This is a genomic window from Streptosporangium sp. NPDC051023, assembly GCF_040689595.1.
In the GTDB taxonomy this organism is placed as follows: Bacteria; Actinomycetota; Actinomycetes; order Streptosporangiales; family Streptosporangiaceae; genus Streptosporangium.
In genome coordinates this window covers 1-57671 of the sequence record NZ_JBFBCE010000052.1, presented here as the reverse complement: position 1 = coordinate 57671, position 57671 = coordinate 1, and the positions used below count along the sequence as shown (strand labels likewise).

The following is a 57671-nucleotide window of genomic DNA, read 5'->3' as shown; positions in this document are numbered from 1 at the left end:
GCGCGGTCTGGCCGCGATCGAGCGGCACCTGGCCGAGCAGGACCCGCCCGCCCCGCCCGTGCCCGAGGGCGAGACCAAGCGTGTGCAGAAGTTGCGCGCCCAGGTCGCCGAAGCGCACCAGCTGGCCGCGCTGCAGGACGACGACGCACCGCTGTTGCTGGACACCGACAAGGTCCGCAAGCGGCGCCGCGCTGCTCACGAGGCGGCCCGGCTGTATGAACTGGCCCAAGCCCCCGCCATGCAGATCTACCAGGTCGTGCGGGTGCGGCGGCTTCTGGTCGTCGCCGCAATGGTCGCGCTGGCGCTGGCGCTGGCCTGGTCGACGGCCGGAGTCCAGAAGTTCGCCGCCGATGACGCAGCGGCCGGTTCGCCCGCCTGGATCTTCGCCTGGCTGGTCGAGCCGTTCATGTCGCTGGCCCTGCTGGTCGTGGTCGGCGCCCGCGCCTACCTGGGCACCCGCGGCAAGGTGCTGGACCATCCGACCGTCACCCGGATCGAGCGGCTGTTTCTGGGACTGACCGCGACCATGAACGCCTGGCCCTACCTGCCCGGTATCGCCGACGAGTTCAGCATGGCGGCCCTCGTCTTACATCTGCTCGGCCCCATCGTCGCCGTCGCCATCGTCACCGTTCTGCCGATCATCCTGGCCGCGTTCGCGGGCCTGGATCACCGACGGGCGACTGACACGTCTGCCCCGGCTGAGCAGCGATGGAGCACCCCGGGAGGAGGGGCGGAGGAGGCCTCCCCCGAGGCTTCCCGGGGCCGGACCGCCGAGGAACACCGGGCGGAGTTACGGCGGCTGATCGCCGCCGGGCACCTGCCCGCGGTCCCATCGGCTCGCGCAATCCAGAGCGCGCTGCGCTGCCGTGAAGAGCTCTCCCGCGTCCTGCGCGACGAACTACGGGGGAAGCGATGAGCAGCCCGGCGACCGCCATCCGGCACCGGCCGGACATCGTCCGCACCGCCAGCGAGTACGGCACGACCTACCGGATGCGCTGCCCGTGCGGCACCACCGGCCCGGAGCAGGCCGCGCGCCGGATGGCCCAGGTCGATCTCAACACCCACGTTCTCAGCCTGCCGCGCGTCCCGGCCGCGCAGCGCTGCCACGACCAGGCCCGCCACGACCGCCGCGACTGGGAGCCGTGCGCGGTGTGCGAGCACCAGATGCCCCTGTTCGACCTGACCATCCCAACCAGTGAGGAGCAGTCATGACCAACACCAAGCCCGACAAGCCCACGTGCGGCGCCGGGTTCGTCACCGACGACGGCACCCAGTCCTTCGCCTGCGGACGGGACGCCGGACGGCACATCGTCCACCAGGACGCCGACGGCACCAAGGCCGTACGGGTTCCCGGCGGCGCCATCGTCATCAAGCCCAGCAGCAAGTAGCTCGCCGGGGCGCGGCCCCAACTCCGCCAAGAACCACGGCCGCGCCCCGTCCACCCCGCCCGATCCAACACGCACGAGGTGACCTCATCATGACCGACATCCCGGCCGACACCAACGGCCGCCCGACCATCGGCCCGGCCTGCCTGCTGGGCGCCATGCCCGGCCGCGGCAAAAGCTCGGCCGCCCACTGGCGCCTGCTGGCCGCTGCCCTGCCCTCCGGCAACGCACTGACCGTCACGGACCTGAAGCAGCCTGCGGCCCGCGCCGGTGGCGAACTGAACGGGGGTGCGGCATGACCACGCTCACTGTCTGTCTGCTGCTGGTAGCCGGATCGAGGATCGAGCTGCGCCCGGCCGCGCGCACCCCCGCTCAGCTCGCCGCCCGGATCACCGCCGCCTCGGTGCGCTGCCGTCTCGGCTGGCTGGCCGCGGTGTTCGTCGCCGCGCCGCTGTATGCGCTGCTGGTCGCCTCCCGCGGCGCGCTCTGGCTCGCCCTGGCGGCCCTGGCGTGGACGGCGTGCGCGCTCACCACCGCCCTGGCCATGGACGGCCGCGCTGTGCGCATGGTCCGCACCACAGGAGGCCGAGCATGAGCATCCACCACAACCCCACCCCGCCCCTGCCCGGCGACGAGCCGATGGGCGAGCTGGTGACATTCCCCCGATCGATCCAGCGGGATGCGGCCGACGCCCCGCCGCTTCCCCTGCCGCCCGCTGCCGATGCCCCGCTGGAGGGCACGGTACTGCCCCGCCCGACCGGCCCGGACGCCTCAGACGTGGCGCCGTTGCGGGTCCGGCTCATGGGGCACGCCGTGCGGGTGCGCGACTCCGAGCACACCGCCACGATTACCCGGGGCGTGCTGGGCACGACCGTCACGATTGGCCAGGGCTGGCATTCCTGGCTGGTGCGGGCCTGGGACGCCCTCACTATGGGCGTGCACCGGCGTCAGATCCGCGCGGCCGAGGCCATCGGCGATCGGGTGCTGCTGGCCGAGTGGGTCGAGCGCAAACAGGCCGCGGCCGATCGGCGTCATGCCTGGCTGATGAACCTGCCCGGCATGGCGCTGGGGCTGGCCAAGCTCGGCGCCGGTGGCCTGGCCGGGAGCGGGCTGCTGCTGCTGGGCACCTCGACCCTGGTATGGGCCACCGGCGCGGGAGAGTTCCTTACCGTCCCCAAAGCCGTAGGGGCCGTGCTGCGCTGGGGGTTCGACGCCGTCGCGTTCGCCACCACCCCGGCCCTGGTCGCCGCCCCGGCAGTGCTGGCCTGGGCCGCCTGGCGAGAAGGACGCCGCCGCGGCACCGCCCCCGGCTGGCTGGCCACCGCCGCCGACGCCGACCTCGACATCACCATTGACGAGACCACGATCGCTCACGCGCTGGGGGCGTTGCGGATCCCGCAGATCACCGCCTACCTCAAGCAGGGCCTGCCGTTGCAGTACCTGACGACCGCCCGCAAGGACGGCCGCGGTACGCACGCCGTGCTGCGCCTGCCCGCCGGGGTCACCGCCGAGCAGATCGGCAAACGCCGCGCCGCCCTGGCCACCGGCCTGTACCGGGCTGCTAAGGAGGTGTGGCCGACCACCGGCGGCGAGGCGGGCATCCTCGATCTGTGGGTGGCCGACAAGGGCGCCCTGGCCGAGGGCGCCGGACCGTACCCGCTGCTCGTCGAAGGGGTCGTGGACGTCTTCAAGGGCGTCCCGCTGGGCAAGACCTTGCGCGGGGATGCGATCACGGCGCCGCTGATGGAGCGCAACACCCTCACCGGCGGCATGCCCGGTCAGGGCAAGTCCAGCTCGGCGCGGGTCATCCTGGCCGGGGCGAGCCTGGACCCCACCGCCGAGATCCGGATCGGTGTGCCGGACAGCAACTTCGACTTCGAGCTGTTCCGGCCCCGCTGCAGCCGGTATGTGATGGGCGCCGAAGACGAAAAGATCGCGGCGATCCTCGACGACCTGCGTGAGCTGTATACCGAAGTGCAAGAGCGCGGCGCGCTGCTCATCGAGCAGCAGGAACCCGCGGTCACGCGCAAACTGGCCGACGCCGGGATCGGCCTGCATCCGCTGTTCTACCTGCTGGAAGAGGCGCACATCGCCATCCAGCACAAGACCTACGGCAAGGAGATCTCCGAGCTGCTGATCGGCATCGTGAAGCTGGGCCGCAAGCGCGGCATTCACCTGATCGTCTCCACCCAGGCCCCCACCAAGGACAGCATGCCGCGCGACGTCACCCGCAACTGCAGCAACGGTGTGGCGTTCGCCGTCGGTGACCACGTGGCCAACGACGCGCTACTCGGCCAGGGCGCCTACTCCGCAGGGCACCGCGCCACCGAGCTGATCCCCGGCGTGGACAAGGGCACCGCGGTCTGCAAGGGCCTGACCGGAGAGCGCTCCGACATCGTGCAGGTGTATTTCATCTCCATCGCCAAAGGCAAGGATGAGCTGACGCCCATCATCGAACGCTCCATGGCCGCGATCGCCGCCCGCGGCACGCAGGTGCCCGGTAAGGGCCGCCCGGCCCCGCAGATCGAAGCGGCCCGGGATCTGCTCGCCGACCTGGACGCGGTGATGGGCGCCGACCCGGTCCCAGTGGCCGACCTGCCCGCGCTGCTGGCCCGTCACGCTCCCCGGTGGGCGCCGTACAAGACGCTGACGGGCAAGGCGTTGCGTGAGGAACTGGCCGGGTTGGGGGTTCGGGTGCCCTCGACCGGCAACCGGTGGCCGGTCTCTCCAGAGGCCATCCGCGAGGCCCTGGCCCGGCGTGCGGACGCCGAACACGACGCCGGTTAGTTACCCCTCCCCCCTCGGTGAACGAGCCTTCTTCAGGGCCTTCGGAGGGCTTCCCGGAAAGGGGGCAACTCGGTTAACTCCCTAACTTTCCGCAGGTCAGCACAGGTTAGGTAACCGGAAGAGGCCGAGTGAGCAACCTAACCCCGATCCGGCGACCTAACTCGGCCGCGACGCCTAATGCGTCGTCTCGGCCTAACCCGACGCATCGTCTCGACGTCGCACGCGACGTCTTCCGCAAACCTCCGCGAGGAGACCTACATGAGCACCATGATGCAGGCGGTCGAGGCCGTCCTCGACGCCCTCGACAACCGAGACTTACCCACCGCCCGCGAGCACTTCCACCGGATCGTCCACAGCAACCCATCGGCTGTGACCGACCTCGTCAAGCGGCTCGCCGCCACCGTCGTCATCCCGCCGGGGATGATCGTGGTCGGGTTCGGGATCGACATCTGGAACAACCCGCACCGTGACGACTACGCCTGGCGGTGCGGCGACTGCCCGTGGACCGCCAGCAACTACCGCAGCATGACCGCCGCCCGATCCGCGGCCGAGGAACACGCCAGAGATCATCGAACCACGGGAAAGCCCGTCCCGGTGGTCGTGGAGTACGGGAGCATCCTGCACACCGCAGGGGCGGCGTGGTGGTCGTCATGACCCTTCCCGCATTGGCCCGGCGGGTCCTGGCGACCGGTTCACGCACCTGGACCGACACCGCCACGATCCGCACCGCCCTCGCCGAGCAGTGGGGCGACGGCACCGCCGTACTGGTCACCGGCGCCTGCCCGCGTGGCGCCGATGCCATCGCCGAACGTCTCTGGTCCACCTGGGGCGGCGCCGTCGAGCGCCACCCGGCGGACTGGACCGGCCCTCGCGGCAAGGGCGCCGGATTCGCCCGCAACGCCGAACTGGTCGCCCTCGGCGCGACCGTCTGCCTGGCTTTCATCCGCGATGCCAGCCCCGGCGCCAGCCACACCGCCCGCCTGGCCGAAGCCGCCGGTATCCCGGTCCGCCGCTACCCACACACCGAAGGAGAGCGCGCCGTGCCGAAAACCAACCTGCTGCGCTACGCCCTGGCCGCCGCCGCCCGCGGCTGGCATGTCTTTCCCGTCGCCACCGGTGACAAGGTGCCATTGAGCGGCTTCCGGTGGAAGCAGCACGCCACCACCGACCCCGAGGTCATCGGCCGGATCTGGGCGCGCCAGCCGTTCAACATCGGCATCGCCTGCGGCCCCTCCGGACTGGTCGTGGTGGACCTCGACCTGCCCAAGCCCGGCGAGCAGGTCCCCGACCGGTGGAAGCAGTCCGGCGTGAGTGATGGCGCCGACGTGTTCGCCCTGATCTGCGAGCAGGCCGGACAGCCGGTGCCGTTCGAGACGTTCACCGTCCGCACCCGGCGCGGCGGAACCCACCTGTACTTCACCGCGCCGGACGGCATCACCCTGCACAACACCACCGGGGACGAGGGCAACGGGCTCGGCTGGCGGATCGACACCCGCGCCGACGGCGGCTACGTGGTCGGCCCCGGCAGCGTCGTGGACCTGCCCGACGGCGTCGGCGCCTATGAGCCGATCTACACTCCGCCCCTGGCGCCGCTGCCCGGCTGGCTGGCTGAGCGACTCACCCCGGCGCCGCTGCCGCCGCAACGGCCCGTCGTGGTCGCCCTCGCCCCTGGCCGCCGCGGCGCCTACCTGGACGCTGCGATCGGCGCCAGCCTGGACGCCATCGCCGCCGCCGACGGCAACCTCAACACCACCCTGTACGGCGCCTCCGTCGCGCTCGGCCAGCTCGTCGCCGGGGGCGCCCTGGACGCCAGCATCACCGAGGACCTGCTGACCCAGGCCGCCGTCCGCGCCGGACACCCCGAAACCCCGGCCCGCCGGACCATCCGCTCCGGGTTCCGCACCGGCGCCGGACGGCCCCGGAGCGTGCCCGCATGACCAGCACGCCGCGTGTACAGGTCGGCTCCGGCCCGGAAACCATCCGCGTCATCAAAGCCGCGCTGGTTAACGGGCTGCTGCCCGACACCTACGTCTCCGGCGGCGCCCTGGTGCACATGGAGACCATCTCCGGCAGCCAGGCCAGCCCCGCCACCGACGAGGACTCACCCCTGCCGGTCACCGCCAGCTCGATCACCCCGGCCACCCTGGCCGGGCTGCTGGCCGAGCACGCCTACGTCTACCGGATGCGCTCCCGCAAAGACAGCACCGGCGGCACCGAGCTGGTCGAGGAGGAGGTGACCCCGCCGCGGGAAATCCTCTCTTCGGTGCTGGCAGGGAAGACCTGGCCGCACCTGGCGCCCCTGCGCGGAGTGATCGGCGCGCCGGTGCTGCGCCGGGACGGCACCCTGCTGCAACGGCCCGGCTACGACCCGGCCACCGGCCTGTACCTGGCCAGCAAGGTCGCGCTACCACCGGTGCCGGACCGGCCCACCACCGAGCAGGTCCGTGCTGCCCGGGACTTCCTGCTCAACCGGTTCCTGCGCGACTTCCCTTGGGCCAGCCCGGCCGACAAAGCCAACTACCTGGCGTTGCTGGCCACGCCGATCCTGCGGCACTTCACCCGGTCCCTGACCCCGTTCGCGCTGATCGACGCGACCATGCCCGCCTCCGGAAAGTCCATCCTCACCGGCGGCCCCGGCATGCTGTACGGCCAGCGCATCATGCCCTGGGCCTACACCGAGGAAGAGCTCCGCAAGTCCATCACCGCCGTCCTGGCCGAGCAGGTCGGGGTGGTGGTGTGGGACAACCTCGCCGAAGGCACCGTCATCGACTCCGCCACCCTCGCCCTGCTGGTCACCGCCGGAGTATGGTCCGACCGCCAGCTCGGCGCGTCCCGCAACATCGCCACCGTCAACGACCGGCTGTGGATGGCCACCGGCAACAACCTCCAGGTCGGCGGAGACATGGCCTCCCGCACCGTGCGAGTCCACCTCGACCCGAACATGCCCCGGCCCGAACAACGCGACCAGTCCCGGTTCGGCATCCCGCACCTGGACCAGTGGATCACCGTCCCGGCCAACCAGCTCACCGTGCTGTGGCACCTGCTGATCCTGGTGCTGGACTGGACCGGCCAGGGCGCCCCCCGCGCCTCCGGGCTGGCGATGCGGCAGTTCACCCCGTGGGCTCAAGCCCTGGGCGGGTTCCTGGCCCACCACAACATCAGCGGGTTCCTGGCCAACGCCGCCGACGTCCACGCCATCGACGAAGACGAATCCCGCTGGCGCGCGTTCCTGTCGTGCTGGCACGGCCTGCACGGCGACCAGCCCATGACCGCCGCCGACCTGCGCCGCTCCGGCGAACCTGAGCGGATCGGGTTCGAGGAGAACGACCGTTGGGACGGCCAGTTCATCACCACCGCCACTGGCCGAGCCCCCAACGCCCTCGCGCTGGGCCGCCTGCTGACCGGGCAGATCGGCCGATGGCGCGGGAACTACGTGATCCGCTCGGCCAAGAACGACCGCGGCGACCGCAACGTCTTCTGGGTCGAGCACCACACCTGACACCGGCCTCACACCGTGTCGGACCGGAAAAGCGCTGAAACATCTCCGCATCTCCGCAACGCCGCACACAGCCCTACTGAGCTGCGGAAACGCTTGCGGAGATAACCCCGGTCAGCGGAGTTCCATCTCCGCATCTCCGCAAGATCTGCGGAGATGACCCCCTGTTTGCGGAGATGAACCCGACCCACCTCCTTACATCTCCGCAACTGTTTCCGCAGCTCACAGGCACTTTTGCGGAGATGCGGAGATGCGGAGATGTTTCAGCCCTCCCCACAAGAGCCGCACCCTTCAAGCCACGCCCATGCCCCTGACCGGATCACCACGGAAGGACACACGCCCATGCCCAAGGGCGAAAAGCTCACCGTCGCATACATCTGCGAAGACCTCGACATCTCCCGATCGACCTTCGACGACTGGCGCCAGAAGGGCCGCGCCCCCAAGTGCCTGCGTCTCCCCAACGGGAGCCTGCGCGTCCGTCGCGCCGAGTACGAACGTTGGCTGGCCAGCCTGGAGGACGCCACTCAATGAAGGACATCACCTATGACGTCCGCATCTACAAGACCGAGGTCTACAGGGGGACCAAAGTCACGACCTACACCGTCCGCTGGAAGACCGCTGACAAGCCCTGGAAGAGGCCGTTCCGGAGGGCTGCTCAGGCCGACACCTTCCGGGGTGAACTGCAGGCCGCCGCCCGTAAGGGGGAGGCGTTCAGTCTGGTCACCGGAGAGCCCGTCTCCTGGAATCGCGCCGAGCGTCCTGAGATGAGCTGGTACGACTTCACCACCACCTACGTGGACATGAAGTGGAAGCGTGCTTCCGGCGGATACCGGCGCGACATCGCGCGAGCGCTGACTGCTGCTACACCGACCATGCTCGCTTCCGGCCGCGGCAAGCCCTCCGACAAGGAGATCCGGAAGGCGCTCACCCGGTGGGCCTTCAACGCCAAGGACAGGGATTCCGCCGACGACCGCGCCCTCGACTGGCTGAAGCGCAACACCTGTGCGGTTTCGGTGCTGGAAGACGCCGCGACCATGCGCAAGGTGCTGGACGTCGCGACGTCCAAGCTCGATGGCAAGCCCGCCGCGGCGAGCACCGCCCGACGCAACCGAGCGATCCTGTTCAACGCCCTGGACTACGCCGTGGAACTGAAGCTGCTCGGCTCCAATCCGATCCGGGGGTTGAAGTGGAAGGCGCCGAAGAGCACTCACGAGGTCAACCGGGACTGCGTCGTCAATCCTGCCCAGGCCCGGCGGCTCCTGGCGGCGGTGGCCGAGCAGAGGCGGAGCGGCCCGAGGCTGGTGACCTTCTTCGCGGTCCTGTACTTCGCTGGCCTGCGCCCCGAGGAGGCGGTGGACCTTCGTGCAGCGAACGTGATCCTGCCTGCCCTGGTCTGGGACGAGGACGCCGAGCGATGGGAGGAACCCCCGAACGCCTGGGGAGAACTGCGGTTCCACACCGCGGCGCCCGACGTCGGCAAGGAATGGACCGACGAGAGCACCCAGCGAGAGGGACGCCAACTCAAGCACCGTGCCGAAGGGGAAAGCCGTTCCGTGCCCTGCGCGCCTGAACTGGTGCGCTTCCTCCGTGCTCACCTGACGGCCTACCCGCCGGGTAAAGACCGTCGGCTGTTCAGTGGCGTCAACGGGGGTGACCTGCCGACGATCACCTATCGGCGTGCCTGGGACAAGGCGCGAGCGGAGGTGCTGAGCGAGGCCGAATACACCTCCCCGCTCGGCAAGCGCGTCTATGACCTACGGCACGCCTGTCTGTCCACCTGGCTCAACGCCGGAGTCCCTCCTACCCAGGTCGCCGCGTGGGCAGGGCACAGCGTGGACGTGCTGTTGAAGATCTACGCCAAATGCATCGTTGGCCAGGACGAGACGGCCAAGCGCCGGATCTCCGAGGCTCTCGGCGAGGGCTGACGATCTCCTCCAAATTTCGGCACGTATTCGGCACAGCCATCCGCAGACAACCGACGACAGCCGTATGCAGCCGGGAACGAGGAGAAAGCCCCTGACCGTGAAAGGCCAGGTCAGGGGCGCTTTTCAGGAGGTCCCGAGAGGTAGGGCGGGCGGGACTCGAACCCGCGACCCAGGGATTATGAGTCCCCTGCTCTAACCAGCTGAGCTACCGCCCCTTGTGCACGCCGTACTGCCGCATTCAACCAAAGGTCGGCGCCGTTCGCACATCAGGCGAGCGGGACGGGGCCAAGATGTGACCTTGAACGACGGAGCCGGGGTTCGCGGGACTCGCTACCCTACGGGAGGACGTTGTTGAAGGGTGTTGGATCATGCGCGTTGTTGATGTTTTTCGTGGGACTTTCGGGGCGGAACCGGAGGGTGTGTGGCACGCTCCGGGGCGGGTGAACCTGATCGGGGAGCACACCGACTACAACGACGGCTTCGTGCTGCCGTTCGCGGTGCCGTGGGGGGTCACCGCGGCGGTGTCGCCGCGGCAGGACGGTGTCGTCAGGCTGCGGTCACTGCAGGCGGGCGAGCCGCTGACCTTCGAGAGCCTCGACGAGGCCGAGGGATGGGCGCGCTACGTCGTCGGTGTGTTCTGGGCGCTGCGCGAGGCCGGGCATCCGGTGCGGGGCGCGGATCTGGTGGTCGACGGGGACGTGCCGCAGGGGGCGGGCCTTTCGTCGAGTGCGGCACTCGAGGTGGTCACCGGTACGGCGCTCAACGACCTGTACGGCCTTGGCCTGAGCAAGATGGAGGTCGCCCTGGCCGCGCAGCGGGCCGAGAACGACTTCGTCGGCATGCCGTGCGGAATCATGGACCAGGCCGCCTCCGCGCTCGCCGAAGAGGGGAAGGCTCTGTTCATGGACTGCCGGAGCCTCGGCACCAGGAACATCCCGTTCGACCTGGCGCAGCACGGCCTCCAGTTGCTGATCATCAACACCGGGGTGCGTCACGAGCTCGCCGACGGGCAGTACGCCCGCCGCCGCCAGGACTGTGAGAACGCCGCCAAGCACCTGGGAGTGGCGTCGCTGCGTGACGTCACGGACCTGGCGGGCGCGCTCGGCAGGCTCAGCGGCGACGAGCGCAGGCGCGCCCAGCACGTCGTGACGGAGAACCATCGGGTCGAGGCGCTGATCGGGTTGCTGAGGGCCGGAGCCGTGCGGGAGATCGGCGCGCTGTTGAACGCCTCACACCTGTCGCTGCGGGACCAGTTCGAGGTGTCCTGTCCCGAGTTGGACGTGGCCGTCGAGGCATCGCTCAGGGGCAGGGCCAGGGGTGCCCGGATGACCGGGGGCGGCTTCGGCGGCTCCGCCATCGCGCTGGTCGCCGACGAGCACGTGCAGGCCGTACGGGATTCGGTGACCGGCGCCTACGCCGAGCGCGGCTGGGCCGCGCCCGGCATCTACCCTGCGACCCCCGCGGCCGGTGCCCGCCGTCTGGCCTGACCGAGGCGCGGGAAGAGCGGGCCCGGTGACGGCAGGTGCTCCCCCGCACACTGTACGGCGACGCGTGCCGAGGCGTCAGGGAGAAATGGTGCCAGCAGGTCTGCCACCTCCCGGCAGGTCGCCACGAGCGTGCCGAGGACCGGGTCGAGCGGCGGAGAGCCCTCCCTGGCAAGCTGCCAAGGTTTGACCTGGTTCAGATATCGGTTGGCCTCGCCGACGATCGCCTGGACGGCCCCGGTTGCGGCGCGGAAGTCGAAGTCGTGCAGGGTGTCCGCGACGGTGTCGCCGGCCCGCGCCCGCGCCCTGCCGAGAGCGGCGCCGGTCCCGGTCAGGGCTCGGCGGAAACCAGCTTGGGCACCGCGCCGAGCAGTTCCCTGGTGTAGTCGTGCTTGGGCAGGAAGAACACCTCGTCCACGTGCCCGTCCTCGACGACCTGCCCGTCACGCATGACGAGGACCCGGTCGCTGATGTGGTGGACCACCCCGAGGTCGTGGGAGATGAAGATCAGGGCGGTTCCGTCCGCCGCCTGAATCTCCCCGAGCAGGTCGAGCACCTGCGCCTGGACCGAGACGTCCAGCGCGGAGACCGGCTCGTCGCAGACGAGCACCTGCGGCCTGGGGGCCAGGGCCCTGGCGATGGCGACCCGCTGGCGTTGACCTCCGGAAAGCCGCCGTGGATGGCGTCCCGCGACGTCGGCGGGCAGCCCGACCCTGGCAAGCAGCTCAGCCACCCTGGCCGCACGCTCCCGCGACGGCCCGCCGAGTGGCTCGGCGACCAGGCGGCCGACGGTGTAGCGGGGGTCGAAGGAGTCGAGCGGGTTCTGCGAGATCACCTGGATGGTCGAGCGACGGGGGCGACGGGAGCGCTCGGGAAGCGCCGACCAGGGGGAACCATTCAGCCGCACCTCTCCCGAGGCGGGCGCCATCAGGCCGAGGACGAGCCGGGCGACGGTTGTCTTGCCCGAGCCCGACTCTCCCACGATGCCAACGGTCTCACCCGCATGGACCTCGAAGGAGACGTCGTCGACGACCCGGCGGGAGCCGTACGCGGCCGACAGGCGCCTGACCTCCACGACCGGTGAGCCGTGGTCGACCTTCCGCTCGGGCAGCGGGGTGCGCAGCGAGATGCCCCCGGTCGCGATCGCGGAAAGGCGGGTGCCGCGCGAGGCGGCGGAGGGGACCGCGGCCAGCAGCAGCTTGGTGTAGTCCTCGTCAGGGGCGGACAGCACGCGGGCGGTCGGACCCTCCTCGACGACCACGCCGTCCTTCATGACCAGTACCCGGTCGGCGATGGAGGAGACCACGGCCAGATCATGGCTGATCATCAGCAGCGCGGTGCCCTCGGCCTTGCGTGCGGCCAGCAGGCGCAGGATCTGGGCCTGCACGGTGACGTCGAGCGCGGTCGTCGGCTCGTCCGCGATGAGCAACGGCGGGTTCGCCGCGATGGCCGAGGCGATCAGTGCCCGCTGGCGGAGGCCTCCGGAAAGCTGGTGCGCGTACTGCCTGGCACGCAGCTCCGGCTCCGGCACACCGACCGCCTCGAGCAGTTCGAGCACCTTCCGGGCGCGGCCCGCACGCGGCACGACGTCGTGGGCGGCGAGCACCTCGGCGATCTCCCCGCCAACGGTGCGGAGCGGGTCGAGCGAGACAAGCGCGTCCTGCAGCACCAGCCCGGCGAACCGGCCGCGCAACCGGCGCCAGTCGCGCGGCCCGAACCGGAGCGCGTCCCTGCCCTTGACGCCGAACTTCCCCGCCGTCACCGTCGCGCCCTGGCCGGTCAGCCCCACCAGGGTCCTGGCGGTGACGCTCTTGCCCGAGCCGGACTCCCCGACGATCGCCACACACTCGCCCTCGGCGATCGACAGGCTGATCCCCCTGACGGCCTCGACCCCCGCCTTGGGGAAGGCCACGCGCAGATCCTCGACCTCGATGAGGCTCAAGAGAGTCTCCCCTCGAAACGGCGCTGGAGGTGTCGCCCGACCAGGGTCAGGCTGACGACGGCCAGCGTGACGGACAGCCCGGGGAAGAGCACGGTCCACCAGGCGATGCGCAGATAGTTACGGGCCTCCGACAGCATCGAGCCCCACTCGGGGCTGGGCGGCTGCGGACCCATGCCGAGGAAGCTGAGACCGGAGGTGGCGATGATGGCGGTACCCATGCCGATCGTGGCGAGCACCGGCAGCGGGCCCAGGATGTTGGGCAGCACGTGGCGCAGGACCAGGACCGGCCTGCGCAGGCCGAAGGTCACGGCCTGCTCCACGTAGCCGGAGCGGCGGACCACGAAGGTCTGGGCCCTGATCACGCGGGCGTAGTTGGGAAGCTGGACCAGCCCGATCGCGAGGATCACGTTGCCCGTTCCCGGCCCGGTGACGCTGATGACCAGCATGGCCAGCAGCAGCTCGGGAAAGCTGGCCAGCACGTCGAACAGGCGGCTGAGCGGCTCGTCGACGTAGCGGGGAGACAGTCCGGCCAACGCTCCGAGGAGGGTCCCGAGGACGGCGGCGAACAGGATCGACGCCGCCCCGATGCCCAGCGAGTGCCCGGCGCCGTGGACGACGCGGGCCAGCACGTCACGGCCGAGATGGTCGGTACCGAACCAGTGCTCCGCGCTCGGCGGGGCGAGCGCGTGCAGCGGGTCGGCGGCCAGCGGGTCCGTCCCGCTCAGCAGTCCGGGGAACAGGGCGGCGACCGCGGAGACGGCCAGGAGCAGCAGGGAGAGGACCAGTCCAAGGCTCGCGCCGTACCGGCGCGGGATTGAGGGCGCGGCCCGCCGCGGCCCCGCGCCCGTGACGGCCCCGCCCACATAGGCCTCATCGACCGCATCGGCGGCATCGGCGGCATCGGCGGCATCGGCGGGCGCTGACGCCCGATGCTCCGTACCCGGCTCGCCACCGGGGACGGTGCCAAGGGCTGCGCCGGAGGCGAGCCCGGGGAGGTCCGGGCTGTCGTCGGGTGCCTGCCTGGCGGGCGGCACCGTTCTCACCGGCTTCTGGCCGAGGGCCGGTTCCTTGTCGGAGATGGTCATCCGCTCTTCCTCAGCCGGGGGTCGATCACGAGGTAGGCGAGGTCGACGATGGTGCTGACCGTCACGTAGACCGCGGCCGCCAGCATGATGATCGCCATGACCACGGGCATGTCCTTGCCGGTCACCGCGGTGAGGGTGAGCTGGCCGAGGCCGGGGCGGCCGAAGACGGCCTCGACGACGATCGCGCCGCCGAACAGGACCCCGACGAACCAGCCGGTGAGGGTGACGGCGGGCAGCAGGGCGTGCCGCAGCGCGTGCCTGCTGACGAGCCGCCACTCGGTGATGCCGCGCGAGCGGGCGGTCACCGCGAACGGTTCCTCGAGTGCCCGCTCCAGGCCCTCGCGGAGCACCTGGCCGAGCACGCCGGCGATCTGCAGGCCCAGCGCCAGGGCGGGCAGCACGAGCGAGACGAACCCGCGGTCGCCGGAGACGGGGAACCAGCCGAGGGTGAAGGAGAAGACAGCCAGCAGCAGGAGCCCGATCAGAAACGGTGGTACCGAGACCGCGACCAGCTCGGACAGACCGGCCAGTCCCGCGCCCCAGGAGCGGCGGCCCGCGGTGGTCAGCGCGAGCACCAGGGCGATCACGACCCCGAAGACGGCGGCGGTGAGCGCGAGCCTGATGGTCGGCCCGATCTGCGAGGAAAGGATCTCGGCGACGTCGCGCTGCAGGACGTAGGAGCGGCCGAGGTCGCCGTGGAGCAGCCGCAGCAGGTAGTCGGTGTACTGGCTCAGCTCGGAGCGGTCCAGCCCCCACTCCGCGATGATCTGCGCCCGCCGCTCCGGGGTGTCGATGCCGTCGGCGATGAGGACGTCCACGGTGTCGCCGGGGACGAGCAGCAGGGCGAGGTAGGCCGCGGTGGCGGCGACCCAGAGCACGATGAGGCCTGCTCCGAGCCGCCTGGCCACCGGGCCGATCCACCCGGCGGCGGCCAGCCCCCGCCGCCGGGTGAGCATGAGGGTGCTCACGTTCCTATCCGGATGTCGTAAGCACTGTTGGGGGTGCCGGAGACCGGCTCGAAGGTGACACCGGTGACCGTCGCGCCGTAGGCGACCTGGTCGGCGGGGACGTAGACCGGCAGGAGCAGCGCCTCGTCGGCGACGACGATCCGCTGTACCTTGGCGTAGATCTCCTTGCGCTTGGCCAGGTCGGAGGTCGCCGCGGCGTCGGCGAGCAGTTTGTCCACCTTCGCGCTCTCGAAGTGGGTGCGGTTGATCGCGGCGCCCTTCGGCAGGATCAGGTTGAGCGCCGCTCCCGCGTCGGTGTCGCCGCGCGAGTTCTGGAACAGCTCGTACTGGTCCTGCTCGAGGGCCTTCTGCTGGGTGCCCTGGTCGACCACCTTGGGTTGGAAGTCGATGCCCGCGCTCTGTTTGACCGCTGCCTGGACGGCCTGGGCGAGGATGTCGCGGCGGTCCCTGACGAACGGCGCCGACTCGATCGAGCGGATGGTCAGCCGCTTGCCGTCCTTGACTCGGAAGCCCTCCGCGTCGCGCTTGTCCCAGCCCGCCTCGTCGAGCAGTTTGTTGGCTCGCTGCGCGTCGTTGCCGAAGGTGTTCTCCAGGGAGGGGTCGTAGAACTGCGGGCTGCCCTGGCCGACGATGCTCCAGGCCCGCTTCGCCGTACCCTGGTAGACCGAGTTGAGCACGATGTCGACGTCGACCGCGGCCCTGAACGCCTCGCGCACCCGTTTGTCGTCGAACGGCGGGTGGGAGACGTTGAAGTAGTAGGAGAACGCGCTGCCGGAGTTGAGGCTGGTCTCCACCTTCAGCTTGGGGTCGCTCTTGATCAGGCCGAGTTCGGTCGCGGGCACGCCCTCGATCACCTGGACCTGTCCCGAGGTGAGCGCGCCGACCCGGACCGCCGCCTCGGGCAGGAAGCGGTAGGTGATCTCCGCCAGGTGCGCGGGCCCCTGGTGCGCCGCGTTCGGGGGCGCCCAGTTGTACTTCGGGTTGCGCTTGTAGTGGACCTCCTGCCCCGGTGTGAAGCGGTCCAGGATGAACGGTCCCGTGCCGACGAGGTCGGGGCCGCCCGCCTTGAGGTCTTTGGCGTTCTTCAGCGACTTCGGGGAGACCTGGCCCGCGTACGGCGAGGACAGGAAGTCGAGGAACAGGCCGTCCGGCGCCTTCAGCGTGACCTTGAGCGTGTAGGGGCCGGTCACCTCCGCGGCGGAGAAGTTGCGCAGCTGGATCGCGGCGACCGCGACGTTGTAGCCGGGCGTGACGAGCTGGTCGAGGTTGGCCTTGACCGACGCGGCGTCGAACTTCTCCCCGTCGTGGAAGGTCACGTCCTGTCTGAGCTGGAAGGTGTAGGTGAGCCCGTCCTTGGACACCTCCCAGGATTTGGCGAGCCAGGGCAGGAACTCGCCGTCCCTGCCTCTGGCGATCAACGCGTCGAACTGGTTGTGCACCAGCAGGCGGGCCTTGTTCTGGCCCCACTGCTGGGGGTTGAACGTGATGGGCTGCGTCTCCACCGCCCACACCAGCGAACCGCCCTCGCCGCCACCGTTGCCGCTACTGTCGCCGCCACCGGCCGCCGCGCCCTTGGCCCCGGTCTCGGCCCCGCACGCGGCGAGCGTCAGCACCCCGGCGAGCGCCAGGGCACCCCATTGCACTTTCACTTACTTCTCCTCGGGAGATTCGTGCGTCGCCTCAGGCGACATGTCTGATCTGAGTGGTGACGGCCTCGGACAGCACGATCCGGGCCAGGGCGTCGGCGTGGCGGAAGAGTGGGGCGTTGAGTCCGGGCCTGGCGAATCCGCCGGTGGCCCGGCCGCCGACGACCCAGGGGCCGAAGGCGAACCTGTGAGGATGAGGGGTGTCGGATCTGTCGAGCAGGCGTCGGTCAGCGGGCCGTACCTTCAGCAGCCCGGAGGTCTCGTCGACCTCGCCCCGGTCACGGAGCGCGGTGATCAGCGGGTCGGTGGCCCGGCTCACGCTGGGCGCGGGCAGCCTGGCCTCGACGAGGGTCCTGGCCGTGACGGCGCCGGGCACGGTCGGGCTGCGCGCGACCCATCGGCCGCCACGGTGCTCGACCTTGAGGTCGGCCCCCAGGAAGGTGACGACGCCCGCCCTGGCCAGGGCCTTCAGCTCCTCGAGACGGGGGCCTGGCGGGCCGCTGGCGATGTAGCCGAAGAAGCCGTTGAACCACGGATCGGAGATCCCCAGCTCGGCGAGGACACCGTAGACGGACAGCAGCCCGAGGATCATGGCGTGGTCGGCGCTGTGCGCAGGGTCGGAACGCCGCTCCAGGTCGGCTCCCATGTATCCGTCCATCCACCTACGCAACCCTGCCGAATCGCCGAACCGTATCCGGTCGAGCGGCCGGTCGAGCCTGTCGAGGTCGAGACGGTCGGCGTGCCGGGGCACGGCCCTGCGGATCAGCGCCCGCATCCCGGCGCTGCGCCACTCCTCGGCCGCGAACCCCTCCTCGAACTCCTCCCAGCCCACTCTGGACCGTTTCGGATGGGCGGTGACCAGCTCGTGGTAGTAGGCGAAGGCCAGTTCCTTGGCGACCAGCGGCCACACGTCCCGCCGGAAGTTCCATGGCCCCTCCCCCAGCGCCTGCGCGGTCAGGAAGCGCGGCACCGGCGGGCGGACGCCCCTGAAGGGGTATCCGGTCTTCGCGTGGTACGGCACGCCGCGCCGCGAGCCCACGTGGAGCAGCGGTTCCCGCCCGCTGGGCAGGTAGACGAGCTCGCCGTCGTGCTCGCGGACGAACCGGCCGCCCCGCCCCGAGGTGAGCAGCACCATCAGGTCGACGAAGGCCAGTCCCATACCGCGCACGAGCACCGGCTCGCCCGCGGGCAGCCTGTCCTGGCCGAGGTCGAGGTCGGCGGTGTATCCGGTCGGCAGGTAGCGCAGCCCGCTGTCCTCGGCCAGGGCCGCCAGCCGCCGCTCCTCCGCGGACGGGGTCACGTCGCCGTGCCCCTGCGCGAGGATCACCGCGTTCACCTCGATACTCCTGCCGTCCTCCAGCTTCACCACCTGGCCGCCGGGCACATCGACGAGGTCGAGCGCGCGCGTCCGGTGCACGTGCACCCGGACGCCGCGGGGGGCGGTGTCGACGGCGCGCTGGAAAACGTGGGAGAGGTAGGCGTTCTGCACGGGACGGGGGACGAACCGCCCCGGGTCGCAGCCGAGCCACTCGGCCAGAGAGGGGCCGGGACGAACAGGGCCGACGCACTGGACGGACTCGTCGGTGAACAGCGTCACGTCGGCGGCGGTGGAGTTCATCCAGAGCAGCTCCGGCTGCTCCCTGCGCCAGACCCTGCCGCCACCCGGCGGGTACGGGTCGACCACGTGAATGTCCAGGGACGGCCAGTGGAGCAGCTCGGCGGCGTTGGCGCAGATCCGCTCGACCAGGCAGGTGCCGGTCGGCCCCGCGCCGATGACCGCGATGGAGGAACTCATGCCACCCTCTCCCGCCACGCCCCGGGCTCCTCCCCGCACGCGCCGCCCTGTGTCCGGCCCCTGCTCCCGCGTCGTCTCATAGCGCGGCTCTGCGATGGGGCAGGTCCCAGTCGGCGTGCGACGGCTCGACCGTGACCCGCCACGGGTCGGTCTCGCCCTCGGGGGTCGAGAGCGCGCCGAAGTCCGTGTTCTCGTGGAAGGCGGGGTGCTGGTAGAGGTCCCTGGCGTAGTCCCACAGGTTGGGGAAGGCGGTCAGCGGGCGCTCACTGATCCTGGCCCCCGGGTTGTCGCTCACGTCGAACCTGAGCAGCGTCGGCCAGAGCCGCACGTCCGACTCGGTGATCCCTGAGCCGAACAGGAACCTGCGGTCGGCGAGCCTGGCGTCGAGTTCCTCGAGGAAGGCGATCACGGCCTTCCTCGCCTCGTGGTACTCCGCCTCGGTCGTGGCCGAGGCGACGCGGCCCGCCGCCGTGTTGACGTACTCGTAGATCCGCGCGTTGAGCGCGTCGATCTCGGGCCTGAGCTCCTCGGGGTAGAGGTCGACCTCGGGGTCGCCGCCGAACTTCGCGCCCAGGTCGAGGGTGATGTCCGGGAAGTCGTTGCTGACGATGCGCCCGCTTTGCCTGTCCCACAGCACCGGCACGGAGACGTGCCCGTCGAAGCCGGGCTCGGTCGCCTCGTAGGCCTCCCTGAGGATGGCGAAGCCGTTCACCGGGTCCGCGCCGCGCCTCTCGCGGAACGCCCACCCCCTGCCGTCCCGCTCGTCGTCGACGTAGGACAGCGAGACCACGTCCTGCAGCCCTTTGAGGGAGCGTACGATCGCCGCGCGCTGCGCGTAGGGGCAGACCGCCGCGACGTAGAGGTGGTAGCGCCCGGGCTCGGCGGGGAACTCTCCCGCGCCGTCGTCGGTGATCCGTCCTTGGAAGGGGTAGCGGGGGCCCGGCCGGTCACCAGGGCGGTAGCGGCCGTGAGCGTCCAGGTCGACAGGGCTCGCGTAGTTGAGTGTGATCTCGGACATGTGCCGCTCCCAGGCATGCCTCGGTGACCCGCTGCGGGGTCCGCGCTTGCGGCACGCCCACCGTGCCGCCTGGTCTCCCCCGGGGGCACCCCGCCGCGGTGCGAGGGTTGCCGGTCAGTCAGCCGGGGCTTTGCACTGACACTCTTAACCTAGTTAGACGGTAGGAAATACATAGATCTCTGTCAACCCTTAAAGTCGGAGCATGTCTCAAGAGATCGTGAAGGTGGTCTACCGCAAGTACGACGGCTCTCTGCACTGGAACCATCCGGCCTTGCTTCTCGGCGAGGACGAGCACGGCGTGTGGACCGGCTGCCCGGCCGGCAGCAGCGGCAGGAGGGGAGAGGAGCCACCGATCGTCTGGGACCAGCCGTTCGTGATGCTCTTCCCCCGCGATGCCTGGTGGACGGCCACGTTCAACGCGGCGCCGTACAAAACGGAGATCTACTGCGACGTCTCGACCGTGCCGCGCTGGAACGACGGCGAGGTGACCATGGTCGACCTGGACCTCGACGTGATTCGCCTGCGCGAGGACGGCCGGGTGTTCCTCGACGACGAGGACGAGTTCGAGGAGCACCAGATCCGCTACGCCTACCCCCGGGACGTCGTCGAGAACGCCCGCGCCTCGGCCGCCGCGCTGCTGGAGGCCGTCGGCTCGGGCACGGCCCCCTTCGCCGCACCCCCGCGTTGGCTCGCCCTGGTGAGCTGACCTCCCCCACCGTACGGCCGGCCCCCGAGAACCGAGCCCCCCGAACAGCCGGAGCGCCTACAGGGGCGGGAAAACGGGGGCGCGGCGCTCGGTGAAGCCGGCGGGACCCGTCACCACCTTCCGAGATCCCAGCGGCCCAGCGCCCGCTCCTGGGAGTCGGGGTGGCTGGCGAAGTTCGGCGACAGTTCCACGTTCTCGTAGTAGCGGTGGAAGACCGGCGTCGCGGAGCCGGAGATGGGCGGGACGATCCAGCTCCAGTCCGCCGGGCAGACCCGGCCCGCCTTCTCCTCGCGTTCCACGTGGGTCAGGAAACGCCTGGCCTCGGTGTGGTGGTCGGTCATCGTCACCCCCGCCCTGTCGAAGGAGTGCAGGACCGCCACGTTCAGCTCGACCAGGGCGTGGTCGCGCCAGAGCGAGCGGTCGTTGCGGGTGTCCAGACCCAGATGTCCGGCGATCAGCGGCACCAGGTTGTAGCGGTCGGCGTCCGCGAGGTTGCGGGCGCCGATCTCGGTGCCCATGTACCAGCCGTTGAACGGCGCCGCCCGGTAACAGACCCCGCCGATCTCCAGGCACATGCTCGATATGGCCGGTACGGCGTGCCAGCGCAGCCCCAGCCGCTCGAACCACGGGTACGCGGGATGGGAGAGCGGCACCTCAAGCACCGCGTCCCCGGGGACCGTCGAGAGCAACGGCGGCCCGTCCCCCATCGAGATCGCCAGGGGAAGCACGTCGAAGGGCGTGCCGGGACCGCCCTTCCAGCCGAGTTTGCGCACCATCGTGGTGAAGTCCGTGTAACGCGGGTCGCCGACGACGGAGCCGTCGTCCATCGCGTATCCGGCGTAGCGAATGAGCTGCTCGTTCCAGATCCTCGGCCCGGAAACCCCGGGGCGGTCCTGGGCGAACACCGTGATCGTCGGCCGGATCCTGCCCCCCGACGTGACCTCTCGGAGGTGGTTCACGCATTCGACCGCGACTCCCTCTGCCGTGCTCACCCGGCGCCGGTCGCGCACCCGCAGCGACCTCCAGTAGAGCCGCCCGATGCACCTGCCGCTGTTCCGCCAGGCCACCCGGGCGCCGAAGGTGAGCTCGTCCGGCGTGTGCGTGTACGTCCCCGTCCTCGCGATCTCGACCCGCACCTCGCGCAGCCGTGACCGCATCGGGCCCGCCTCCGGATTCTCCGCGTGGAACAGCCTCAGGTACTCCTCGGCCGCCGCCGTCACGTCCGCCGGTGCCGCCGGCCGCTCGGGCACCTTCTCATGAGCTTCCTGGTAGATCCCCTCATAAACCCCCGTTCGGACACCTTGTTCCTTTTCCTGCGCATGACGCCAGGACCTCGGCCAAGTCGGCACAGAAAGACCATCCATATACGACTCACGGGTACGACATGCCGTTCCGGGCGGCACGGTTCCCTCAGCACAGTGTCCCTAACCCCACTGTGATCGCTGTGATCCGCGGCAGCGGCGCCCAGGTCACCGAGCGCGAGCATGGTGACACGGGACGCAACGCCCCCCATTTTCCGTGATTCACGGGAATTTGTCCGCTAAATAGGACATGAGACGGCGAAGGCCCCGGGAGCTGGGCTCCCGGGGCCTTCGATATGGCTCCCGCGATAGGACTCGAACCTATAACCTGCCGGTTAACAGCCGGCTGCTCTGCCGATTGAGCTACACGGGATCGTGCTTTGCGCTGGTCGGCCGGGGCGTTTCCCCCCGCTCCTTGCGGCGCAGGAATAGATTAGCGCACTCCGGGAGTGTGTGTCGCATCGATACTCCGGGGTAGGTCCGAGACAACTCGTGATCCGTGGGTAGGGTCCCGCCAAGGACGGTTGTGGAGGTGGAGATGCGTTACCGACTGATGTTCGGTGTAGGTCTCGCGGTTGGCTACGTCCTTGGGAGCCGCGCGGGCCGGGAACGCTACGAGCAGCTCAAGCGGATGGCCCACCGGGTTTCGGACAGCCCGGCCGTCCAGGAGGCCGCAGGCCTGGTCGGCGCCCGGGTCTCCCAGGTCACCGACGTGGCCAAGACGAAGGTGACCCACGTGGCCAGGAATCGGTTGCCGTTCCTGCAGTCACACGACGACTGGCAGGCCGACAAGCACGACGAGACAGGCACCGGCTGGCCAGAAGACGAACGAGCCGTCACCCCTCATTAGCCGCATCGGCCGCGGAAAGGCCTCCTCGGGGGCCTTTCACGTGTCGATGGACATCCGTAGACCGGCGAGCCCGATCCGGGCGTCACCTCACTCTCAGACGCCTCACAGCACCCCAGGCATCTCAGCATGCCCGGAACCATTGGAGCCGTCTTCCCCGCCCTCAGACTCGCCCTCGGACGCGCCCTCGGACTCGCCCTCAGACGCCGAAGCTGCGGCGCGTCTCCTCCAGGGCCTGCTCGGCGAGGGCGCGCAGGCCGGGGTCCTGCGGATCCATCCCGGAGTCGAAGACGAACTCCCAGATCAGCCGGTCGCCGTCGGTCTTCCTCGCCACGAGGCGCACTCCCCCGCGGACGTCCAGCGGGGCGTACTGACTGACCACGATCGAGGCGGTCACCCGCTCCCGCACCGCCTCGGGAATCCGTCCCGGCTCGGGCAGCAGCACCCGATGGGTCTCACCCGCCGTGGTGACGACCGTCAGCCCCTCCTCGTCCCATACACCTCGATCGACCTGGAACCATGGCAGCCTGATCCCGCCCAGGTAGAGCGCCTTGTCGGTCGCGATCACGTAGCCGTCCGGCCCCTCGGCGTAGGTGAGCACCCGGTCGGTCGGCACGACGGCCGCGCGGACCTCGGCGGGCATCCGGTTGAAGAGCTTCATTTCTCCACGTTATCGGCGAGCAGGTCGAGGGTGAGCGCGGCCGACCAGGAGAAGTCCCGACTGCCTCTGCCGCTGCCGTCGAAGGGGTCGAAGCACTCCCTGAAGCCCGACTGCCGTACCAGGCGCAGGGTGCAGGCGCCGAGCAGCCGCGCCAGGCCGGTCAGCCCGTGCACGACCGCCGCCTGCCGCAGCAGCCAGTTGGTGTTCACCCAGGACGGCCCCCGCCAGTAGCGGGACCGATCGAACTGGGAGGCGCGGATCTCGCAGCTCGGCACGGGATATCCGGCGGCTCCCATGAACCGGGCCGACTCCAGCACGCTCACCAGCTTCGCCACCCGGTCCGCGGGCAGACCGGGGTCGAGCATCGGCCCAAAGCAGCCCACGGTGCAGACCGGGCTGAGCCGTCCGGCGCGCAGGTCCAGGGCGTGGAAGGCATCACCGGCCCACAGCCGCTCCAGCAGCGCGGCCCGGATCCGCTCTGCCGCCTCCCGGTGCGGCCCCGGGTCGGCTCCGGCCAGCGGGGCCAGCTCGGCGAGCGCCTGGCACGAGGCGAGCCAGATGCCGTTGAACATCGGGTCCTCGACCGCGAACGGGTGCTCCTCGCGCAGGTAGGCCGCGTCGTAGCCGGAGTCGCGGTAGCGCAGGGCCAGCCAGACGTAGCGGTCGTGGTGGCCGTTGAGGGGATGGTCGGGGAACGGCTCGCGCCGGTAGGCCTGGGGAACCGGGGTCAAAGCGTCCAGCGGGGCGTCCCACACGGGGCTGTCGTCCATTCCCGACTCCCAGGGATGAACGATCGCGGCCAGCCCTCCTCCGCCCAGGTCCCTGCTCGCGGCGAGATAGTCGTGCTGGGCCACCAGCATGGGGTACAGCTCGCGGACGAGGGCCCGCGCCTCCTCACGGTCCTTCGCATGTCGCCACATCCACCAGACGGCCAGGGCGTGCAGGGGCGGCTGGGTCAGCCCTGAGGTGAGCACTCCGGTGGGGGCGTCCGGATGGTTCTGGGAACACCAGACGGACGGACCGGGGAAGTAGGCGTCGGCGCGGCCCTGCTGGAAGACGATGTGGGGCACCATGCCGGTACGCCATTGCCCGGCCAGGAGGCTGAGCAGTTCCGTCCCCGCCCTGCGGGTGTCACAGCGGGACACGCCGATGGCGACGAAGGTCGAGTCCCAGTTCCACTGGTGCGGATAGAGGCCCGGCGCGGGCACGGTCGCGGCCCCCGCGCGGTTCGCGTCGAGCACGGACCACGCCTCACGCCCAAGCGCGGCGTCGTCCACTGCCGACCGGCCTTCCATTCGCCCAGTCTGCGCCTGTATTCGTGGAGAGAACAGTGCTTCGCCCCCTCTGCATGCTTTCGACGCGTCAGTTGGCCCGCTTCGGACACGCCGCCCCGGACAGTCGTTCCGTCTGCCTCACACGGACCCCGGCAGGCTTAACGGCCACTGAGAGCCGTTTCCGCCTCGTCCGCCTCCGCGCGCACCTTGGGAGTGTCGATGGTCGCCATCGGGCAGAAAACCCCAAAGGGGGCATTCATGGATATAAAGCGGAAAATCATGATTGGGGCGCTATCCCTCGCCACCGCAGGAGGGACGGTGGCCGCGTTCTCCGCGGCCAGCGCCGACACTCCCCCACCCCAGACACCCGACACCGGGACCACGACCGCTCCGGCCACCCCCAACGAGCAGGGCCGGCGGCAGGACGGACAGAACCCGCAGAACGAGGAGTGCGACCAGGGCTGGCAGAACGAGCACGGCGAGAACGGCGAGAACGGTCAGGGCGACCAGGGGGGTCGGGGAGGCCGAGGGGGCCAGGGGCAGGAAAACGAGCAAAACGAGCAGAAGGGGCTGTCTGAGAATCACCCACAGGACGGACAGGACGGGCAGGACGGGCAGGACGGGCACGGCGATCAGCACACCTGGAATGGCCAGGACGGGCAGAACGGCCAAGGAGGCGCCAAGGGCTGCGGTGGCGGCGGCAACGGTGGAGGCGGCGGTGGCGGCACCGGTGGCAACGGCGGCGGCGGCGGTGACGGTGACAACGGCGGTGACGGCGGCAACGGCGGTGACGGCGGTAGCGGAGGCGGGGGCGGCGGAGGCGCTGGAGGTGAGGGCGGCTACTGAGCGATGATCTCGTGCGCTCCCCCGGTCACGCCCGGACGGCACCACAGCACGGGGGAAAGGCGTGTGACCACCGTGCCCGGTGCCGGGCATCATCCGGCGTGCCGGGGGAACCGGACACGGAACAACGCCCCGCCTCCGGGCGAGTCGCCCACCTCGACCTGGACGTGATGCCTGCGGGCGATCTCGGCCACGATGGCCAGGCCGAGACCCGCGCCACCCGCCTCCCTGGCCCTCGCCACGTCCGTCCTGAAGAAACGATCGAATCTGGTTCATCGTCACGGCCAGGCCCGCGACCTCGTCCCGTGTCCCCGGTACCGGCCCCCTGGCAGGCCCTGTGAGACAGGGCAGGCCTCTCTTCCGGAAATCCCGGGAACCGCGTCCGGGGGACGGGTCAGCCGGAGGTGACCGCGGCGAGGCCGGACAGCGGCTCGGCCAGGGCGTTGAGGGCGTCGGCGAGTTCCTTGGCCTGCTCCCTGGAGAGGTCGGTGTAGAGAACGAACCCCTCACCCCTGGCATGCTTGGCGAGGAGGGTCTTCAGGTCGGCGAACTCGGTGTCCAGGGTGGTGGCGAGCCCGGCGTCCCGCTGCTGCACCACCGGCCGCAGGAGCTGGTAGACCTTGAACGCGCCCTCCAGATTGCCCTTGAAGTCCCACAGATCGGTGTGTGAGAAGGCCTCCTCCTCACCGGTCACCTTGCCGGTCGCCACCTCGTCGAGCAGTTCCTTGGCCCCGGCGGCCATGGAGGCCACGGTGATCTCCACGCGGGGCAGCACAGCCCTGAGCCTGCTGAGGTCGGCCAACAGGGTGTCGCCGTACACGGCCTCCTGCCGGATCGTCTCCGGCGCCTGCCACAGCGCCTTCTCCAGACGGTGCCAGCCCGTCCAGGTCTGCCCCATTTCGAGGTCGGTTTCGCGTGCGTCCACCTTGGCGTCGATGTCGGGGAACGCCTCCGCGACCGGTTCGATGCTCTCCCAGCCGATCCGGCTCGGCGCGTACAGGGCCTTGGCCTTCTTCACCTCGCCGTTCTTCAGCGCCTCGACGAAACGCGCGGTTCTCTTGATGGTGTCGTAGGTCTGGTCTTCTGCGTAGGTCCGGTACTCCTTGACCACACGCGCGGCCTCCAGCCCCTCCTGCGCGACGTACCCGCCGAGGGCCGGGGCGTCCCGGGGGACACCGGCATTGGCGTCGGCACCGGCGCCGCCTCCGGCACCGGTCGAACCGCACGCGGTCAGGACGAGGGCGAGAAGGCCGCAGGACGCGACGGAACGGAGGACAGCGGGCATGGACGCTCCTGGATGTCTTCGTGGAGCATCCATAATCCTTTAATCGCACGTCACAGCCTCGGCGACGTGCCGATCCTGATGACGATCGCCACCTCGTCCCCGGGAGAGGGCGGGGAGGAAGCTCCTCGAATCCACCGCTTTCGGCAAAACATCGCGAGCCCCGGCGCCCCGGGAGACATCCCGGCCGCTGAGCGGGGAACAGCCCGCGGGTACGGCGGAGGCCCCCGGGACGAGCTGTTTCCGGGGGCCTCCGCCGTACGGGGACGTTCAGTCGAGATAGTCGCGGAGCATCTGGGCCCGGGTCGGGTGACGCAGCTTCGCCAGCGTCTTGGACTCGATCTGCCGGATGCGCTCCCGCGTCACGCCGAACTCCCGGCCGACCTCCTCCAGCGTCCTGGGGTGTCCGTCCGCGAGACCGAAGCGCAGCTGGATGATGCGCTGCTCCCGCTCGGACAGCGTCGCGAGGATGTCGTCGAGCTGGTCCTGCAACATGATGAAGGCCGCGGCCTCCATCGGCACGACCGCGTCCGCGTCCTCGATGAAGTCACCGAGGTCGGAGTCCTCCTCACCGATGGGCGACTGCAACGAGACCGGCTCCTGCGCGATGCGCTGGATCTCGATCACGCGGTCGATCGGGAGGTCCATCTCCAGGGCGATCTCCTCGGGGGCGGGCTCGCGGCCGAGGTCCTGGTGGAGCTGCCGCTGGACGCGGACCAGCTTGTTGATCGTCTCGACCATGTGCACCGGGATGCGAATGGTGCGCGCCTGGTCGGCGATGGCCCGTGTGATCGCCTGGCGAATCCACCACGTGGCATACGTGGAGAACTTGTATCCCTTGGTGTAGTCGAATTTCTCGACCGCCCTGATGAGCCCGAGGTTGCCCTCCTGGATGAGATCCAGGAACAGCATCCCGCGCCCCACATACCTTTTGGCGATGGAGACGACGAGCCGCAAATTGGCCTCGATCAGGCGCTGCTTGGCCCGTGTGCCCTCCCACACGAGCTCCTTGAACTCCGGGAACGCCAGCCGCGAGACAACGCTGGTCAGCTTGTCCTCGGCGAACAGCCCGGCTTCGATGCACTTGGCGAGCTCCACCTCCTCTTCGGCCGTGAGCAGGGGCACCCGGCCGATCTCCCGCAGGTAGATGCGGACCAGATCGCTGGTCGGGGCTCTTTTACCGACATCCTCCTCATCGGACCGGACGGTATCCTCGTCGCCCTGAGGCTCAAGAACCTCCACTCCGTGCTCGGCGAGCATCCGCACGACGCGTTCAAGCGCGTCCGACGGCAGCTCGGATTTGTCGAGAGCGGCGGCGACGTCATCGACCGTGACGCTTCCGCGCTCTCTTCCTTTCGCGACGAGGTCGGCCACCTGGTCTACCGATGGCGGCCCACTTGGCAGCACCGATGCACCCACGGGAGACAGTCTGCTGTATTCAGTCCCCTAAATGGCAGACCTATTTTTGTCACCGAAGGTAAGAGCGCGATCATTATCAAACCGAGACCTTATTGGGGTTTGGTCGAATCGCGACATGGAAATTAAAGTCAATTACGTGATCAGCTTCCCGACGCACGTTCCTTCAGCACACGCCGCTGCTGCTCCAGCGCGACCAGCTCGGCGAACAGCCGGTTGTACTCCTGCTGCTCCTCGACGGGGTTGGTCCGCTGCATCCGCGACTTCAGCTGCTCGATCGCCCGCGCGACCGAGATGAGCTCGAGGGCGGCGAGCATGGCGGAGGCGTACCGCTCCTCGTCGGCCAGGTCGGCGCGCAGTTCCTCGACGGCGAAGCGGGTGACCACGGGGCGCATGGTGTCGGTGACCCCGGCGAGCAGCCGGTCGACCCACTCTCGCCCGCCCGGGCCCGCCGCGGCCGTACCGCCCGCGTCCACGATCAGCTTGTGCAGCGCGACGTGCTCGGGCAGCGTGAAGGCCTCGGCGCCGATCGCCTCGAAGCCGGGGCCGAGCAACGCGGGACGCTGCACGGCCAGCTTCAGCACCTCGGCTTCTGTCCGCACTCCCGGGTCGGTCAGCTCGGCGACCTTGCGCGGCCCAGAGGGCCGCTGTGCGCGCGCCTGGCTCTGGGCCGCCGGCTGGGCGTTGACGGAGACCTCGGCGATCCGGTCCATCACGAACCGCTCGTTGTTGAAGCCGAGCCAGCGGTCGAGGTCGACGCCGTACAGCTGGCGCAGGGCCCTGTCCTTGATCCCGGCCACGATCGGCGCCGCGGCGTCCAGCGCGGACAGCCTGCCCTCGTTCGTGCTGACGTCGTAGCGGGAGATCACACTGCGGATGGCGAACGCGAACAGCGGCTCACGGCTCGCGATCAGGTCCCGCACCGCGGCCTCGCCGCGCGTGACGCGCAGGTCACACGGATCGAGACCGTCCGGCTGGACGGCGACGAAGGTCTGGGTGACGAACTTCTGCTCGTCGGCGAAAGCACGCAGCGCCGCCTTCTGCCCCGCCGCGTCGCCGTCGAAGGTGAAGATCACCTCACCCTGTGAGCCCGACTGGTCGAGCAGCAGCCGCCGCAGCACCTTGATGTGCTCCTGGCCGAACGCGGTGCCGCAGGTGGCCACCGCCGTCGGCACCCCCGACAGGTGACAGGCCATCACGTCGGTGTATCCCTCGACGATCACGGCCTGGGACCGCTTGGAGATCTCCCGCTTGGCCAGGTCGACCCCGTAGAGGACCTCGCTCTTCTTGTAGAGCGGGCTTTCCGGGGTGTTGAGGTATTTCGGGCCGTCCTCGGCGTCGTTCAGCTTGCGCGCGCCGAAGCCGATCACATCGCCGGTGATGTCGCGGATCGGCCAGACGAGCCTGCCGCGGAACCGGTCGATCGGCCCTCGCCGCCCCTCCTTCGCCAGGCCGCCCTTGATCAGCTCGGCGGAGGTGAAGCCCCTGCCCATCAGGTGCCGGGAGAGCGCCTCCCACTCAGCGGGCGCGTAGCCGACCCCGAAATGCTCCGCGTCGGCCCGCTCGAACCCGCGCTCGGACAGGAACTTGCGCCCGATCATGGCCTCGGGGCTCGCCAGCTTCGCGGCGTAGAACTCCGCCGCCGCCCTGTGCGCCTCGATGAGGCGGCTGCGCTCCCCCTGCTCGCGCCCGGGGACGTAACCGCCCTGCTCGTAGCGGAGGTGGATGCCCGCGCGGTTCGCCAGTCGTTCGACGGCCTCGCCGAACGACAGGTGCTCAAGCCGACGGACGAAGGTGATGACGTCACCGCCCTCGGCACATCCGAAGCAGTACCAGTAGCCGCGGGTGGGGGTGACGTTGAAGGAGGGACTCTTCTCGTCGTGGAAGGGGCACAGCCCCTTCAGGTTGCCGCCGCCCGCGTTGCGGAGCTGGATGTGCTCACCCACGATGTCCGCGATCGGTGAGCGCTCCCGCACGAGCGCGATGTCCTCGTCACTGATCCGGCCTGCCACGCCGCGAGTCTAGTCCGGTCCTCCGACAGCTTGGCGCCCGACAGAATGGAGCACCGACTTTCCCAAACAGGTCATGACCAATCGGAAGGTCGGTTACAAAGGTAAAGGCTGATTCTCGATAACGTTAGCCTGGTGGAGATCATGCGATCGGGGCATATAGCACGACTGACCGTGGTGACGGGCGCGCTGCTCGTCACCGGGGCCTGCGCGTCCCCGGGCGGGGTCGCGGGCATCAGCACGCTTCCCCCCGCGGCCGAGGTTGCGGCCGCCGAACCCGGGGCGATCACGGCGACGATTCCGACGCCGTCCCCGACACCCGCGGCGCAGGTGAGCGTGACGCGACCGGTGGGCGAGGACCCGGTGCAGGTCCCGCCGCCGAAGCTCTCGAAGTTCACCTACGCCTTCCCGGTGAAGGACTGCAGGGTGACCTACGAGAGCAGGCTGCTCGTGCTGCCGAAGACCACGATCTGGACCGGCAAGGGATGCTCGTTCGTCTCCCCGGTGAGCGGAGTGGTCGACGAGGTCAACGCCAACAACCGGTGGAAGCCCTCGACCGACCGAGGCGTCGACCGGGAGGGTCGCTTCGTCACCATCATCGGCGACGACGGGGTGCGCTATCTCGGCGGCCACCTGGACAAGGTCACCCCGGGCATCAAGCCGGGCACGCGGGTCAGCGCCGGTCAGCTCCTCGGCCAGGTCGGCAACTCCGGCAACGCCCGCTCGACCGCGAGCAACCTCTACTTCGCGATCTCCTGGAAGACCGACTCCTCGCTCTGGTGGGTACGGCGCGGCATGGTCAAGCCGTGGAACTACCTGGACGCCTGGCTGGACGGCAACCGCACCCTGTCGCCCGCCGAGGAGATGCGGACCGTGATGAACCAGGTCGGAGCCGCCCCCAAGTGCTCAACCCTGTGCGCGGGCAAGCCCGTCCCGACGGAGAAGCCCCCCAAGAAGCCCTCCCCCACCCCCGAGGAGAAGATCCCCCTGGGCAACTGACCCTCCCGGCCCCTGCCTGCCAGGTGTCCCACCTGGCACGCCCTCTCTCAACCGTGCGTCCTTCCGGCCACGACCCCTGCCCGCCGCGTGTCCTCCCGATCGCCGGGTCTCGACCGCCGCCCCTGTCAGCCTGCCGGCCCCGGCCGCCGCGCGTTTCCCACCCGGACGGCGTCCGGCGGGCCGTGGCTGTCCCGGGGCGCCGAGGCGGGCGAAGACGCGAATGCACACGCCGATAGCCGTAGGTTGCATGGCTGTCGGTGAAGATGCTCATGATGAGCGTCTTGAGACGGTCACACCGCTGGGCGATCACCGAAGCAGGGCGGGGGCGCCATTCGTAGTAGCCCGAGTCGGCCGTCGGCCACCCCTGGAATGCTCCCTCTCCGGTAACCGACCAGGCCTGGCCCTGGACGGTCACCGGAAACGGCATGACGAACTGCTTCCGCAGGACCTACGGATCGGGCATCCGCGTCAGCGACTCCCCACCCGATTGGCCCTCCCTGCGATCCGGACCTGATCCGACGCTTGCTCCTCCCTTCCGGACCGCCACCGCTGTCCTGATCATCGTGCTCCGGCCGGAGAGGGCCGAAAGAGTCGGACGGCGGGGCAGCCCGGTGGACGGGAAGCTCCGACTGATCGTCAGGTCTGATCCAGGCTCACGATCAGAAGCGTCTCCGGCCTGGCCGACGCCTTGATCGCTTTATTGATCTCATCCGGATAGGTACGGCGTTCCTCGGGGTAGAACGGCTGGAAATCCAGGTACACGCCTTTCCAAACAGTCGACCTCATCTCGACCCCGTCGGGAGCCACCTGCCTGACGACCACCCATTTGCGGTCACGCAGGAGATCGCCGGCCTTACTGGACGCATCGTGGCCGTTCACACCCCCGACGTCGATGACGAGCAAGTTCGTGACTTCGATCCCCGCTCCGTAGTCCCCTTCGTCGGTGGCCTCTCCCAGCACCTTGCCGATGCCACGTACCTCGTCGAGAACAGCCGGAGCGACTTGTGTCTTCCCGTAGAACACCCCGCATCCCGAGATAAGGAGGTGTGCGCTAAGGAGAACCACAGTCATACCGAGGAGGCGGCCGACTCGTCGCACACTCTCGTCTCTGATCAAGAGCATTTTCTTGCGAACACCGCCTCATGTCATTTGCAGTTTGGGGCACAATCCCAGAACTCTTTGGCCACTTCCCCGTACACGTATCCCTCTATCTCCGCCCTACGTTTCCGCCCTACCTCAGCGTTCCCGCTCTTGAGCCCATAACCTTTCATCCAGCTTTCGAACTTACTGTATTTAAGCTCGCCGTTTATCACGGTCACCCCCGAGCATCCGCAGTAGGCGCGGGCGGCCTCCATGTCAGTGAGCTGGTGGTCCACCCACTTCGCCTTTGTGTACTTTGATTCTCCCACCTTCCCTGTTCGTACACCTTATACTTTATGTTCTCCTTCAGATACCGCATCCATGCAGCCGCCAGATGAATGGCCCTCTCCGGATTTTTGAAGAGCTCATCCGAGATGGTCTTGGCCTTCGCATGCTTCCAGTCCCGCTCCTTCGAGTAGTACTTGTCCAGCATTATTCGCGCCTTATAAACCTCCATCTGAGCGATCCCAATGGAGGCGTTTTCCATCTTCCCGCTCTTGAGGAGAATCTCGTACGACTCCGCCGCATTCTGCCCCAGCTTGCCCATCTTATTCTCCCAGCCACTGCTCTCGTATATGAGCACGGCCAGAAAGACATTCCTATCGATATGATGATTGTCTGCGGCCTGACGGATGACCTTCCAATATTTGAGAAGGTGGCCGTATTCACCATAGTTTGTGATCTTTACTTTTCCTATAGAGCTTTGATAGTAAGAGACTCCACCCGCCGTCACCGTCACCTTCTGGGGTTCGTATTTTTTCATTCCCCCGTACAGCGTCCACTGGACAAGAAGATCCTTGGCGCTCATCTCCGGAGTCCAGTGCTTTATGTAGTCCATCCGCACTTTTTCGGGGACGTCCCAGTAGTTCGCCTGGTCTAGAGGGCGTCTGAAAAGTCATGATCGCTGCGCTCCGAGACGGTGCAGGAGCAGCATGCAGGTGGCCGTGTAGATGACGTTCTCAGAGGTTGTGATCAGGTACTCGTAGTCGCGCGACAGCCGTCGATAGCGGCCCAGCCAGGCATAGGTCCGCTCCACGACCCAGCGGCGCGGGATCACCCCGATGCGCGGTACCTCGCGCGGCGGTGCGTCGTTCCTGGCCCAGGTGGAGCGCATGCCGCCGTCGCGGCGCACCACGATCTGCACCGTCACCCCGAGCGCCTCCTGCGCCCAGCCGATGAACCGGATTCCGCGATAGCCCTGATCGGCCCACACGTGGTGCAACCGCGGGAAGCGGTCGATGCTGCGCGACAGCACCACCATCGCGCCGTCCCGATCATCGGCGTTGGCCGGGCTCACGCAGGCGCCCAGCACGATGCCGAGGGTGTCGACCAGCAGGTGCCGCTTGACGCCGAGGACCTTCTTGGCGCCGTCGTAGCCGTGCAGGCCGCCTCGTTCGGTGCCGCGCACGCTCTGGCTGTCGGTGATCCCGGCGCTTGGTGTGGGATCGCGGCCCTGACCGAGGCGTTCCTGCTCGCGCAGCACGGCCAGGGCCTCTTCCCACAGGCGGGCGATCCGCCATTGGCGCCAGTAGTGGTAGACCGTCTGCCACGGTGGGAAGTCGTGCGGCAGCAGCCGCCAGGCGCAGCCGGCCCGCAGCCAGTAGGAGATCGCGTTCACGATCTCCCGGCGGGCGTGCACCGCCGGGCGGCCGCCGTACTTGGGGGCGGGAATCAGCGGCTCCAGCAGTGCCCATTCGGCGTCGGTGAGATCGGTTGGATAGGGGCGTCGGGGGTCGGGCATGGGGGCCTCCCACGCCCAGCAACGCACACCGGCAGACAGCCGGGCAGTTACGCAAACGCCAGCTTTTCAGACGCCCTCTATCTCCCTACCGTTCTCCATGAGACCCAGCCTCTGGGCTTCCTCACGCGAGAATAGCGGGAACAGTGTCCACTCGCCGAAGTTTTGGTTGTACCATTCCCGATCCGCCTTGGTGGTTCCGTTGAACGTCACACAGCAGTTTTCCCCATAGGCGTAGTACACCTCGTTACGGCCGATAGGGGGGGCCACCCAATCCCAGCTGGTCGAGCCGCTCGACACCGCCGGAGTGGAGGCCGCTCCCTGCCAGCCTGAGCCGCCTCCCCTGCTTCCTCCGGCCCCTCCGGTCTCGATCACCGTGCTGTGGCCGGTGGGGTCGGTGCCGGTGAGCGGCGCGGCATTGGCGTAGGTGTAGCGGTTGGCCTGGAGCGATGGCCTTCCAGCCTTTGCCGTCTACCGTGGTGGTCGTCTCCTCGGTCTTCACCAGGGAGGGGAACCCCTTGGCCGACCCGGTCAGCTGCTTGGGCGTGACTGGTCGCGGCGCCGAGATCCGCACCGCGCCGGTGGCGGCAATCCCGGGTGTCGCGGAAATCAGTAATAACCCTGGAAGGGCCGCTATCAGCGGCACCACCTTCCAGCGAGTCGAATGCGAGCATGACAAATTCCGGCGCATACGCCGTCACCTTCCGAACCCTCGCCGCGCATGCCGAAAGACCGCTTCACCCCATCCCAGGGGAGAGCTTCGCAAGGGATAAAGGTGGCGGTTAAGGGCATGCAAATCGATAGACGATCAGAAGGTATACATGCGTCGTTCCAACGAACAAGATCTACATAAATAACAAATAAAACAAACTCGATCTTCAAGTGGTGAAGATCACTTTTTCGTCCTCTTGACTTCTCTTCGTTCTTGGTCATGCGCGGGCACAATCATGCCGTCCGCCCCGGACGGCATGAAGCACCAGGCCACTCGTGAAGGAACCGGGATTGGCCTCAGAACCGTTCGGCGGCGCGATGTTCCGTGCCGAGCATCGGTACGCGGGACACCGCCTACGGCATGCCCGTGGATCGGGGGGCGCCGTACCAGCGCCAGGAGGTGAGGCGGGGGCGGCCGGGGAGTTCCGAGCGGCCGGTGGCCCACAGCAGGGTGTGCCAGCGGTCGGTGTCCGCGGGCGCGTCGGGGAACAGGCGGGTCAGGACCCGGGCACACAGGTCGGCGGGCGGTTCCCAGGTGACGCCGAGACCCTCGGCGACGTCGTGGGTGTGCACCAGGGTTTCCACCAGACCCATGGCCGCGAAGCCCTCCGGGTCGGCCACCCCGAAGATGTGGAACGCACGGGTCTCGGGTGAGGCGGTGCGCACCATGGCGACCAGCAGGGCGCCACTGGCCTCCAGCACCTGCAGCAGTCCGGCGGGCCCGAGGCGGCGCTCCGCGAAGATCACATTCGCCGGCCCCTCCGGCTTCTGACGGGTCCACACGAACGGGACGTGGTCGTCCAGTGGGGGCGTCCGGGGTCCCAGCTGGGCGGCGTAGGAGAACAGGTCGTCGGCGAGGTGCTCGACGGTCTCCCAGCAGCTCCACCGCAGGGATCCGGCCTTGGCGTCCCAGTCCGCCGCGAGCGCTTCGCGCAGGGTGGTCGCCGCCAGCCGGACGGCCTGCTCGACATCGTCCGCGGTGATGGGACCGGTCGACGGTCCGGGCGTTTGAGACATGGCGCGAGCCTACCGACGATCACCTCCGCTCCCCCGAGACGACCGGTGCGACGACGGCGCCCACCGGATCCGACTCCGCCAGTGGAGAAGGACGAGTCCTGTGCCGCCGAAGAGAAGGACCGAGATGACCGAGTTCGGGGCGAGACCGAACAGTGTGTCGCCGCGCCCCTCGAAGCTCAGATGACCGTTGAGCAGGAGCGGGGTGATGAGCGCGTTGTCGACCGTGTGAAGCACCACACCGGGCCAGATCGAACCGGTCCACATGCGGATCTCACCGTAGAGGACGGCCAGCGCCACGGTGCCTACGAGGAGGGTCGGCAGGTACCACGCCCACGGCAGTGTCGTGGTCTGGCGGAAGTCGGCCTGGGACATCCAGACCGTGTACAGCGGAACATGCCATAGCCCCCAGACCAGCCCGATGAGTACATGTGGGGCGACGCCGCGCAGACCGAGAGCCATCGCGGTACGCGTGCCGTAGCCGCGGAAGATGAACTCCTCCAGCAGGTTCTTGACCAGCAGGAAGCCGAGCGTGGTGGCGAAGGCGGTGAGGAGAGCCGGTTCGCCCGCGCGCGGGGTGAGGGAGAACGTCGCGGCGCCGGTGGCCGTCGCCCCCGCCACCGAGACGGCGATCGCGATCGGGGAGAGCACCATCACGAACGCGAACCAGCGGGTCCGGTCCGCGAACCGTAACGTGAGCCCCAGGGGTCCCGCGCCGTCCCGGCTGAGGAAGTGGAGAGCGAGCGCGGTCAGTGCCGGGACGACGAGCCACAGTCCCTGCCCGTTCGTGCCGCCGCTCGTGGAGGTCACGCTCCCGGCGCCGGTGATCTGCCCGGTGGCCCGGTCAAGGGCGGCGAAGAGCCAGCCGCCGCCGATGGTGACGGCCGAGAAGACGGCGAAGTTGATCCGGGCGCGGAGGCGCGAGACCGGACGGCGCCGCTCCGCGACGTCCGTGGGATCGGCCGACGTGGTCATTGTGATTCTCCGTTCGCGGGGGTGTCTTCGAGCAGGGCGAGGGCTTCGTCGGCCCAGGCGATGACGGCTTCGGCACTGTGCCTGCCGGCGGAGATGGTCATCAGGGTGTACGGCAGGTCCGGGGAGCCCTCCTCCTCCACGGAGAGCGTGCGGGCCAGGCCGTCGTATTCGGCCAGGCTCCGTCCGGCGTCCGCCTTCGCCTCAAGCAGCAGTTCCCGGCACTTTTGCGCGCCCAGGGTCCGGCCGAAGAACAGACGCAGCAGGAGGCCGTTCCGTGGAGGCACCGTCGTGATCGGCTCACTCAGCAGCTCACGCAGGCGTGTGGTGCCGGACTCGGTGATGACGAAGGTCGACGAGCCCGCCCGTGGCCCCTCGCGGCGTTCCACATGCCCCTGCTGTTCGAGGGCGCCGAGTGTCGGATAGATCTGCCCGAAGCTTTCGCTCCAGAAATGCCCGAGCACGTCCCGGATGGCCTCCCGCAGCGCATAGGCCGTCATCGGCTGCATGCTCAGTGCCCCCAGGATCGCCGTCTCCGTCTGGCTTCGCCGCGCCATCGATCCCTCCTTCTCTCTGCCAGATATATCTAACAGATATCTTGGACGGGGACAATCCTCCGGCTTGGCGCGCGGACGAAGAACGGCCCACTCCCCCGCCGTCCGGGAAGACAAATGGAGTGCGGCCCGGGACCCCTGCTTCCCGAGCCGCACCCCGTACGGCGCGGCGGCGCGCCGGGGAAGGACGCCGCCGCGCCTGCTTCAGGGGGTGCGGAGGCCGCCGTCGGCGGCGGTGAGGGCTCCGTACCGGGCGATCATGACCGCTTCCGTCTCCCGCATCCGGGCCTCGAGGCCGTCGGGGGTGCGGTCGTCGAGGACCACGGGCTCAGGCGCAGGCCAGGACGCGACCGCGTAGAAACGACGGCTGCCGGGGCCGTACAGGACGGTCCATCCGCTCCAGGCGCGGCTCAGCCGTTCGGCCTCGGCACGGGCGTGACCGTCCCACGGGCGGCGGGTCCTCGCCGGGAGAGAGGAGACGGCGAGCCCATCACGGTGACGGCCAGGCATACGGGAGCGACGCAGCTGGCCTCGGAGCTGGGACGGCACGGCGTCCGCGTCGTCACCTTGCGGACCGGCGGCATACCCGAGTCGATCCCCGTGGGCTTCGACCAGCGCGAGGCCATCGAACGCGACATTGCCAGCCGGACCCTCACCGGACGGGCGGCGACGCCGGCAACGCGGCCGTCTTCGTCGCCTCCTACCGGCCCTGCACCGTCACAGAAACGGCGATCAACATCACCTGCGGCACGGTCGTGGACTGAGAGGCGTCCTGAAACAGGATGCGGCACCTGGCGGGTAAGAGCGGAGATGAATAGTCACTTCGCGAGCCTGATCTCAGCGTTTGCCACCGAACGCTTCACGAAGCACCGTGACCACCGTGAAGGGGGTGCCTTCTCCGGAAAACGAACCACCATTCATCCGACCGGTTCCGTCAAGGATCACGAGGACACGAGTGGGTGCGGCGGGCCGGACATTGTCCGAACGACCCGCCGCACCCATACTCGGCGTCAAGGAAAGTGCCACGACGGACACACGAAGGAATAATCCGTCAGGTCGACTTCACATGCCACCGCTTCATTGAATGAATTGGAAGTTACCATGGAAAGCCGCCATCGAGTCACGCGAAGATCGCGCCATTTGACCTTCAGTCGGAGGGGGTGAGCGCCAGGACTATATATGTGCCTGACTTGGCCTGATCAGCCTTGATTGCTTTCACCACCTGCGCCTCCTGAGCCACACCGTATTCCTCGAGCGACTTCAAGGACTCAATTAGAAGAGTATTGTCACGCCCTTCTTTTTTTAAATGCATGTAGACCACACTCTCACCCTTCTTGCTGGTCACCCAGCCGCGCAGGCGCAGACGGTCGTGCGCTACATTGACCGCATCTTGGAAACTCGGAGCACCGACATCCAATATCAAGATGTCTGTGTTGTAGGTGCTGTTTCCATACACCAGCCCCGTTGTGGTCTGAACTATTTTCCTTCCCACGCCACTCGCTTCGTCGACGACTGCCGGGGCGACCTTGACCGTCTCGGGAAACCAGCGCGTACCACACCCCGAAACCATAAGGAGAGTAAGCGAAAAAGCGAGAAGGCGATTGATCACCGGAGCCACACGTCTTTTATTGACGACGCCGAAGGAAAGCATCAGGAAAAACCTCTACCCTCGCCGAGAACTCAGGTACGGCCCGCTACTTGCATCCACGCTCGACACAGGACCAGTACTCGGTTCCGGCGCTCCAGGCCCATCCGTACATAGCCTTGGCACGCGCGAACGCCTCGCCCCTGTCTCTCGTGGTGAGCTTGTCATCGGTGTACCATTTCTGGAAATTGTACCACCGGAGCACACCCTTCTTGTCAAAAGTCACCCCTGCACATCCGCAGTAGGCGATCGCCGCCTCCCTCCAGGTGATAGGACGCTCGGCACCCCCCTTCGGATGCACCGTTATTTCGTTGTGCAAGTACTTCAGATACATGGCCGCGTACTCTATAGATTTCTCCGGGATCATCAGCTCATAGGCGAGATCCTTCAGAGTCAGCTTCGCAGCCGCTTCCGCCTTTCCTCCGGAAAAGAAATACTTGAGCACCAGCATGGCCTTCTTGGGCTCGAGTTGAGCTATACCGTAAGACCCGTTTTCACCCGTCGCGGCCCACACACCCCCCGCCGCGAGATTGCGTGCGAACTTACCCTTTTCCGCAGCAGACAAGGACGCCTTCGCCTCAGGGTCCTGATATTCGTATATGAGGACAGCCATCAAGGCATTTTTGTTTACCTTCCAGCGGTGCGCAGCGGTCGAGATCTCCTTGCTGTACTTAATAAGCGGCTGATAGTATCCATAGTTGCTGAATTTTATCTTTCCTGCGGAGCTCATGTAGAAAGTGGGCTTTCCCGGAGCTGTGACCACTTTCTTGGGCTCAAGGTATTGCATACCTCCGGCCATCACCCAGTTGTTGGCCAGCTGGCCCACTTTCAGCTGCGGAGTCCAGTGCTTTATGTAGTCTATCCGCACGTCTTCAGGAGCATCCCAGTAGTTCGCCTGGTCTATCTCCCTGCCGTTCTCCATGACGCCGATTCGTATGGCCTCATCGCGGTCGAACAGCGGGAAAATCGTCCAGTCACCGAAGCGGTCGTTGTACCAGTCCACGTCCTCCTTGCTCGTCCCGTTGAACGTTACGCAGCAGTTTTCTCCGTAGGCGTAGTACACCTCGTTACGGCCGATAGGGGGGGCCACCCAATCCCAGCTGGTCGAGCCGCTCGACACCGCGGGAGTGGAGGCCGCTCCCTGCCAGCCGGAGCCGCCTCCCCTGCTTCCTCCGGCCCCTCCGGTCTCGATCACCGTGCTGTGACCGGTGGGGTCGGTCCCGGCGAGCGGGGCGGCGTTGGCGTAGGTGTAGCGGTTGGCCTGGACCGACGGATCCGGGTCGAGGGTGGCGGTGTCGCGGGAGGTGAAGGCGCCGGTGCCGGGCTGGTACCAGCGGGCGTGCATGTTGACCTTGCCGGTGTCCTGATCGGCGTACTCGCCCTGGTAACCCAGTGCGCGGGTGGCGCCGGTGCGGTGGGTGACCTGGCCGAACGGGTCGAAGGCCGCCGAGTCGGCCAGTGCGGTGCCGGAGAAGGTGGCCACCAGGTCGCCGTGCAGGTCGGTCATGGTGCCCAGGGCGGTGGTGCCGCCCTCCTGCAGGCCGAGCAGCCCGCCGGAGGGGTCTCGGGCGTACTTGGCCTGGACGGCTCCGGCGGCGTCGGTGACGGTGGCGATGTCGTTGGTCAGGCCGGAGTAGACGTACCGCTGCTGGGTGCCGGCCTTGGTGCGGGAGGTGACCCGGCCCAGGGCGTCGTAGCCGTAGCCGACGTCGCCGTCGGTGACCAGGCGGTCGAAGGCGTCGAAGGCCAGGTTGCGGGTGACGCCGGCCTTGGTCTCGGTCGCCGTGGTGCCGCGCGGGGTGTAGGTGTAGTCGACGCCGTCGCCGGAGGTCAGCCGGTTGCGTTCGTCGTAGGTGTAGGTCTTGGACCCGGCACCCGTACGGTTACCCGCGTCGTCCCAGGTGTAGGCGGTGGTGGCGCTGGGTGAGGTCCAGGAGGTCAGGCGTCCGGAGCGGTCGTAGGCGTAGGTGTTCGCCCCGGCGCCCGCCGTGCCGACAGTGGCCTTGGAGGTGAGGTTGTCGTCCTTGTCCCACCCGTAGGTGATCTTCGCCAGCTGGGTGCCGCCGCTGTTCTTCAGCGTGTGGGTGGCCAGGCGGTCAATGGCGTCGTAGGTGTAGGCCTGGCTGTTGACCGTTCCGGCGGAGGTCTGGCTGGTCAGCCGGTCGGCGTTGTCATAGCCGTAGGTCCAGGTACGGCCCGTCACCGGATCACCGGCGGTGGCCAGCCGGCTGGCGTTGTCCCAGGTGAAGTTCGCCGTTCCGGTCGGGTCGACCCGCTGGGTGGGGTTGCCCAGGCTGTCGTAGGCGTAAGTGGCGACCTGGACGGTGGCCTTGGACACCTTGGTCAGCAGGCCCCGGTCGTTGTACTCCAGGGTGTAGTCGCCGATCGCGGTGGTCCGGCCGGCCTGGTCGTAGGTGACATCGCGGTCGGGGGTGGTGACCGAAGCGCCGGCGCCGGTTTCCTTGGTCACCCGGTTGAGCTGGTCGAAGGTGCGATCGATACGCACCCCGCCCGGCTGGACGGTGGCCACCGCGTTACCGCTCGCATCGTAAACGGTGGTCCAGGTACGGTCGGCCGCGTTGGGGTGGGCGGTGGTGGACGGCTCGATCACCGACTCGGCCTGGCTCAGGGGGTTGTAGGTGGTCCAGGTGACGTTGCCACGCCCGTCGGTCAGGCGGGTACGGGCGTTGGTGGCGTCGTAGCCGAACGTGGTGGTGATCGTCTTGCTGGCGGTGATCGGTTCAACCAGCGAGGTCACCCGGTTCGCCGCGTCGAAGGCGCGGGTGGTGACGTATCCCTCACCGGAGGTCGTGGTGGTCGCGTTGCCCGCCAGGTCGTAGCCATAACCGACGGTGCGTACCGTGGCGCCGGTGCTGTCCAGGTTCTTGACGGAGGTCTTGCGGCCAGCCAGGTCGTAGACGGCCTCGGTGGCGTTGTTCAGGGCATCGGTGATCTTGGTCTGGCGGCCCTTGATGTCGTAGCCGACGGTGGTGCTGTGGGTCAGCGGATCCGAGGTCGCGGTGACCTCCCCCGCGGCGTTGACCGTGAAGGTGGTGGTCTTGTTGCCCGGCGCGACGCTCTTGGTGAGGTTGCCGGCGGCGTCGTAGGTCAGCGCGGTGGTGTAGGCCGCGCTGGTGGGAACGCGCTCGATCTGCGTCTGGGTGATCTTCCGGCCCAGGTCGTCGTAGGTCGTCTCGCCCCGTACTCCGGTCGGATCCACCGCGGCGAGCTGCTCACCCAGCAGGTCGAACTCCGACACCCACACTCCACCCGGCCCGGACGGACCCGGATCGGTCTGGCGCACCGGGCGTCCCAGCGCGTCGTAGTCGGTCTTGGTGACGTACCCACGCGGGTCGGTGACCTGGGTGCGGCGACCGGCCGCGTCGTAGGTGAAGGCGATCGTCGGGGTGACCGCGGTCCCACCCGGCGGAGTGTAGGACGGGGCGGTGGTCGAGGTCACCCGGCCCGCCTTGTCGTAGGCCAAGGTGACGGTGCGGCCCTCGGCGTCCACGCTCTGGGCGGACTCTCCCGCGTTGTTGTAGCCGTACTTGACCGTGGGCCTGGCATTGACGGCGGCCGTGCCGTTCTTCTCGATTGCCACCTGCGGCGCCTTGGTCTCCACCAGTTGCCCGGCGATGTCGTAGCGCATCGTGGTGGTGAAGTCCGCCGCCGTGGCGCCGGAGGCGTTGCCACGCGGATCGGTGGTCGCGGTCAGCAGACCCCGGTCGTCATAGGTGCTGGTGGTCACCAGGTCGACGGCGCCGTTCTCCACCGTCTGCCGGGTCACCTGCCCCAGCGTGTTGTACTGGTAGTCGGTGATCTCGGTACGGGTGGTGCCCGCACCGGTGAAGGTCTCCCGGGTGACGTTGTTGACCGCGTCGTAGACGTAGGCGGTCTTGCGGTTGAGCGAGGCCGGGTCCACCGTGGTGGAGGTCTTGCGGCCCGCGGCGTCGTAGACGTGGTCGACCGTGGTCTTGCCGGCACCGCTGATCTGCTCGACCAGGTTGCCCGCCGGGTCGAACTCGTTGGACTGCAGCACCACGTCGGCCGGGGTGGTCAACCCGTTGAGCTTGGCGTCGTCGGCGATGCTCTGCGACAGCTGGTTGTCCATCCAGTAGGTGAAGATCTTCTTACGGCCCATCGCGTCGATCTGCCCAGCCGTACGGCCACCGAAGTCGTAGGAGAAGGACTCCAGCACCACGTCCTGCGGAGCTTGCGGGCTGACCGGGCTGCCGGTCCAGTTCTTCAGCGTCTTGGAGGCCAACTCACCGCGCTTGGTGTACCCGAAGGTGGTCACCGTGCCCAGCGGGTTGGTCACCGACGTCTGCAGGCCGGTGACGTCCCAGGTGGCACCTGTCACCCCGCCCTCGGGAGCAGTGACCGTTTCGACCCGGCCGTGGGTGTCATAGGTATAGGTGGTGGTGCGCACCGGGTCACCGCCGGTCAGGTCGGTGAGGCTCTCGGTGGCCTTGTCGCCGTCGGCGTTGTAGACGATCGTGCTCTTGGCGGTGTGGGTGACACCGGTTACCTCGTTATCCACCCCCGGCTCGGTCTGGGTCAGCGGACGCCCCACCCCGTCGTAGGTGAAGGTCGTGGTGGCGCCGGTCGGGTGAGCGGCCGACACCTCGGTACGGGAGGTGACCCGTCCCACCGCGTCGCGAGCCGTGGTGATGACCAGCCCGGACGGCATGGTCTGCTCGGCGACGTCCCCGGCCGCGTTGTAGCGGTAGGTCGTCTCCTCGTTCTTGGGGTTCTTCTGCGACTTCACCAGCCCGGCCGGGGTGGTGCCGCCACCGACCGCCGGCTCGGTGCCGTCGGTGTAGGTGGTGGTCATCGACCGGCCCGACGGGAAGTCCGCCGTCGCCGGGGTGGTGACCTTGGACACCTCGCCGTAGGTGGTGTACTCGGTCGTGGTGCGGTAGGTGTTGTCGGTCTCCGACGCCGAGCGACCGTCCCGGTACTCGATCACCTGGTCGTTGCGCGGGTCGAGCGGGTTGGAGGTGTTCAGGTAGTACTTCTTGAACTCCAGCGCGCACTCGCCCGGCGCCCGGCAGTACTTGCGGGCCAGCAGGTTGCCGCGCTCGTCGTAGTAGACGTCGTTGGCGATGTCGTTGCGGTCGATGATCTTCGACAGCGAGCCGGACAGGTTGTACTCGTACCAGGTGGTGTAGTTCAGCTGGTCGGTCTCGCCGAGAAGGCGGTAGCCGCGCTCGGAGTCGTACAGGTACTTCAGCGTCTCGTTCTTCGGGTCGGTGACGATGACCTGCGCCGCCGAGGAGTAGGGGTCGAAGGTCTTGACGCCGAGCTGCCAGGTGCCGCCGTTGTGGTCGGTGTGGGTCTTGAGCCGGTCGGTGGCCGCGTCGTAGGTGTTGGACGCCCACACCCGGCCCGACGGCAGCGTGACGGTGGTCAGCTTGTTCGGCGTCTGCAGCCGGGAGCCGTAGTGGCGGGTCACCTCGGCGGCGGTCAGCGGCTTGTCGTACAGCGCGACCTCGTCGATCACCCCCTTGAACGGGAACGCCGCCCGCGGGGTCGGCACCGCCGGAGAGACGGCCGGGTCGGCCACGCCGTTGCCGACCGTGGCGCTGGTGCGCCAGGTGGTCAGGCTGCCGGTGGTGGTGCCGACCTGCACCCCGTCCAGGTAGAGGGTCTGGGCGGTTCCGGCGGCGGTGAGCACCACGTGGTGCCAGGCGTCGTCGTTGACCGTCCCGGTCGTGGTGATCGGCGCGGCCACCGCGGCCAGCGAGCCGCGCAGCTTACCGTCAGTGCCGACGTACAGCATCGGCCCCCACGGAATCCCGCTGGTCTCCTGCGTTCCAGCCGCCACCAGCACACCGGACTGGCTGGTCTTGAACCAGGTCTCCACCGACAGCTGATCGCCCAGCTGCCCCACGATGTTGGCCGGCAGTTTCAGGGAGGAGCCGGTGGTGAACTCCACCGCGGTGTCGGTGGACCCGGCCAGCGCGCCGGGCTTGCCGTAGGTCACGCCCTGGTAGGTGGCGTCGGCTGCGGCCGCGCCCAGGTCGGTCGCGGTGGTGCCGGAGGCCTCGCCCAGGCGCCAGTAGCCGTAGGGGTCGGAGTCCAGCACGTTGCTGCGGTACTGCGAGCCGCTGCCGTAGGCGTAGGTGGTGCAGTTCGGCGCCGCCACCGGCGCGCACGCCCCGGTCAGCTTGTCGCCGTCGTAGAAGTAGGTCCAGGTGATCGGCGTGCCGCCCACCGGGTCACTGGCCACCGAGGTGACATGGTCCCCGGTCCAGGTGAACGTCAGCGATCGGCCGCCCGGCGCGGTGGCCGTGGACAGCTTGCCGCCGGTGCCGTACGCCAGGGTCTGGCTCCGGCCGCGGGCGTCGGTGATCGACGTCAGGCGACCCTGGGCGTCGAACACATACGAGGTGGCGCCCTTGTCCATCAACTGCCAGCCGCCCCCGGACACGTCGGCCAGGGTGGCGAACATACCCGGCGGCGACTGGTAAGTGCTGCCGGTCTTGGCGAACCGCACCTGGCGGCCGTCGGGGTAGGTGATCAGCGCTGAAACGGCGCTGCCCCGCGTCTCCTGTGCCAGCTTCATGTCCCAGCGGGTCGACCAGCCCGCGCCGAACAGGCCGTCGGTGCGAGGGTCCATGCTGTTGTAGGTGCGCACCACCGACAGCGGCGGACCCGCACTCGGCACGGTCAGGTCGGTGAAGGTGGTGGTGTAGTTACCGGCCAGCTGGTTGAACTCCCGGCCCGCGACTTCGGAGGTGGCCAGCTGGGAGGTGAGCACCGGCTGGCGTACTCCGGTGACGAAGGTGCGCGTCACCGTGGTTGAGGCGGAGTTGGAGGTGTCGGTGATGGTGGCCTGCCACCAGTACTGCTTGCCCCAGGCCAGCTTGCTCGCCGGAACCTTCCAGGTGCTCACCCCGCTGCTCAGCGTGCCCGAGGAGGTGCATCCGGTGCCGGTCAGCGAGGAGTTGTCACAGATCTTGAACGCGTACTGCAGCGGCCCGGAACCGGTGGTGACCTTGCCCTGCGCCCGCAGTGTGGGGGTCAGGGAGTCGACCAGCATGTCGTCGCGCGGGAAGGCGTCCAGCAGCGCGGGCTCACCGGCCAGCAACGCCGCCATCGGCTGCCCGCCCGGAGGTGCCGCCTTCGCGCCGCCCTTGATCAGCCGCTCGGTGAGGCCCTCCCTGACCTCCCGGCCGATGAGCCGCTTGTCGACCGGCACCGCATCCTTGGGTGGTTTGGCGTCGTTCTTCCAGCCCGTGCCGTCCACCGTGGTGGTCGTCACCTCAGTCTTCACCAAAGAGGGGAAACCCTTGGCCGACCCGGTCAGCTGCTTGGGCGTGACCGGTCGCGGCGCCGAGATCCGCACCGCGTCAGCGGCGGCCACACCGGGAGTCGCGGAAATCAGCAATAATCCTGGAAGGGCCGCTAACAGCGGCACCACCCTCCAGCGAGCCGAATGTGAGCATGACAAATTACGACGCATAAGCCGTCGCCCTCCGAACCCTCGCCGCGCATGCCGAAAAACCGCTTCACCCCATCCCAGGGGGAGCTTCACAAGGGATAAGGGTGGCGGTTCAGGGCATGCGGCTGGATAGACGATCAGAAGGTATACATGCCTCGTTCCAACGAACAAGATCTACATAAGTAACAAATAAAATAAACATGATCCATGCATGAGAGAGATCACACATCGACGCCCTCGACTTCCCCTCACTTCTGGTCATGCGTGGTCACAGCCCAGGTCGGCCGATCCCCTGCCGGCACACCCCTCGCCACCCACGCCTTCTCACATGAACTACAGCCTTCGAACGAGTTTCACCCCCTGAGAGGATTGCAATCCTCGCGGACACGGCCACCGAGCTTTCGCTGCTCGCCGTGAACAATCCGTCGCACACCGCGTCGGGAGCACGACCTTAAAGATCGGCGCTGATTCACGGTGATCACCAAGGACTATCTTTACAAAGTATGGTGAGCGCTGTGTGGCGCAATGACCGCACCCTGCAATGCCGGCCGCCCCCTGGCGTCCCTCCGAGAGGAGGAGCGAGGTCGCATCTCTGGGAGACGGGCGCGATGAGGCGACCAGTCTTAACTCACGGGAAACGGTTGTTGAAGGCTTGCCGTCGTAGGGTCTCCCGGGGCGTGCGCGTTCGTACGGTGGCCTCCACCGTTTCTCCCACTCCGTCCGGTGGAGGCAAGCATGAACGGCTTTCCGTGGGAGGTCCTTCTTGCGGTCCTGGGCATCTTCGTCCCGGTCCTCGCCTTCCTGTGGGAGTTCGGCGTCGTCGGCCGCAAACGGCTCGGCTACCGCATACAGATGGACACCACAGCCACCGACGAGGTCCCCTACCAGCACCCGGGAGTCCTGCAGCGGTTGCGGGAGCAGGACGACAGGCCGCTGGTCAATCCGTCGTTCGTCCTGTTGCGCATCGAGAACACCGGTCTGGCCAACATCGACACCGGCGACTACGCCGTCCCCGACGAGGAGAAGGCCGGCATCCGCGTCGAGTTCCCCGGCCGCAGGATCGCCGGGATGGCGATAACAGAGCTCAGCGACGACTTCCTGGCCCAGTCCTTCACCGAGGAGGCCGGGCTGAAGGTGGAGGACGGCGTCATCGGGCTCCCCAGGGTGCCGTTGAACCGCGGCCAGCACTACAAGGTCCTGGTCGCCCTGGAGGACATCCGTCAGGACACGCAGGGCCGCCGGGAGAAGTTCGACGACCCCAAGGTCATCGGCGGGATCAAGGGCGGCATCCCACGCCGGCGGCGCGGGAGGATCTACCAGACGGAGAGCCACACCGGTATGCCCTGGTACGCGGTCGCGATGGTCGGTTTCCTCGTGGTGATCATCGCCTCCCAGCTCCTCGTCTCCCTCAACGACGACCGCGCCCCGCTCGACTGCGCCCAGGGGAAGCTCACCCTCACCGGGTCCACTGCCTTCAAGGCCGTGCTCCAGGAGGCCGCCGACCAGTACAGGAGGGTCTGCCCGGAGGCCGACTTCGCCTTCGAGACCACGGGCAGCCACGACGGCCTGGTCAAGCTCGACGCGGTGGGACGCGGCAACCCCGGAAACTCCGGCAACTGGCTGGCCTTCTCCGACGGCCCCAAGGAGGAGGGCGAGTTTCCGCAGCTGCTGCCGCGTCCCATCGCGTTCGTCCTCTTCACCCTCGTCGTCAACGGGGAGGCGGGGGTCCAGGACCTCCCCCTGAAGCAGGTCAGGGACGTCTTCCAGGGAAAGTACGGCAGCTGGAAACAGGTGAACGGGAACGACCTGCCGATCCGCCTCGTCGACCGGGACGGCGGCTCCGGCACCCGGAACGCCTTCGAGAAACTCGTCCTCGGCACGGTGGCGCCCGGCCGTAACTCCAACGACTGCCGGACCCTGTTGCCCGGCGCGCCGAGCGGCGTCGTGCGCTGCGAACGAGACAACACCGGCGCGGCGCTGGACGCGGTCGCGAGGACCCCCGGCGCCATCGGGTACAGCGAGCTCGGAGCCGCCACCGAGCGCCGGGACCTGAAGCTCGCCCGCATAGACGGCCAGGCGGCCACCCTGGCCGGGGCCGAGCACGGGGCCTATCCCTTCGGCGAGACCGAATACGCCTACACCTACGGCGAGCCGAAGGCCGACTCCCTGGCCGCCAGCTTCCTGCGCTTCCTGACCAACGAGATCGGCAGGGACATCGTGCACTCCCACGGCGACCGCCCCTGCGCCGAACTGCAGAATCCGGTACGGTGCCGCCCCTCCTGACGGGCGGACGAAGCGTGGTGGCACCGCGACACCCCACGCCGACCTGCTGGGGCCCGTCGAAGCGAGGGAAAAACGAGAAAGGTGCCGGTACCCGGCCCGGCGGATCTGCCCGGTCGACGCCTCCCCGGCTCGAACCGCCGGGGAGGAACGAGGGGAAACGACGGATCAGAGCCAGTGGAACGACGCGTTGTCGTTCCAGGTGTGGTTCAGGTTGCGCCAGCTGTACGGGCTGACGAGGTCACACGGAGACCCGTAGTTCTCGTTGTAGCAAACCTCGGCGGTCAGGGAGGTGTCGTTGTACACGGAGGCGGCGTTGTTCTTGACCCGTTCCCCCTGACCGTCGCCGATGGAGGTGAAGGTGTCCCCGCCGAAGTCCGCACGGACCTCCCCGCGCGTGTAACTGCGCACCGAACCGCTCAGATTGCTGCCCCAGTAGAAGCAGATGTCGTTACAGGGGTCGACCGCCTGCGCGGCTCCCGTGGTCACGAACGTCGTGGCGCCGACGAGCGTAGCCACGACGGCGACCCTTCCCACAGCCCTCAGAAACCTCATTCCGCTCCCCTCCGAGAATATGCCGTCACCCTGAGTTCCGACGTAATCTCCCTGACCGGACGCTCAGGACGTCCTCATTAAGGATCGACCGGCGATCCGGGCGAAAGCGGCAGGGCTGCCAATTTTCCCAGCAATCCTGCCACCAAGGCATGCGGTTTCATTCTTCGATTCCCTCGCCCAGTGCTCATCGCCATGCGGCGCGGCGTGGCACGGTTCGCGATCGTGTGGCTCGTGACGAATCACGGTGTGCCAAGGCGCGTACCGGCCCTCTGGGAGAGGGACGGCGGTGCGGGTGACGTGGTGAGGTGCGGCCCGGGCCCCTCCTTCCCGAGCCGCACCCCGTACGGCGCGGCGGCGCGCCGGGGAAGGACGCCGCCGCGCCTGCCTCAGGGGGTGCGGAGGCCGCCGGATGCGGCGGGGGCTCCGTACCGGGTGACCATGGCCGCTTCCGTCTCCCGCATCCGGGCCTCGAGGCCGTCGGGGGTGCGGTCGTCGAGGACCACGGGCTCAGGCGCAGGCCAGGACGCGACCGCGTAGAAACGACGGCTGCCGGGGCCGTACAGGACGGTCCATCCGCTCCAGGCGCGGCTCAGCCGTTCGGCCTCGGCACGGGCGTGACCGTCCCACGGGCGGCGGGTCCTCGCCGGGAGAGAGGAGACGGCGAGCCCGTCGCGGTGACGGCCGGGCACGCGGGAGCGGCGCCAGATCACGACCCGCCCCGTTCCGTCGCCCGGGAGGCCGCCGCCTCCTGCCGGTCGACCTCGACCCGTAACTCCTCCAGGGTGTCGGCGTCGACCGTCCGCTCCGCCCCGGCGTCGGACTGTGCCGCGGTGAAGGGGACGCCCCGGGAGGCCCACAGCCGTCCCTCGTCGCTGAGGATCACCCGCCATCCGGGGATTACGGAAATGGCGGAGGTGCTTTTAAGCTGGGTCACGGGTCAGGACCTCATTTCCTGATCAAGGGTCCGCCTGGACGTGTGGCGCGTCAGGCGGACCCGTCGTTTACAAGGTCTTTTCTGCTTGTCGATGTCATAGTGGAAGAAGTTCAGGAAGCGTCCAAGGGAAATTCCGATGGGGCGCCTTCCCCCATCCCCCATCAGCGGGAGCTTTCATGCCGTACGCGAGCAAACCGGCTCGTCCCGACGTGTCACCGTGGCACCTGCTCGGCGTCTGCATCCTCCACTGGCGCGACGAGGTCCGTCACCTGACCCAGCGTGAGCTGGCCAAAGCCGCCCTCGTCGACCAGGGCGAGTTGTCGAGATGGGAGCGCGGACTCGGCCGCCCGCATCCCGACCACATCAGGGGAATCGACAACGCGCTTGGAGCAGGCGGGCAACTTATCGCACTTCGCGCGCTTATTGCCGAAATTGATGAGATACGTAAGAGTAGAAAAGACACAAATCCACCATCCCGTAATGAGGACGATGTGGAACGTCGCGCCTTTCTCCAGTTCCTGACGGTTCTCGGTGCCGGTTCCGGCATCTCCGCCTCCGCCGTCGACGCCCTTCACTCGGGCCTGCGGCAGCTCACCGGCCACGCCGCCGACAACAGCGCGGACGACTGGGAGCAGATCGCCTGGGACTACGCCCAGGGTGTGTGGACCGAGCCACCGGGCTCCAGGGTCACCGACCTGGCGGGCGACATCCGCGACCTGGACCAGGCCCTGTCCCGCCCCCGCACCTCCGCCGAGCACGCCACCCTGCTACGGGTCTACGCCCAGCTCGCGGCATTTCTGGCACTTGACCTGGCCGAGGTTTCCAGCATTCGTGCGGGCTGGCGTTCCTGGCGCGCGGCCCGGGCAGCCGCCGACGCCTCGGGAGACCGCGACCTGAGGGTGTGGGTACGCAGTTTCGAAGCCGACCAGTGGTTCTACCTGCGCCGTGTCGGCCCGGCCTTGGACACTCTGCTGGACGAGGCCGTTCAGCTCGCGGACGGCCATCCGTCCCGTGGTCTGACGCAGGCGTTGAGAACCCGGGGCCTCGTCCTCGCCGAGCGGGGGCAGGCCAATCTTTCCCGCAGTGCCTTCCAGGATCTCAAGGACGTCTACGAACGCCTCCCGTCGTCCGTGACCGGCGATCACATCTCCGCATGGGGGGTGTCACTGGGAAGCATCCAGTACGCCGAGGCTCTCTCCCTCACCAAGCTGGGTGACGCGCGCGCTGCCATGCCCATGCTGGACCAGGCTCTTGCGGCGGTTCCACCGGAAAAGGCCGGAGGCAGGGCCAACCTTGGTCTCATCCAGGCATGGGGACTGATCCGGGAACACGAGGTGACCGAAGGTCTCGATCACGCTCTCGATGTCACGTCGGCTCTTCCCATTACGGTGGCCCGGCGCAGGATCGCGGGCGAACTCCTGGCGTCCCTCCCCCAGCAGGCCCGGAGCCTGCCCGCCGCCCGTGACTTCCACGCGCTCGTGACAGCCGAGCGCCCGGCCTAGGCGTTTCCCGGGCCGGGCGCCGCAGACCTTCCCGCCGATCGATCACGCGGTGACGTCATCGGGCCCCGCCGCCGCAACCGAATAACTGGTCCCGTGCACACCCGGGAACCCGGTTTGAGCCCACTTGCCGTACCGGCAAGCATGTGCCGCAGACGCGGCTTGATCGATCCCGCCTGCTGCCGGTGTGAGGTACAGCCTGCGCTGCCGCGCGACCGCCCGGTTTGGGGTCCCCGTAGCACTCGGGAAAGATCAAGCGGATACGGCCCTTTTCTGGTTCGCCCCTCTTGGGCCGCCGCGCGGTGGCCCAAGAGGGGCGATCGCGTGTTCCCGCCGGATGTGGATCAGCCGTTGTACGGGGCGGCGGCCACGTCCAGGACCCAGGTCACACCGAAGCGGTCGGTGAGCATGCCGTACAGCGGTGCCCACTGCGACGCTTCCAGGGGCTGCACCACCGTCGAGCCCTCTGCCAGCTTCTGCCACAGGACACCGATCTCGTCGGTGTCGTCACCGCGCACGGAGACGAAGAACGGGTTGCTGCCCTGGTCCCAGGGCAGATGGGAGGGCACGTCGTAGGCCATGACGTGAAAGCCGTTGTCCCCCGCCACCTCGCCCCACACCACCCAGTCCGCCTCGTGCTCGTTCTGCGCGTTTCCCATGTCCTTGTACGTGACGGCGGTGAGGCGCCCGCCGAAGACGGACCGGTAGTAGTCCAGCGCCGCTCGCGCATCGCCCCGGAAGTTCAGGTGGGTGGTGGTCGTAACGGACATGACTTTCTCCTTGCTCGCGGTTCGACGAGGTGCACTGCCGCAGCGATGAAACCTCGCGGGAAGCGGCCTCGTGGCCAGGGCCCATGGCCCATCTGGCGGATCGTGATCCCGACCCTTCCAGGGGTAGCGGACAGGTTGTGTCCTGTACTGCGAGCAGAATGGGGAACACGGAGAAGACGTCCTCGCGGCTGCTCTCGCTGCTTCAGACGCGCCGGGACCGACCCGGTGACGTGCGGCCCTTCGGCAGCCGTGGCCCACTCCCCCGCCTACGACCTCGGACTGGCCCCACCCCGCCTCTACGACCAAAGTCGCAGGCCAAAGTCCAGTCCTCACACTGAGGCGGCGGATGCGGCCCCGCTCCTACCGTCGGCGGCATGGGTTATCCAGCAACGCGAGCACCGCGCACGGACACGCCGACGGACGCGGTCAGGCTCGTGATCATCCTGCTGTTCGTGAACCTCGCCCTCGCCGTGGCGTTCGCCGGGCTGACCTTGCTGTTTCGCGAGAGCGTCCTCGACTACCAACTCGCCGCACGGGCCCCAGATGGCCAGAGCAGGGAGCAACTCGCGCTGACGCTGTGGACCAGACCGATCCCGATCCTGCTGGTCGGGGCCGGCTACCTGTGGATCGCGCGAAGGCTGCGGCAGGGCAGGCGCGGTGCCTACCTGCGAGTGCGGATGCTGTCCTTGCTGGGCCTCGTCGCGGTGGCGTACCTGATCCTGAGCGGGGAGTATCCAGCGTGGTTGCGCGTGGTCCAGGGCGTGCAGCTCCTGCTGCTGGCCGTTCTGGTCGTGGCCGTCAACCGCCGCCCCATGCGCGCGGCGTTCGCCAGGTCGTCACAGGTCCGCTCCTCCGAGACGGCGCGGCGGGCCGGTGGACGCCGTGCGGCGCTCACGCTGGCGCTGGTGGCTCCCGTCGTGGCCGAGCTCACTCTCGGCACGGTCCCGCTGACCATGATCTGGCTGGTCCTGCTGTACGTGCCGATGTACGGGGCCGGGGTGCTGCTGGTGCGCGAGCTGGTGCGCGCGACCGGCGGCGGCTGGCCGAGCGTGCTCCTGATGGGCCTGGTCTACGGGCTCGTCGAGGAGGGTCTGGCGCTGCAGAGCCTGACCAGCCCCCACCTGTACGGCGCGGCCGGGTGGGCCCCCAGACTGCTCGGCGTCAACACCGCCTACACCGAGCTGAACCTGCCCTACCACGTGCTCTTCAGTGTCGTGATCCCGATCGCGCTGGTCGAGCTGCTGTTCCCCGAACTCGGGCAGCGGCCGTACCTGGGCCGAGGGGGCATGGCTGGCGTTGGCGTCGTCGCGCTGCTGGGCACGGGGCTGATCCGGATCCTGATCCCACCGTCGGCCGATCCCGGCTACGTCCTCCCGCTCCCCGCGCTGGCCGTCATCCTCGCGCTGGTGGGTGGCCTGACCTTCGTCGCACTCCGCGTGCTCCCCGCCAAACAGCTCCCCTCCGCCAAACCGCTTCCCGTCGTGCGGACGGACAGCGCCACACCCGCTCCCGGCGTGGTCGGCGTGTGCTGCGCGCTGACGGCGTTCGGGTTCATGGCGCTGCTGTTCCCCTTCGGCGGAGCCCGTCAGCCCGCTTTCACGCAGGGCCTGTGGGTGCTCGCGCCGATGCTGGCGGCCGCCGTACTCGGGGTAGGCGCGGCGCTCGTCCTGCGCCGCTGGAGCGCGAGGGACGGCTGGGGTGACAGGCACCGGCTGGCGGCGGCCGGCGGGGCCGTACTGGCCCATACGGCCTTCGGCGTGGTGGCCAACGCGGAGACGACGCCGGACAGGGTGAGCCTGATCGCGATGGGAGTGCTCACCGCCGTGCTGCTCACACTCCTCGGCCGCCGCTTAAAGGCGATCAGGGAGTGACCGCGAGGCCGGGTCAGGGGCCGGGGGCCCGGCGGCGCGGAGGGCGCAGGCGCTCAGAGCACGCAGATGTTCCAGCAGCTCCGGCGGCTCGTGCACCTGGAACTCGCAGCCGAGCATGAGCAGCCGCGCGGCCAGCCACTCCAGGGTGTCGGCGCGCCCGTGCAGCAGGCAGCGATGCTCGTCGAGCGGCTGGACCTCGCCCGGGGCCGCGCCGAGCCTGCTGACGGCCTCCTCCGCCGGAAGGAACAGGGTCGCCCGTACCTCGTAGGTCGGGGCGAGCGAGTGCAGCCTGCGGGTGACGAAGGCGGCCGCGTCCTCAGAAGGTTCGCGGGGGGTGAAACGCGCGCCGGTCGGCCGGGGGGCGCCGATCCGGTCGACGCGGAAGACCCGCCAGTCGTCACGGTCGTTGTCGTAGGCCAGCAGGTACCAGCGGCGCACGGCCGCCACCAGCCGGTACGGCTCGGCCAGCCGCCTGGTCTCGTCCCCGTCGGCCGCCCGGTAGACGAAGCGCAGGCGTTCGCGTCCCGTGACGGCTCCGGCGAGCACCGCCAGGATCTCCGGATCGACCCTTGGTGAGTCCCCGGCCGTCATCGGCACCGTGGCGGCCCCGAGCGCGGCGACCCGGTGCCGTAGCCGGGCGGGCAGCACCTGCTCCAGCTTGGCCAGGGCCCGCACGGACGCCTCCTCGATGCCGTCGACCGGGGTTCCGGCGGCGGTGCGCAGGCCGACCGCGATGGCCACCGCCTCCTCATCGTCCAGCAGCAGCGGCGGCATGGCCTTGCCCGCCGTGAGCCGGTAGCCGCCGACCGCCCCCATCGTCGCCTGCACCGGGTAGCCGAGCTCGCGCAGGCGGTCGACGTCGCGGCGGATCGTGCGGGGGCTGACCTCCAGCCGTTCGGCCAGCTCGCTGCCCGGCCATTCTCGCGGGGTCTGCAGCAGGGACAGCAGCGCGAGCAGCCGCGCGGAGGTGTCGCTCATGCCCTCCAGCATGCCCTGTCATATAGGACAAATACTGACCTATATGACCCATACCGTCGTTCCTGTCACCGCGACCCGCGAATCGCCGTACCGAGTCGCGCCGATCACGGCGTCGCGATCCGCGGATCGCGACACCACGACGCACGAGCGACACACGAGGAGAACCGTGAGCACCGAGATCCGTCCCTTTCGCATCGACATCCCCCAGGCCGACCTGGACGACCTGAAGGAGCGGCTGGCCCGCACCCGGTGGCCCCGGGAACTTCCCGGCGAGGGGTGGAGCAGGGGCGTCCCCGCCGCCCAGCTCAGGGAGCTGGCCGACTACTGGCGCGACGGCTACGACTGGCGCGGGCACGAGGCGAGGCTGAACGGGTTCCCGCAGTTCACGACCGAGATCGACGGTCAGGACATCCACTTCCTGCACGTGCGTTCCGCGGAGCCGGACGCCCTGCCGCTCGTCCTGACACACGGCTGGCCGAACTCCTTCCTGGAGTTCACCGACCTCATCGGCCACCTCGTCGACCCCCGCGCGCACGGCGGCGACCCGTCCGGGGCGTTCCACGTCGTCGTGCCGTCGGTGCCCGGCTTCGGGTTCTCCGCGCCGCCGCGCGAGACCGGCTGGAACGCCGCGCGTGTGGCACGGCTCTGGGCGGAGCTGATGCGCCGTCTCGGCTACGACCGCTACGGCGTCCAGGGCGGGGACTTCGGCGCGTACGTCGCCCCCGAGGTCGCCAAGGCCGCTCCGGAGCACGTGGCCGGCGTCTACGTCATCAGCGGGCTCGGTTTCCCCACCGACGACGACCTGCCCGACATGACCGAGGACGAGCGGGCGGCCTACGCGTGGATGAAGGAGCAGGACTGGATGAACGGCGTGGACCACCACGCGCTGCTGCGCGCGGCACCCCAGACCTTCGCCCACGGGTGGCACGACTCCCCGGTCGCCGCGCTGGCCTGGATGACGCAGAAGTTCCAGGAGTTCACCATCGGCGGCAAACGGGCGGAAGAAGTGATCGATCGCGACCTGATCCTCACCAACGTGAGCCTCTACTGGCTCACCGGGACGTTCGGGACCTCGGCCTGGCCGTACTACGACAGCACCGGCCTCGGCTGGCCCGAGGGGCAGAAGGCGGTGCCGACCGGCGTGTACAGCGGGCCGCCCGGAATCCGCAGGCTCGCCGAGCGCCACAACACCATCGTCCACTGGCCCGAGGACAATCCGGGCGGCCACCACTTCGTGACCATGGAGCGGCCCGGCGACGTGGCCGCCGACATGCGGTGTTTCTTCGGCGGGGTCCGCTGACCTTCGTCACGGGTCCGCGGGGGTTCGCACGATCTCCCCGGGTGAGCCGTTTCTCCACGTGATCGGGACGGTCGCTTGAACCTCGGATCACCCGTGCCGGGGAAGGTCTCCCCTCCGGGGACTTCGGGGAACTTCGGGAGAAGCCTCGGGGGCGGTTCGAGGGCGCGTCCGGGGAGCGGGAGGGGCCGTGAAGGGTGGTTCCCAGGGGATCGGGGTCGTGCCCTGTCTGGCGTTCGCCGTGGGCACGATGGTCGGCGGCGGGGTGTTCACCCTTTCCGGGACCGCCGTGAACGAGGCGGGACCCGCCGCCCTGGTCAGCTACCTGACGGCGGGCGCGGTGATGCTCCTCTCCGCGCTGTCCTTCGTCACCGTCTCCTCAAGGGCGCGCCCGGGAGATTCGGGGTATGGCCCGATCGGCGACATCCTCAGCCCGGTCTGGCGCTACGTCGTAATGTGGGGGTTCTACCTCAACGGCCTGACGATCATCACCTTTCTACTGGTCTCCTTCGGCGAGTACCTTCACCGCTACTTTCTGCCGGGCCTGGGCGTGACCGTCGCCGCGCTGGTCGCGGGCGTGCTCGTCACCTGGCTCAACCTCGGGCCCGCCGACCTGGTCGCGAGGACGGAGACCCTGGTCGTCGCCCTGAAGATCGCGCTGCTGCTGGTCTTCGTCGCCTGGGGGCTGGCGCACTTCGGCGCCATCCACTTCGTCCCCTTCGCCCCGCACGGAGCCGGTGGGGTGCTGAGCGCGAGCGCGCTGCTGTTCACCGCGTACACGGGATTCAACGTGGTGACGAACATGGCAGGCTCGGTACGCGATCCCGGACGGACCGTGCCGATCGCGGTGATGGGGTCGGTGCTGATCTCCGCGGCCCTCTACACGGGAGTGGTGCTGGCGATGCTCGCCAGCGGCGTGCGGACGTTCGGCGCCGCGGGGGTCGGCCAGGCCGCCGAGGCGCTGATGGGCGCATGGGGCGGCTATGCGATCGCCTTCGCCGCGTGCCTGTCCACACTGTCGGGGGCGAACGCCAACATGCTCGGGGCCAGCGAGATCATGCTGCGCATGGTCGCCAGGGGTGACGTGCCGCCGATCGCGGGCCGGACGACCAGGCGTGGCCATCCCCTGTTCAGCGTGCTGTTCGTCGGGATCGCGGCGGCGGTGCTGGTCCTCGTCTCGGACACCACGACGGTCGTCGGGCTGGCCAATGTCGGGGCCCTGGTCTCCATGGTCGTGGTCAACGTCGCGGCGGGGCGGCTCGCCCTGCGCGGCTGGCCGGGCAAGGGGATGCGGCTGCCCGGCGGGATCGCCCTGCCCACGGTCGGGGCGCTGTCCTGCCTGGCGCAGTTCCCCTCGCTCGGCTGGGTGCCGGTGGTGACCGGCCTGCTCACGGTGG

At 68.8% G+C, this 57671-nt stretch carries 50 protein-coding genes, 2 tRNA genes and 1 riboswitch (1 of these 53 running past the window's edge); of the genes, 21 read left to right on the top strand and 31 right to left on the bottom strand.

Annotated elements, in window-relative coordinates; translation table 11 throughout:
* From AB0395_RS29705 to AB0395_RS29655, 11 genes are all read left to right on the top strand, one after another.
* On the top strand, nt 1-916 hold the 3' portion of the coding sequence (locus AB0395_RS29705; RefSeq protein WP_366286690.1) for a hypothetical protein. Its footprint begins 44 nt before the window's first position; 916 of the gene's 960 nt are visible here — the last part of the coding sequence; its start codon lies beyond the left edge, outside the window; its stop codon occupies nt 914-916.
* Nucleotides 913-1212, top strand: coding sequence for a hypothetical protein (locus tag AB0395_RS29700; protein WP_366286687.1), 300 nt, complete (start codon nt 913-915; stop codon nt 1210-1212). The genes AB0395_RS29705 and AB0395_RS29700 overlap by 4 nt, the downstream gene beginning before the upstream one ends.
* On the top strand, nt 1209-1388 hold the full coding sequence (locus tag AB0395_RS29695) for a hypothetical protein (RefSeq protein WP_366286684.1): 180 nt from the start codon (nt 1209-1211) through the stop codon (nt 1386-1388). The genes AB0395_RS29700 and AB0395_RS29695 overlap by 4 nt, the downstream gene beginning before the upstream one ends.
* Before the next feature lie 89 nt (nt 1389-1477).
* A complete protein-coding gene (locus tag AB0395_RS29690; RefSeq protein ID WP_366286681.1) occupies nt 1478-1684 on the top strand; it encodes a hypothetical protein in 207 nt (68 codons plus the stop codon).
* On the top strand, nt 1681-1980 hold the full coding sequence (locus tag AB0395_RS29685) for a hypothetical protein (protein WP_366286679.1): 300 nt from the start codon (nt 1681-1683) through the stop codon (nt 1978-1980). Before AB0395_RS29690 ends, AB0395_RS29685 begins: the two co-directional genes overlap by 4 nt.
* The gene (locus AB0395_RS29680) at nt 1977-4172 is read left to right on the top strand and encodes a hypothetical protein (protein ID WP_366286676.1); all 2196 of its coding nucleotides are present in this window, start codon (nt 1977-1979) and stop codon (nt 4170-4172) included. Before AB0395_RS29685 ends, AB0395_RS29680 begins: the two co-directional genes overlap by 4 nt.
* A gap of 258 nt (nt 4173-4430) precedes the next feature.
* Nucleotides 4431-4826: a hypothetical protein gene (locus AB0395_RS29675; RefSeq protein WP_366286672.1), complete on the top strand. Its 396-nt coding sequence runs from the start codon at nt 4431-4433 to the stop codon at nt 4824-4826.
* Complete coding sequence (locus tag AB0395_RS29670; RefSeq protein ID WP_366286669.1) at nt 4823-6109, top strand: bifunctional DNA primase/polymerase; 1287 nt, start codon at nt 4823-4825, stop codon at nt 6107-6109. The genes AB0395_RS29675 and AB0395_RS29670 overlap by 4 nt, the downstream gene beginning before the upstream one ends.
* Nucleotides 6106-7671, top strand: a complete 1566-nt coding sequence (locus tag AB0395_RS29665; RefSeq protein WP_366286667.1) for a hypothetical protein — start codon at nt 6106-6108, stop codon at nt 7669-7671. The genes AB0395_RS29670 and AB0395_RS29665 overlap by 4 nt, the downstream gene beginning before the upstream one ends.
* Before the next feature lie 339 nt (nt 7672-8010).
* Nucleotides 8011-8199 carry a helix-turn-helix domain-containing protein gene (locus tag AB0395_RS29660; RefSeq protein ID WP_366286664.1) on the top strand — a complete coding sequence of 63 codons (189 nt, stop codon included), beginning with the start codon at nt 8011-8013 and terminating at the stop codon, nt 8197-8199.
* Nucleotides 8196-9593, top strand: a complete 1398-nt coding sequence (locus tag AB0395_RS29655) for an integrase (RefSeq protein ID WP_366286661.1) — start codon at nt 8196-8198, stop codon at nt 9591-9593. Before AB0395_RS29660 ends, AB0395_RS29655 begins: the two co-directional genes overlap by 4 nt.
* Before the next feature lie 141 nt (nt 9594-9734).
* Here the strand turns inward: AB0395_RS29655 and AB0395_RS29650 are convergent.
* Nucleotides 9735-9808, bottom strand: a tRNA-Ile gene (locus AB0395_RS29650).
* A gap of 153 nt (nt 9809-9961) precedes the next feature.
* Here AB0395_RS29650 and galK point away from each other — a divergent pair.
* The gene (galK, locus tag AB0395_RS29645; protein WP_366286659.1) at nt 9962-11080 is read left to right on the top strand and encodes a galactokinase; all 1119 of its coding nucleotides are present in this window, start codon (nt 9962-9964) and stop codon (nt 11078-11080) included.
* Here the strand turns inward: galK and AB0395_RS29640 are convergent.
* The 7 genes from AB0395_RS29640 to AB0395_RS29610 form a co-directional block, all read right to left on the bottom strand.
* The gene (locus AB0395_RS29640) at nt 11038-11346 is read right to left on the bottom strand and encodes a hypothetical protein (RefSeq protein WP_366286733.1); all 309 of its coding nucleotides are present in this window, start codon (nt 11344-11346) and stop codon (nt 11038-11040) included. The two genes, galK and AB0395_RS29640, sit on opposite strands and share 43 nt — an antisense overlap.
* A 62-nt stretch (nt 11347-11408) precedes the next feature.
* Entirely contained in the window at nt 11409-13019 is a 1611-nt protein-coding gene (locus AB0395_RS29635) for an ABC transporter ATP-binding protein (RefSeq protein WP_366286656.1), read from the bottom strand.
* Nucleotides 13016-14104: an ABC transporter permease gene (locus AB0395_RS29630; protein WP_366286653.1), complete on the bottom strand. Its 1089-nt coding sequence runs from the start codon at nt 14102-14104 to the stop codon at nt 13016-13018. Before AB0395_RS29630 ends, AB0395_RS29635 begins: the two co-directional genes overlap by 4 nt.
* Nucleotides 14101-15072 (bottom strand): ABC transporter permease, encoded by a 972-nt coding sequence (locus AB0395_RS29625; protein ID WP_366286651.1) that lies wholly within the window; start codon nt 15070-15072, stop codon nt 14101-14103. The genes AB0395_RS29630 and AB0395_RS29625 overlap by 4 nt, the downstream gene beginning before the upstream one ends.
* Nucleotides 15069-16721 carry an ABC transporter substrate-binding protein gene (locus tag AB0395_RS29620; RefSeq protein ID WP_366286649.1) on the bottom strand — a complete coding sequence of 551 codons (1653 nt, stop codon included), beginning with the start codon at nt 16719-16721 and terminating at the stop codon, nt 15069-15071. Before AB0395_RS29620 ends, AB0395_RS29625 begins: the two co-directional genes overlap by 4 nt.
* Nucleotides 16722-16752: 31 nt before the next feature.
* Nucleotides 16753-18513, bottom strand: a complete 1761-nt coding sequence (locus tag AB0395_RS29615; RefSeq protein WP_366286646.1) for an FAD/NAD(P)-binding protein — start codon at nt 18511-18513, stop codon at nt 16753-16755.
* Between the two features lie 76 nt (nt 18514-18589).
* Nucleotides 18590-19531, bottom strand: coding sequence for a glutathione S-transferase C-terminal domain-containing protein (locus AB0395_RS29610; RefSeq protein ID WP_366286644.1), 942 nt, complete (start codon nt 19529-19531; stop codon nt 18590-18592).
* A gap of 37 nt (nt 19532-19568) precedes the next feature.
* Nucleotides 19569-19681: riboswitch (SAM riboswitch) on the bottom strand.
* 52 nt (nt 19682-19733) lie between these two features.
* Here AB0395_RS29610 and AB0395_RS29605 point away from each other — a divergent pair.
* Nucleotides 19734-20237, top strand: coding sequence for a DUF402 domain-containing protein (locus AB0395_RS29605; RefSeq protein ID WP_366286641.1), 504 nt, complete (start codon nt 19734-19736; stop codon nt 20235-20237).
* A gap of 110 nt (nt 20238-20347) precedes the next feature.
* Here the strand turns inward: AB0395_RS29605 and AB0395_RS29600 are convergent, their stop codons facing one another.
* Both AB0395_RS29600 and AB0395_RS29595 read right to left on the bottom strand, forming a co-directional pair.
* Nucleotides 20348-21487, bottom strand: a complete 1140-nt coding sequence (locus tag AB0395_RS29600; protein WP_366286638.1) for a nitric oxide synthase oxygenase — start codon at nt 21485-21487, stop codon at nt 20348-20350.
* Nucleotides 21488-21835: 348 nt separating this feature from the next.
* Nucleotides 21836-21911 (bottom strand) — tRNA-Asn (locus AB0395_RS29595).
* A 165-nt stretch (nt 21912-22076) separates the two neighbouring features.
* On the opposite strand from AB0395_RS29595, the gene AB0395_RS29590 reads away from it, so the two are divergent.
* Entirely contained in the window at nt 22077-22388 is a 312-nt protein-coding gene (locus AB0395_RS29590; protein ID WP_366286636.1) for a YtxH domain-containing protein, read from the top strand.
* 196 nt (nt 22389-22584) lie between these two features.
* Here AB0395_RS29590 and AB0395_RS29585 read toward each other — a convergent pair whose 3' ends face one another.
* Together AB0395_RS29585 and AB0395_RS29580 are read right to left on the bottom strand one after the other, a co-directional pair.
* Nucleotides 22585-23046, bottom strand: coding sequence for a hypothetical protein (locus AB0395_RS29585; protein ID WP_366286633.1), 462 nt, complete (start codon nt 23044-23046; stop codon nt 22585-22587).
* A complete protein-coding gene (locus AB0395_RS29580) occupies nt 23043-24341 on the bottom strand; it encodes a hypothetical protein (RefSeq protein ID WP_366286630.1) in 1299 nt (432 codons plus the stop codon). Before AB0395_RS29580 ends, AB0395_RS29585 begins: the two co-directional genes overlap by 4 nt.
* 297 nt (nt 24342-24638) lie before the next feature.
* Between AB0395_RS29580 and AB0395_RS29575 the strand changes: the two genes are divergently transcribed.
* Nucleotides 24639-25166: a hypothetical protein gene (locus AB0395_RS29575; protein WP_366286627.1), complete on the top strand. Its 528-nt coding sequence runs from the start codon at nt 24639-24641 to the stop codon at nt 25164-25166.
* 89 nt (nt 25167-25255) lie between these two features.
* Here the strand turns inward: AB0395_RS29575 and AB0395_RS29570 are convergent, their stop codons facing one another.
* The 4 genes from AB0395_RS29570 to dnaG form a co-directional block, all read right to left on the bottom strand.
* On the bottom strand, nt 25256-25405 hold the full coding sequence (locus tag AB0395_RS29570; RefSeq protein ID WP_366286624.1) for an ATP-binding protein: 150 nt from the start codon (nt 25403-25405) through the stop codon (nt 25256-25258).
* A 152-nt stretch (nt 25406-25557) separates the two neighbouring features.
* Entirely contained in the window at nt 25558-26448 is an 891-nt protein-coding gene (gene efeO, locus AB0395_RS29565; RefSeq protein ID WP_366286622.1) for an iron uptake system protein EfeO, read from the bottom strand.
* 267 nt (nt 26449-26715) lie between these two features.
* Nucleotides 26716-27819 (bottom strand): RNA polymerase sigma factor RpoD, encoded by a 1104-nt coding sequence (gene rpoD / locus AB0395_RS29560; RefSeq protein WP_366286620.1) that lies wholly within the window; start codon nt 27817-27819, stop codon nt 26716-26718.
* A 185-nt stretch (nt 27820-28004) separates the two neighbouring features.
* The gene (gene dnaG, locus AB0395_RS29555) at nt 28005-29873 is read right to left on the bottom strand and encodes a DNA primase (protein ID WP_366286617.1); all 1869 of its coding nucleotides are present in this window, start codon (nt 29871-29873) and stop codon (nt 28005-28007) included.
* Nucleotides 29874-30014: 141 nt separating this feature from the next.
* On the opposite strand from dnaG, the gene AB0395_RS29550 reads away from it, so the two are divergent.
* Nucleotides 30015-30869, top strand: coding sequence for a M23 family metallopeptidase (locus AB0395_RS29550; protein WP_366286730.1), 855 nt, complete (start codon nt 30015-30017; stop codon nt 30867-30869).
* Between the two features lie 636 nt (nt 30870-31505).
* On the opposite strand, the gene AB0395_RS29545 is transcribed toward AB0395_RS29550, so the two are convergent.
* The 10 genes from AB0395_RS29545 to AB0395_RS29500 form a co-directional block, all read right to left on the bottom strand.
* Complete coding sequence (locus tag AB0395_RS29545; protein WP_366286614.1) at nt 31506-31985, bottom strand: hypothetical protein; 480 nt, start codon at nt 31983-31985, stop codon at nt 31506-31508.
* A gap of 199 nt (nt 31986-32184) precedes the next feature.
* Nucleotides 32185-32847, bottom strand: a complete 663-nt coding sequence (locus AB0395_RS29540) for a hypothetical protein (RefSeq protein WP_366286611.1) — start codon at nt 32845-32847, stop codon at nt 32185-32187.
* A gap of 57 nt (nt 32848-32904) precedes the next feature.
* Nucleotides 32905-33750, bottom strand: coding sequence for an IS5 family transposase (locus AB0395_RS29535; RefSeq protein WP_366286608.1), 846 nt, complete (start codon nt 33748-33750; stop codon nt 32905-32907).
* A 66-nt stretch (nt 33751-33816) separates the two neighbouring features.
* Nucleotides 33817-33990, bottom strand: a complete 174-nt coding sequence (locus AB0395_RS29530; protein WP_366286605.1) for a hypothetical protein — start codon at nt 33988-33990, stop codon at nt 33817-33819.
* 822 nt (nt 33991-34812) lie between these two features.
* The gene (locus tag AB0395_RS29525) at nt 34813-35475 is read right to left on the bottom strand and encodes a maleylpyruvate isomerase N-terminal domain-containing protein (RefSeq protein WP_366286602.1); all 663 of its coding nucleotides are present in this window, start codon (nt 35473-35475) and stop codon (nt 34813-34815) included.
* Between the two features lie 9 nt (nt 35476-35484).
* The gene (locus AB0395_RS29520; RefSeq protein ID WP_366286599.1) at nt 35485-36447 is read right to left on the bottom strand and encodes a CPBP family intramembrane glutamic endopeptidase; all 963 of its coding nucleotides are present in this window, start codon (nt 36445-36447) and stop codon (nt 35485-35487) included.
* Nucleotides 36444-37001: a PadR family transcriptional regulator gene (locus AB0395_RS29515; protein ID WP_366286596.1), complete on the bottom strand. Its 558-nt coding sequence runs from the start codon at nt 36999-37001 to the stop codon at nt 36444-36446. Before AB0395_RS29515 ends, AB0395_RS29520 begins: the two co-directional genes overlap by 4 nt.
* 201 nt (nt 37002-37202) lie before the next feature.
* The gene (locus AB0395_RS29510; protein ID WP_366286591.1) at nt 37203-37547 is read right to left on the bottom strand and encodes a hypothetical protein; all 345 of its coding nucleotides are present in this window, start codon (nt 37545-37547) and stop codon (nt 37203-37205) included.
* A 598-nt stretch (nt 37548-38145) separates the two neighbouring features.
* The gene (locus AB0395_RS29505) at nt 38146-38649 is read right to left on the bottom strand and encodes a hypothetical protein (RefSeq protein ID WP_366286590.1); all 504 of its coding nucleotides are present in this window, start codon (nt 38647-38649) and stop codon (nt 38146-38148) included.
* A 43-nt stretch (nt 38650-38692) separates the two neighbouring features.
* A complete protein-coding gene (locus AB0395_RS29500) occupies nt 38693-46036 on the bottom strand; it encodes a LamG-like jellyroll fold domain-containing protein (protein ID WP_366286587.1) in 7344 nt (2447 codons plus the stop codon).
* Nucleotides 46037-46825: 789 nt separating this feature from the next.
* Between AB0395_RS29500 and AB0395_RS29495 the strand changes: the two genes are divergently transcribed.
* Nucleotides 46826-48373: a substrate-binding domain-containing protein gene (locus AB0395_RS29495; protein WP_366286585.1), complete on the top strand. Its 1548-nt coding sequence runs from the start codon at nt 46826-46828 to the stop codon at nt 48371-48373.
* A 165-nt stretch (nt 48374-48538) separates the two neighbouring features.
* On the opposite strand, the gene AB0395_RS29490 is transcribed toward AB0395_RS29495, so the two are convergent.
* The 3 genes from AB0395_RS29490 to AB0395_RS29480 form a co-directional block, all read right to left on the bottom strand.
* Nucleotides 48539-48889, bottom strand: coding sequence for a peptidase inhibitor family I36 protein (locus AB0395_RS29490; protein ID WP_366286583.1), 351 nt, complete (start codon nt 48887-48889; stop codon nt 48539-48541).
* Between the two features lie 422 nt (nt 48890-49311).
* Nucleotides 49312-49635: a hypothetical protein gene (locus AB0395_RS29485; RefSeq protein ID WP_366286581.1), complete on the bottom strand. Its 324-nt coding sequence runs from the start codon at nt 49633-49635 to the stop codon at nt 49312-49314.
* Complete coding sequence (locus AB0395_RS29480; protein ID WP_366286578.1) at nt 49632-49808, bottom strand: hypothetical protein; 177 nt, start codon at nt 49806-49808, stop codon at nt 49632-49634. The genes AB0395_RS29485 and AB0395_RS29480 overlap by 4 nt, the downstream gene beginning before the upstream one ends.
* Before the next feature lie 227 nt (nt 49809-50035).
* On the opposite strand from AB0395_RS29480, the gene AB0395_RS29475 reads away from it, so the two are divergent.
* The gene (locus AB0395_RS29475; RefSeq protein WP_366286576.1) at nt 50036-51361 is read left to right on the top strand and encodes a helix-turn-helix transcriptional regulator; all 1326 of its coding nucleotides are present in this window, start codon (nt 50036-50038) and stop codon (nt 51359-51361) included.
* Between the two features lie 341 nt (nt 51362-51702).
* On the opposite strand, the gene AB0395_RS29470 is transcribed toward AB0395_RS29475, so the two are convergent.
* Nucleotides 51703-52128 carry a VOC family protein gene (locus AB0395_RS29470; protein WP_366286574.1) on the bottom strand — a complete coding sequence of 142 codons (426 nt, stop codon included), beginning with the start codon at nt 52126-52128 and terminating at the stop codon, nt 51703-51705.
* A 374-nt stretch (nt 52129-52502) separates the two neighbouring features.
* Here AB0395_RS29470 and AB0395_RS29465 point away from each other — a divergent pair, with 374 nt between their 5' ends.
* Entirely contained in the window at nt 52503-53999 is a 1497-nt protein-coding gene (locus tag AB0395_RS29465; RefSeq protein ID WP_366286572.1) for a hypothetical protein, read from the top strand.
* On the opposite strand, the gene AB0395_RS29460 is transcribed toward AB0395_RS29465, so the two are convergent.
* Entirely contained in the window at nt 53979-54977 is a 999-nt protein-coding gene (locus AB0395_RS29460) for a YafY family protein (protein WP_366286569.1), read from the bottom strand. The genes AB0395_RS29465 and AB0395_RS29460 overlap by 21 nt on opposite strands.
* Before the next feature lie 166 nt (nt 54978-55143).
* Here AB0395_RS29460 and AB0395_RS29455 point away from each other — a divergent pair, with 166 nt between their 5' ends.
* A complete protein-coding gene (locus AB0395_RS29455; RefSeq protein ID WP_366286567.1) occupies nt 55144-56277 on the top strand; it encodes an epoxide hydrolase in 1134 nt (377 codons plus the stop codon).
* A gap of 187 nt (nt 56278-56464) precedes the next feature.
* Nucleotides 56465-57671, top strand: a 1207-nt coding sequence (locus AB0395_RS29450; RefSeq protein WP_366286564.1) for an APC family permease, incomplete at its 3' end; no start/stop codon positions are given.

Bases quoted from the DNA above. Each gene is read 5' to 3' on its own strand.
- AB0395_RS29660 (WP_366286664.1), top strand. From the start codon at position 8,011: ATGCCCAAGGGCGAAAAGCTCACCGTCGCATACATCTGCGAAGACCTC.
- AB0395_RS29585 (WP_366286633.1), bottom strand. From the start codon at position 23,046: ATGAAGCTCTTCAACCGGATGCCCGCCGAGGTCCGCGCGGCCGTCGTG.
- AB0395_RS29700 (WP_366286687.1), top strand. From the start codon at position 913: ATGAGCAGCCCGGCGACCGCCATCCGGCACCGGCCGGACATCGTCCGC.
- AB0395_RS29655 (WP_366286661.1), top strand. From the start codon at position 8,196: ATGAAGGACATCACCTATGACGTCCGCATCTACAAGACCGAGGTCTAC.
- AB0395_RS29515 (WP_366286596.1), bottom strand. From the start codon at position 37,001: ATGGCGCGGCGAAGCCAGACGGAGACGGCGATCCTGGGGGCACTGAGC.
- AB0395_RS29630 (WP_366286653.1), bottom strand. From the start codon at position 14,104: ATGACCATCTCCGACAAGGAACCGGCCCTCGGCCAGAAGCCGGTGAGA.
- AB0395_RS29605 (WP_366286641.1), top strand. From the start codon at position 19,734: ATGTCTCAAGAGATCGTGAAGGTGGTCTACCGCAAGTACGACGGCTCT.
- AB0395_RS29535 (WP_366286608.1), bottom strand. From the start codon at position 33,750: ATGCCCGACCCCCGACGCCCCTATCCAACCGATCTCACCGACGCCGAA.
- AB0395_RS29670 (WP_366286669.1), top strand. From the start codon at position 4,823: ATGACCCTTCCCGCATTGGCCCGGCGGGTCCTGGCGACCGGTTCACGC.
- AB0395_RS29495 (WP_366286585.1), top strand. From the start codon at position 46,826: ATGAACGGCTTTCCGTGGGAGGTCCTTCTTGCGGTCCTGGGCATCTTC.
- AB0395_RS29550 (WP_366286730.1), top strand. From the start codon at position 30,015: ATGCGATCGGGGCATATAGCACGACTGACCGTGGTGACGGGCGCGCTG.
- AB0395_RS29690 (WP_366286681.1), top strand. From the start codon at position 1,478: ATGACCGACATCCCGGCCGACACCAACGGCCGCCCGACCATCGGCCCG.
- AB0395_RS29610 (WP_366286644.1), bottom strand. From the start codon at position 19,531: ATGTCCGAGATCACACTCAACTACGCGAGCCCTGTCGACCTGGACGCT.
- AB0395_RS29685 (WP_366286679.1), top strand. From the start codon at position 1,681: ATGACCACGCTCACTGTCTGTCTGCTGCTGGTAGCCGGATCGAGGATC.
- AB0395_RS29525 (WP_366286602.1), bottom strand. From the start codon at position 35,475: ATGTCTCAAACGCCCGGACCGTCGACCGGTCCCATCACCGCGGACGAT.
- AB0395_RS29460 (WP_366286569.1), bottom strand. From the start codon at position 54,977: ATGAGCGACACCTCCGCGCGGCTGCTCGCGCTGCTGTCCCTGCTGCAG.
- AB0395_RS29470 (WP_366286574.1), bottom strand. From the start codon at position 52,128: ATGTCCGTTACGACCACCACCCACCTGAACTTCCGGGGCGATGCGCGA.
- AB0395_RS29695 (WP_366286684.1), top strand. From the start codon at position 1,209: ATGACCAACACCAAGCCCGACAAGCCCACGTGCGGCGCCGGGTTCGTC.
- AB0395_RS29475 (WP_366286576.1), top strand. From the start codon at position 50,036: ATGCCGTACGCGAGCAAACCGGCTCGTCCCGACGTGTCACCGTGGCAC.
- AB0395_RS29590 (WP_366286636.1), top strand. From the start codon at position 22,077: ATGCGTTACCGACTGATGTTCGGTGTAGGTCTCGCGGTTGGCTACGTC.
- galK (WP_366286659.1), top strand. From the start codon at position 9,962: ATGCGCGTTGTTGATGTTTTTCGTGGGACTTTCGGGGCGGAACCGGAG.
- AB0395_RS29505 (WP_366286590.1), bottom strand. From the start codon at position 38,649: ATGCTTTCCTTCGGCGTCGTCAATAAAAGACGTGTGGCTCCGGTGATC.
- AB0395_RS29615 (WP_366286646.1), bottom strand. From the start codon at position 18,513: ATGAGTTCCTCCATCGCGGTCATCGGCGCGGGGCCGACCGGCACCTGC.
- AB0395_RS29520 (WP_366286599.1), bottom strand. From the start codon at position 36,447: ATGACCACGTCGGCCGATCCCACGGACGTCGCGGAGCGGCGCCGTCCG.
- efeO (WP_366286622.1), bottom strand. From the start codon at position 26,448: ATGCCCGCTGTCCTCCGTTCCGTCGCGTCCTGCGGCCTTCTCGCCCTC.
- AB0395_RS29465 (WP_366286572.1), top strand. From the start codon at position 52,503: ATGGGTTATCCAGCAACGCGAGCACCGCGCACGGACACGCCGACGGAC.
- AB0395_RS29580 (WP_366286630.1), bottom strand. From the start codon at position 24,341: ATGGAAGGCCGGTCGGCAGTGGACGACGCCGCGCTTGGGCGTGAGGCG.
- AB0395_RS29665 (WP_366286667.1), top strand. From the start codon at position 6,106: ATGACCAGCACGCCGCGTGTACAGGTCGGCTCCGGCCCGGAAACCATC.
- AB0395_RS29680 (WP_366286676.1), top strand. From the start codon at position 1,977: ATGAGCATCCACCACAACCCCACCCCGCCCCTGCCCGGCGACGAGCCG.
- AB0395_RS29675 (WP_366286672.1), top strand. From the start codon at position 4,431: ATGAGCACCATGATGCAGGCGGTCGAGGCCGTCCTCGACGCCCTCGAC.
- AB0395_RS29540 (WP_366286611.1), bottom strand. From the start codon at position 32,847: ATGGACTACATAAAGCACTGGACTCCGGAGATGAGCGCCAAGGATCTT.